The following is a 57,314-nucleotide window of genomic DNA, read 5'->3' on the forward strand; positions in this document are numbered from 1 at the left end:
TCCGTCGTCTTCCCGATCGGCATCGACGCGGGCATCTGCGTCCTGCTCGCGCTGGACCTGCTGCTGACGTGGATGCGCATCCCCTTCCCACTGCTGCGTCAGACCGCCTGGCTGCTGACCGCGGCGACGATCGCCTTCAACGGCGCCGCCGCCTGGCCCGACCCGCTGGGCACCGGCATGCACGCGGTGATCCCCATCCTGTTCGTCGTCGCCGTCGAGGCCGCACGGCACGCGGTCGGCCGGATCGCGGACATCACGGCCGACAAGCACATGGAGGGCGTCCGCCTCACCCGCTGGCTGCTCTCCCCGGTGCCCACCTTCAAGCTGTGGCGCCGGATGAAGCTGTGGGAGCTGCGCAGTTACGAGCAGGTCATCAAGCTCGAACAGGACCGGCTGATCTACCAGGCCCGCCTCCAGGCCCGCTTCGGCCGCAACTGGCGGCGCAAGGCACCCGTCGAGTCGATGATGCCGCTGCGCCTGGCGAAGTACGGCGTCCCGCTCGCCGAGACCGCCCCGGCCGGGCTCGCCGCCGCAGGCATCGAGCCGGCCCTGCTGCCGCCCGCCCCGGCAGCCGTGGAGACCGAGCAGCAGCACCCCCAACTCCCGTACGCCCCGCAGCCGCAGGAACGGCCCGCCCCGTACGACACGTACGACGCCTACGACGCGTACGAGGAGCAGCACCAGGAGCAGCACCAGCAAGCCCAGCAGCAGTACCCCCAGGAGGACCCCGGCTCGCACGACAGCCCCTGGTTCGCCGCCCCGAAGGTGCTGGACGAGGCGTACGAGGGTGCCTACGACCCGGGGTACGACGAGGGCATGGACCCCACCCCGGTGATGATCCCCTCGGGCCCCGGCCGGACCCGCCCGCTCGGCAACGTGGGCACGATCGGCGCCGTGCCGCACCCGCGCCGCGAAGCCCCCGAGGGCCGTCCCCAGGCTGCCCCGCAGCCTCAAGCCACCGAGACGGGCGAGGTCCTCGACCCCGAGGACGCTCCGCAGCTGGAGGAGTGGTCCCAGGAAGACGCCGAGTTCGCCGACCTGGCCTTCGAGGTGTACAGCGCGTACACGGACCAGGAGGGCCAGTTCCCGACCGCGGAGATCCTGGACATACACCTCTCCGACACGCGTAACGTCCGCCACCCCCGCTCGCGGGAGCTGCTCCTGCGCCTGATGCCGGACTTCAAGCAGGCTTACATCCCGGCGCAGTCGACAGCCGACCAGAGCGCCTGAGAGCCTGGCTCGGCCCGGCCCACGGTTGCCGGCGCCGAGACGCTGCGGAAAAGGGTCGCCGCCCGGACATGTCCGGGCGGCGACCCTTTTCAGGCGTATGGCGTCACGCGCCGAGCAGCGTCCGCACCCGGTCCGCCCCCACCGCCAGGAGGAGCGTGGGCAGGCGCGGCCCGGTGTCCCGGCCGACGAGCAGCCGGTACAGCAGCGCGAAGAAGGAGCGCTGGGCGACCTTCAGTTCGGGCGTCGGCTTGGCGTCCGGCGCCAGACCCTCCAGCACCTTCGGCACCCCGTAGACGAGCGTGGTCAGGCCGTCCAGCGACCAGTGCGAGTCGAGACCTTCCAGCAGCAGCCGCAGCGACTCGCGGCCCTGCTCGTCCAGGGAGCCCAGCAGCTCCTTGTCCGGCTCGTCACGGACGATGGTGCGGGCCTCGGCCGGCACCTGGGTGGTGATCCAGTTCTCGGCGCGGTCGAGCCGGGGCCGTGCCTCGTCCAGCGAGGTCAGCGGGTTCTCGGGGTCGAGCTCGCTGAGGATGCGCAGCGTCTGGTCCTCGGCGCCGGCGGTGATGTCGGCGACCGAGGCGAGCGTGCGGTACGGCAGCGGGCGCGGGGTGCTGGGCAGCTCCCCGGCGGCCGTGCCGATGGCCCGGGCGTAGGCGGCGGCGTCGGCGGGCAGCACCGTGCCGTCGGCCACCTTGCGGGCCAGCGAGTCCCACTCGTCGTACAGACGCTGGATCTCCTGGTCGAAGGCGATCTTGAAGGACTGGTTCGGCCTGCGGCGCGCGTACAGCCAGCGCAGCAGCGGCGCCTCCATGATCTTCAGCGCGTCGGCCGGGGTCGGCACGCCGCCCTTGCTGGAGGACATCTTCGCCATGCCCGAGATCCCGACGAACGCGTACATCGGCCCGATCGGCTGGACGCCGTCGAAGACCTCGCGCACGATCTGGCCGCCGACGACGAAGGAGGAGCCCGGCGAGGAGTGGTCCACGCCGCTGGGCTCGAAGATCACGCCCTCGTAGGCCCAGCGCATCGGCCAGTCGACCTTCCAGACCAGCTTGCCGCGGTTGAACTCGTTGAGCCGGACCGTCTCGGCGAAGCCACAGGCCGAGCAGGTGTAGTTCAGCTCGGTCGTGTCGTCGTCGTACGCGGTGACGACGGTGAGGTCCTTCTCGCAGTTGCCGCAGTAGGGCTTGTACGGGAAGTAGCCGGCGGCGTTCGAGCTGCCGTCGTCCTCGTCCGCCGCGCCGGAGCCCTCCGCGGCCTCCAGCTCGGCCTCGTCGACCTTCTTCTGCTGCGGCTTCTTGCCGCCGCCCTTGGCACCCGCCGCGCCGTCCTTCTTGGTGCGGTAGCGGTCCAGGACGGCGTCGATGTCGGCCCGGTGCTTCATCGCGTGCAGGACCTGCTCGCGGTAGGTGCCGGCCGTGTACTGCTCGGTCTGGCTGATGCCGTCGTACTCCACGCCGAGTTCGTCCAGCGCCGCGGTCATCGCGGCCTTGAAGTGCTCGGCCCAGTTCGGGTACGCCGACCCGGCCGGGGCGGGTACCGAGGTCAGCGGCTTGCCGATGTGCTCCTGCCAGGAGTCGTCGACCCCCTCGACACCGTTCGGCACCTTGCGGTAGCGGTCGTAGTCGTCCCACGAGATCAGGTGGCGCACGGTGTACCCGCGGCGGCGGATCTCGTCGGCGACCAGGTGCGGGGTCATGACCTCGCGGAGGTTGCCCAGGTGGATCGGGCCCGACGGGGAGAGCCCGGACGCGACGACGACCGGTTTGCCAGGCGCACGTCGCTCCGATTCGGCGATGACATCGTCCGCGAAGCGGGAGACCCAGTCGGTCTCGGTGCTGCTCTGACTCGAAGCCACGGTCGGCACGTCCTTCTCTCGTGTAGGACTCGTAGGGGCGTCCCCCATGAGGGGCACCCCCATTCTCCCAGGTACCACCCGTAGCGCGAAAACGGCTTTACACCCCGTGGGATACTGGACTGATCCTTTGTCTCCTACGGAAACGGCAGCCGGCTCATGGCTTCGGTCCCTTCCCTCGCTTCCACGCTCCAGCAGCAGCTGGCGGACGCCCTGACGGCAGCGCTGCCGGATGCCGGCACCGCGGACCCGCTGCTGCGCCGAAGCGACCGGGCCGACTTCCAGGCCAACGGGATCCTCGCACTCGCCAAGAAGCTCAAGGGCAACCCGCGTGAGCTGGCCTCCAAGGTCACCGCGACCCTCCCGGCGGGTGAGCTGATCAAGGACATCGAGGTGTCCGGCCCCGGCTTCCTCAACGTCACGCTCACCGACCGGGCGATCATCAGCACGCTCGCCGCGAGGGCCGCCGACGGCGACCGGCTCGGCGTCCCGCTGAAGGCCGCCCCGGGCACGACCGTGATCGACTACGCCCAGCCGAACGTGGCCAAGGAGATGCACGTCGGCCACCTGCGGTCGGCGGTCATCGGTGACGCGATGGTCCAGATCCTGGAGTTCACCGGCGAGAACGTCGTCCGGCGCCACCACATCGGCGACTGGGGCACCCAGTTCGGCATGCTCATCCAGTACCTCTTCGAGCACCCGGACGAGCTGAAGCACGAGGGCGACAAGGCGGACGGCGAGGCCGCGATGTCGTCGCTGAACCGCGTCTACAAGGCGTCGCGGGTCCTGTTCGACTCCGACGAGGAGTTCAAGGCGCGCTCCCGTGACCGGGTGGTGGCCCTCCAGGCCGGTGACCCCGAGACACTGGCGCACTGGCAGCGTTTCGTCGACGAGTCGAAGATCTACTTCTACTCGGTCTTCGACAAGCTCGACATGGAGATCGACGACCCCGACATCGTGGGCGAGTCCGGCTACAACGACATGCTCGAGGAGACCTGCCGGATCCTGGAGGAGACGGGCGTCGCCGTCCGCTCCGACGGCGCGCTCTGCGTGTTCTTCGACGACGTGAAGGGCCCGGACGGCAACCCGGTCCCGCTGATCGTCAAGAAGACCAACGGCGGATACGGCTACGCGGCCACCGACCTCTCCGCGATCCGGGACCGGGTGCAGAACCTCAAGGTCGACACCCTCCTCTACGTCGTGGACGCCCGGCAGTCCCTGCACTTCAAGATGGTCTTCGAGACGGCCCGCCGCGCCGGCTGGCTGAACGAGGACGTCAAGGCGCACCACCTGGCCTTCGGCACGGTCCTCGGTAAGGACGGCAAGCCGTTCAAGACCCGTGAGGGCACCACCGTCCGGCTGGAGGACCTCCTCGACGAGGCCGTGGAGCGGGCCACCGCGGTGGTCCGGGAGAAGGCCGAGAAGGTGGGCCTCTCCGAGGACGAGATCGTCGAGAACGGCCGCTACGTCGGTGTCGGCGCCGTGAAGTACGCCGACCTGTCGACCTCCGCCGTGCGGGACTACAAGTTCGACCTGGACCAGATGGTGTCGCTCAACGGCGACACCTCGGTGTACCTCCAGTACGCGTACGCCCGGATCCGCTCCATCCTGCGCAAGGCGGGCGACGCGAAGCCGGCAGCACACCCTGAGCTGGACCTGGCCCCGGCCGAGCGTGCTCTGGGCCTGCACCTGGACCAGTTCGGCGCGGTCCTGGACGAGGTGGCCGCGGGGTACGAGCCGCACAAGCTGGCCGCGTACCTCTACCAGCTGGCCTCGCACCTCACCACGTTCTACGACCAGTGCCAGGTGCTCAGCGACGAGAACGCTCCGGAGGTCGTCGAGAACCGGCTGTTCCTCGTGGAGCTCACCGCCCGCACCCTGCACCAGGGCATGAAGCTGCTCGGCATCAGGACGCCCGAGCGCCTCTGACCCTTCGGCCGCCGCACGGGCCCGGCCGGGATCGAGTGATCCCGGCCGGGCCCGTGCGCGTTCCCGCCGGTCAGCCGAACGCGGCGGCGAAGGCACCGGGCTCGTAGGAGCCCCCCTTCTGGTGCGTGATCACGGCGAGCCTGTTGGCCGCGTTCATCAGGGCGACGAGGGAGATCAGCGCGGCGACCTGGTCGTCGTCGTAGTGCTTGCGCACCTGGGCCCAGGTCTCGTCGGACACACCCGGCTGGGCGTCGGCGAGCCGCGTGCCCTCCTCGGCGAGCGCCAGCGCCGCCTGCTCGGCCTCGGTGAACACGGTGGACTCGCGCCAGGCGGCGACCAGATGGAGCCGGACCGCGGTCTCCCCGGCGGCCGCCGCCTCCTTGACGTGCATGTCGATGCAGTGCCCGCAGCCGTTGATCTGGCTGACGCGCAGCGACACCAGCTCCTGCGTGGCCTTCGGCAGCGCCGACTGCTGGACCACCAGGCCCGTGCCGGCGAACCGCTTGGCGAACTTCATACCGATCTCGTTCTCGAAAAGGTTGAACCGTGCGTCCATGACGTCGTCCTCACTCGTGGTCGTGCACTCGGACGAACACGAGATGCCGCCGACGCGCCCCCTGTGACGGGACACCTCTGTGACCTGCATCACCGCTCACCGATGTCACAGAGCGACGGCCGCCGGCGTCTTGTGCGCGTGGAACCGTCGACAGCGAACAGGCAGGAGCAGCCGGTGGAGAGCGAACGAGCACACACCAGCGACACGGCCGGGCAGCCCACCGGTGAGGGGCGCCCCGACCCCGCGACCGAGGCGTTCGTCGCCCACCGCAATCTGCTGTTCACCGTCGCCTACGAGATGCTCGGCTCCGCCGCCGACGCGGAGGACGCCCTCCAGGAGACCTGGCTGCGGTGGGCGGACGTCGACCTCGGCACGGTGCGGGACCCCCGGGCGTACCTCGTCCGGATCGCCACGCGGCAGGCACTCGGCCGGCTGCGCACGCTCGGCCGCCGCAAGGAGTCCTACGTCGGTACCTGGCTGCCCGAGCCGCTGCTCACCACGCCCGACGTGGCGGACGACGTCGAGCTGGCCGACAGTGTCTCGATGGCGATGCTGCTGGTGATGGAGACGCTCACACCGGCCGAGCGGGCGGTGTTCGTGCTGCGCGAGGTGTTCGCCCTCGATTACGAGGAGATCGCCGAAGCCGTGGGCAAGACCCCCGCCGCGGTCCGCCAGATCGCTCACCGGGCACGGTCCCACGTCGCGGCGCGCCGCCCGCGCGGGACCGTCTCCCCCGCCGAGACCCGGGGCGCGCTCGACGCGTTCAAGCGCGCCGTGGAAACGGGCGATCTGCAGGGCCTCCTCGACGTCCTCGCCCCGGACGCCGTCCTCCTCGGGGACGGCGGAGGAGTCAAGCAGGCCGTCCTCCGGCCCGTCGTGGGGGCCGACAAGGTGGCCCGGCTGCTGATCGGCGGGCTGGGCAAGGCCACCGCGCTGTCGCTGCGGACGGCACACGTCAACGCCCGCCCGGCGCTGGTCATCAGGCTCGACGGCGCGCTCGACACCGTGGTGACGGTACGCATCGACGACGGCCTCATCACCGGCCTCTACGCCGTGCGCAACCCCGAGAAGCTGTCACGCATGGAGCAGGAGACCGTCCTGAGCCGTTGAGACCGCGGCCTGGCCGCACCGCCGCCCGGCCGTCACTGCCCCTCGGGGCCCCACTCCTCCGGGACCCACTGTGCCGTGTCCGAACGGTAGTAGTACGACGGCCGGGCCTTGAGGCTGCTCGTACGGAAGGGCTTGCCCCCGTCGTCGATGCGCAGCATCCCGCTCCTGCCGCCGCTGGTCCACTCCAGCTCCAGGTACCAGGTCACGTCGTGCCCCTCCACGTGCGCATCGAGGTGGAAGACCTCGACATCGGTGGAACTCACCCGGTACGGGAAGTCCTTCGCGGGGACGACCACGCCGGCGTCCTCGCCCGCGACGGGCTTCGTACGGGGCCGGCTGTCGTCCAGGTCGATGTCGAAGGTCTGCGGCGTGATGCCTCCTCCACAGCCGTTCCCCATCGAGTACGCGCCCCAGGCGAGCGGCGCGTTGCGCCCCAGCACCCGCACGTGCAGCCCGTTCAGCACGACCGCCTCGCCGGACGTCCCCTGCAGGGTGAGTTCGAGCTTCATGTCACCCCCGTCCACACCGTCAAGGACCCGCGCCCAGCTACGGGTGTCCTGGGGCGGGGGCGCCGGCGGCAGGTCGTCGGGCGCCTGGTCGAACAAGTAGTACTGCCCGCAGGGCGATTCCCAGTTGTACGAACTGATGGTCGCGTGCACGGGTACGCCACCGCCACTCTCCGGCCGGCGCGAGGACGGCGAAGGCCTGGCGCTCTTTCCGCCGGCCGGCGAGGAAGCGCTTCGGCTGGGCTCGGCGGACGGGCTGCCGCTCTTGCTGGGCTTCACGCTCCCGCTCGCTCTGCCGGTGGGCACCACCGGCGAGAGGCTGAGCCCCGCGTCCACACGTCCGTCGTCCGAGGGCTCGTCACTTCCGAGGCCGCGGACGGAGAGGGCGGCGGAAACGGTGAGTGCCACGACCGCCACCGCGGTGAACAGGACACGCAGCTTCCTGCTGGTGCGGCGACGTGGCGCGGGTACGCCGCCAGGGGGCGACCCCTGGGGTGTCACGTCCTCCGACGCGGATTCCGTTTCGGGCCGCGAGGGCGGTTCCGCTTCTGCCTGGGGAACGGTGCCGTCGGCACGTGCGGGCCCGGGGGCCGCCGGCTCGGACGCGGCGGGCTCGGATTCGTCGAGCGCGGGAGCGGACGCGTCGGGCACCTCGGACACGTCGGGCTCGTCAGGGGGCCCGCCGGCGGTCCCGGCCGCTTGCGGCTTCCGAGGCACCCGCCGTTTCGCCTCGTCGGCCAGGATCCATTTCCGGTGAAGGGCCATCAACTCGTCGGAGGACGCCCGGCACACCCGCGCGAAGCGCTCGACGGGCGCGTAGTCATGGGGAACGGCGTCACCGTTGCAGTACCGGTGCACGGTCGAGGTGCTCATGTGCAGCTTCTGGGCGAGCGCCCCGTAACTGAGCCCGGACCTCTCCTTCAGCTCCCTGAGCAGCACCGCGAAGTCCTGGATCTCTGTGCCCACCTCGACCGTTCCCCTTCCGTGCGTTCCCGGAGCGCGTTCCAGGGACGTGGTGTCCGCGCAGGTCAGAGTACGTGCGAACGTTCCAGCGTCCCGCGTGCCCCGCCAGCCGTTGCAGCCGGAATCCGGGCCTGGACAAGATGTGGACACACCGCGGCGTTCCCCGCGATCCGTACATCCCACCCTCGTCCGTCCCGGGAGCCGCCATGCGTACTCGGCCTGCGCTCAGCCTGACCGACGCAGTCGCCGCAGCAGTGCTGATCGTCTGCATCGCAGTCGTCATCGCACTCCTGCAGAACCTCTGATCACGCGTCACCGACCAGTAGACCCGCCCGCACATCAGGGCGCCAAACGGCGCCCCGGGCACATGCCACCTTCGAACGGGGAGAACCACTCATGCGCAACCTTCACTTCCGCCGGGCCGCCCGCACCTCCGTCCTGGGCACGGCGGCGCTGATCGCCGCCCTGTCCCTGACGGCCTGCCAGAGCGACAGCCCGGCCCCGGCGGCGTACGACGCCGAGGCCCCGGCGCCCCAGAAGCCGGCCGACGGCGCTTCGGCGGCACCGGCATCGGACACGGCCAACGGCCAGGAGACGGCTGGAGACACCAGCACCTCCGGTTCCGGTTCCGAGAGTGCCAAGGGTTCCGGTTCCGCCACTGCGAAGCAGCAGCGCACCAGTGCGTCCCTGCCCACCTGCACCGGCGAGAACACCAAGCTCACGATCACCGGCGTCAAGCGCCCCGTCAACCACATGCTGCTCACCGTGACCAACACCGGCTCGAAGGCGTGCAACGCCTTCTACTACCCGGTCCTGCGCTTCGGTGAGGCGCAGTCCGTCCCTCCGGTCGTCGAGGACAGCAAGCCGCAGGCCGTCGTCACCGTCGCGCCCGGCCAGTCCGCCTACGCCGGAGTCATGACCTCGTCCGCCGACGGCAGCGGCACGGGCGGCTACTCCACCCAGGACCTGAGCGTCGGCTTCCTGGACGCGGAGTCGGAGTCCGCGGGCGACATGGTGAACGTCCCGCTGTCCAAGGACGTGTACGTCGACAGCACGCTGACCGTCACCTACTGGCAGACCGAGATGGACGACGCCCTCATGTACTGACCGTTCACGCACTGACGGTCCGGCCTCCGCGACGGGCGTGACACCGCAGGAGCGGTGTCACGCCCGTTCGGCCGTGTCAGGCTCCCCGGCCCGCTACGGTCCACGGATGCGTATGTATCTTTCGTCCTTCCGGACAGGGGACCACCCGGAGCAGATGCTGGCACTGCTGCACCGGCCGCCCGCCTCCGACGTCACGGTCGCGGTGATAGCCAACGCGGTCGACGCCCTGCCGGCCGGTGAGCGCGAAGCGGCGGTCGAACGGGAGCTCGGAGCGCTTTCCGGTCTCGGGCTTCGGCCGGTCGAGCTCGACCTGCGTACGTTCTTCGAGCGTCCCGGGGCGCAGATCGCGGCCGCTCTCGCCCGGTTCCCCCTGGTCTGGGTCCGAGGCGGCAATGTGTTCGTCCTGCGCCAGGCCATGGCCCGCAGCGGGGCCGACCGGGCCCTCGTGGACCTGCTGCGGCAGGACGCCTTCGTCTACGCGGGCTACAGCGCCGGCGCCTGCGTCCTGGCCCCCGATCTACGGGGCCTGGAGGAGTGCGACGCCCCGGAGGCGGTGGGCACCGCGTACGGCGACGAGGCCCGCTGGGACGGTCTGGCCCTTCTCGACTACGTCGTGGTGCCCCACATCGACTCGCCCGGACACCCCGAGACGGAGATCCTCGGCACCGTGGCCGATCGCTACCGCGCCCACGGAACCGCCCATCGGACTCTCCGCGACGGCCAGGCCATCGTGATCGACGGACTCGACACCTCCGTCTGCTGACCGGGCGGCCGCGGAGCCCTCTCAATCCCGCGAAGCCTCGGGAACTGTCCCGGATTTCGTGTGGAGAACGTCGCGGGCCTGGTTCGCGGCGCGGGTGATGTTCTCGGAGACGAAGCCGAGGAAACGGGCGACGCCCTCCAGGCGCGTGGCGGCCGGAGTGCCGGCGCCGAGGACTCCGACGCCCTGATGGGCGGTCTCGATGATCTGCTCCGTGGCGCGTGCGCTGGCGATCATCGACTGGTACCAGATGTCGTCGTCGACGACATAGCGGTCGCGACGGCGTTCGTCCCGCTCCCGCCGGATGAACGACTGACTCTCGAGGTACGCGATGGCCTTGGAGACGGACGCCGGGCTGACCTGAAGACGCTCGACGAGTTCGGACGCCGTGAGGCTGCCCGAGTCGGTGATGGTGAGGCAGGTCAGGACCCGGGACATCATCTTGGGCATGCCCGACTGCATGAGGACGGTGGTGAACACTTCCTCGAACTCCTGCACGGCCTCAGCATCGCGTCCGTGGGCCTGCGGGGCCGTATTCGAATCCCGTGGCCCGGCCTGCTTGCGGCGGTGGGCGCGGTGTTCGGTGGCGCGGTGGGCGAGTTCGGCGCGGTAGGCGGTGGGGCCGCCGTTACGCATCACCTCGCGCGTGACCGTCGAGGTGGGACGGTCGAGGCTTCTCGCGATCTCCGCATACGGGAGGCCGTCGGCCAGTCCCAGCGCGATCTGCTGTCGTTCCTGCTGGGTGAGCCTGCCTCCGGGCATCGCGCTCTCTCCTTCGTCGTCCGCAATGCCCCCAGCATAGCGTTCACCACCAATTCATTGCAACGTACCGAGGTCCATCCCGTTGCATTAGGCCCAGAACCATTGCAACGAAATACTTCACGCCACCTGCAACAATGGGGATTTGACGCAACAAGCTCGTTGCCAACTTCATGAACGCAACGTAGCGTTTCTCTCATCGGAAACAGCGAGGCCGAAAGGCCACGCACCACAGATGAAGGAGCACACGATGCAGAAGTTCGACACCCCCTCCACGGTCTCCGCCGTCCTGGACATCCCCGCCGGCCGCATCCGGTTCATCGCCGCTGACCGGGCCGACACCACGGTCGAGGTCCTGCCCGCGGACGCCACCAAGAGCCGCGACGTGAAGGCGGCCGGACGCACCACGGTCGGATACGACGACGGCGTCCTGCGGATCGAGGCCCCGCCCGCGAAGAACTCGGTCCTCGGCAGCGCCGGATCCCTCGAGGTGACCGTCCAGCTGCCCACCGGCTCCCGCATCGAGGCGAAGACGGCCGCCGCCGACATCCGCGGCGTCGGACGACTCGGCGACGTCACCTTCGAGGGCGCCCAGGGCACGGTCAAGCTCGACGAGACCGACAGTGCCCGCCTCACCCTCCTCGCCGGCGACATCACCATCGGCCGCCTGGGCGGACCCGGCCACATCAGCACCCAGAAGGGCGACATCAACATCACCGAAGCCCTGCGCGGCACGGTCGAACTGCGCACCCAGCAAGGCGAGATCTCGATCGGCGCCGCCCGCGGAGTCTCCGCCTCCCTGGACGCCGGCACCAGCTACGGCCGCATCCACAACACGCTCCGGAACACCGACGGCGCCACCGCCGGCCTCGAGATCCACGCCACCACCGCCTACGGCGACATCACCGCCCGCAGCCTCTGAAAGGGCAACCCTCATGACGAACTTGGCCATCGCAGCGAACGGGCTGCGCAAGTCCTACGGCGACAAGGTCGTGCTCGACGGCGTCGACCTGGCCGTCCCCGAAGGCTCGGTCTTCGCCCTGCTCGGCCCGAACGGTGCCGGCAAGACCACCGCCGTGAAGATCCTCTCCACCCTGATCAGCACCGGCCCGGGCACCGGCGACATCCACATCGGCGGCCACAACCTGGCGACGGACCCGCAGGCGGTGCGGGGCGCGATCGGTGTCACCGGACAGTTCTCCGCGGTCGACGGCCTGATCACCGGCGAGGAGAACATGCTCCTCATGGCCGACCTGCACCACCTCTCCAAGGCCGAGGGACGGCGCACCACCGCCGAACTCCTGGAGCGTTTCGACCTGGTCGAGGCCGCGAAGAAGCCCGCCTCCACCTACTCCGGCGGCATGAAGCGCCGCCTGGACATCGCCATGACGCTGGTCGGCGGCCCGAGGATCATCTTCCTCGACGAGCCGACCACCGGCCTCGACCCGCGCTCCCGCCACACCATGTGGGGCATCATCCGCGGGCTGGTGTCCGGCGGGGTGACCGTCTTCCTCACCACCCAGTACCTGGAGGAGGCCGACGAACTCGCCGACCGCATCGCAGTACTCCACGACGGCAAGCTCGCCGCCGAGGGCACCGCCGACGAACTCAAGCGGATCGTCCCCGGCGGACACATCCGGCTCCGCTTCACCGACCCGGCCGCATACCGGGCCGCCGCCACCAGCCTGGGCGAGGTCACCCGGGACGACGAAGCACTCGCCCTGCAGATCCCGAGCGACGGAAGCCAGCGCGAACTGCGCTCCATCCTCGACCGGCTGGACTCGGCCGGCATCGAGGCGGACGAACTCACCGTGCACACACCCGACCTCGACGACGTCTTCTTCGCCCTGACAGCCCCGGCCAACGTCCCCAGCCAGCCCAAGGAGACTGCCCGATGAGCTCCCTTTCCCTCGCCGTACGCGACTCGTCCACCATGCTGCGCCGCAACCTCCTGCACGCCCGGCGCTACCCGTCCCTCACCCTCAACCTGCTGCTCACCCCGGTCATGCTCCTGCTGCTCTTCGTCTACATCTTCGGCGACACGATGAGCGCGGGCATCGGCGGCGGCGACCGCTCCGACTACATCGCCTACATCGTCCCCGGCATCCTGCTGATGACGATCGGCTCCACCGTGGTCGGCACCGCGGTGTCCGTCTCCACCGACATGGCCGAGGGCATCATCGCCCGCTTCCGCACCATGGCCATCCACCGCGGCTCCGTCCTCTTCGGGCACGTCGCCGGCAGCGTCCTGCAAGCGATCGCCAGTGTCGTGCTCGTCGGCGCCGTCGGCGTCGCCATGGGCTTCCGCTCCACGGACGCCACCGTCCTGGAATGGCTGGCGGCGTTCGGGCTGCTGGCGCTGGTCTCCCTGGCCTTCACCTGGATCGCGGTCGGCATGGGTATGGGCAGCCCCAACGCCGAGGCGGCCAGCAACAACGCCATGCCGCTGATCCTCCTGCCGCTCATCTCGAGCGCCTTCACCCCGGTCGAGTCGATGCCCGGCTGGTTCCAGCCGATCGCCGAGTACCAGCCCTTCACCCCGGCCATCGAAACCCTGCGAGGACTCCTTCTCGGCACCGAGATCGGCAACAGCGGGTGGATCACCATCGCCTGGTGCCTGGGCCTCACCGTCCTCGGCTACCGCTGGTCGAAGGCTCAGTTCGACCGCGACCCGAAGTAACGCGTGACAGCGCGAGCCCTTTCCCGCACAGCGTCCCGCCCAAGGCGGCGTACACCGGCCCCGCGCCGGAGTACGCCGCCTGTTCGTTCGTTCAGCTCCCGGAGGAGGAGAGCTGTTCGCGGACCCACGCATGGTCAGGATTGACGTGCGGCCGGCCCGCCACGAAGACGGTCGGCACGGTCTCGTTGCCGTTGTTGACCTCTCGCACCAGCGCCGCGCCGGCCGGGTCACGCCAGATATCGACCCAGTAGAGCTGGTCGGCCTTACGGCCCAACCGGATACGCAGCCGCATGCAGTACTTGCAGCCAGAGCGCCAGAAGATCACCGGTCTGCCGTCGACCGCGCTGCGGCGTTGCGCCTCCAGCGCCCCGATGGACCTCGGGAAGATCAGAGGCGAGTTCACACCGGCGAGAAGTACGAAGCCCAGCAGGAATGCCGTGGCTTCGCCCGGGCTCCCCTGAAAGATCAAGGCAGTCGCAACGACCGAGCCACAGAGCACCAGCAGAATCGGCAATGTCCACGCGCGCATCATGAGGACGCACGCTATCCCTGCCCAGGGGCCGTGTGGCCGTTGTGGCGTGCGTAATCATCCATCGGCCGGGCTTCAGCCCTTGACGATCGCGCTCTCCGCACCCGGTATCCCCTTGTCCAACCAGTGCCCGTGACGCCCGTGGACCGCGGGATCGCGGTTGGCGAGCAGCGCGGACAGCTTCTCCGCCTCCTCGGTCAGGCCCTGCCAGGTCGCCCGACCGAGCCCAGGTAGCCGGGCGCACCCCTGCCGCACCCGCCGCCGCGTGCGCGATGACCCGGGCGGACACGAACGCGGCACGCTGGATGGACGGGTGAGGCGTCCTTGTGGCTGCAATGGTGCTGCCCTCCGGGCTTTCATGGAGGTCCAGCAACCCGCAGCGCTCCCCAACTGGAAGAAGGTGCCCCGCACACGTTGTGGGGCGGCGGTTTACGCGGCATCCGGCAGGGACAGATCGTGAGGTGTTGAGATGAGACTGCCACGTGTGCAGACGGATCCGGGACGTTCCCGATGGCGGCGAAAGAAGATGTACGAATGGCGTCCGATAGTCTTCGAAGAGGCCGAGTGAGCCGAAATCCCCTCTCACCCGTGCGCGATGCCGTGCACGGCCTCATCGACACATCCGACACCGCAGCCGGTTTCGCGTCGCCGATCATCGACCGCATCATTCAATCGCGCCCCGTCCAGCGGCTGCGGCGGGTCAAGCAGTTAGGTTTTGCCTCTCACAGCTTCGTAGGAGCCGACCACAGCAGATACGCCCATGCCATTGGCACCATGCACATCATGCGCAAGCTCCTGCGCCAGGTCGGGTCTGCGGATTCGGAGTTCCTGGCCACGTTGAAGGCCGAGTACGACCGAATCTATCAGCCGGACCGTCCCCCTGAGACTGAGTGGCTCTACGAGCACATTCTGGTCGCTGCGCTCTTGCAGGATGTGGGCGAGCTTCCCTATCAGAGCGCCACTCGGGGGCTCTTTGTCCCGGATGACGACATCCGTTCCTGGGTCGGCCTGAAGATCGGCCGGGACACCTCTCTCTGGCCCGCCAAGCCGGTTTTCACTCTGGCTTGTCTGTTCGGCTCCGAGATCGATCCTCTCCTGGCGCCGCTGAACAGCAACTTCATCGCTTTCCTGATGACGGCTGACTACTGGCCCGATACCGACCTGACCACCGCATTCCTGCCTGTGCGTCATATGCTGGACGGCGAGATCGATGCCGATCGGATTGATTACGTGCATCGTGACGCACACCACACCGTCGGGATGCTCGGCAATTCGGATGATGTGATCTCCGCGATCATCACGTACGACGACCGAGGCCCCATCTGCTCGGACCCCGCGCCGTTTGCCAACTTCCTGGCGACACGTGCGCATCTGTATTCCACAGTCTATTTCGCACCGCAGAACCGATTCAGAGTCATGCTGGTCAAGAGCATCCTCAGGGGCGTACGCGAGTCCGATGAGCTGCGCCTGGCCTTCCCTCTGATCTCGAACCAGCACATGAGCACCGACTCCTTCCTGGACGTCGATGACGTCCGGCTGGAGGAAGAGATCATCAAGCTCAGCCAAAGTACCCTCAAGAGAAGGCTGAGCAAGAGGGCCGGTACGGCTCTGACGGAGTTCACCACGGGCACGAAGCTATATCGGCACTTCTGGCTTCGGGACGTGGAATCCGCAGATACTCCGGCCCGAACGGCCGATGTCCCGGTGCCGCACGATCTCTTCTTCGAGGTGTTCGGGACCGACGCTCCCCCGAGCAGCGGAGTCCGCTTCTCCATGGAGGGACCCGACGGTGAGGTGGAACTCACCGGCATAGGGGAATGCAACGGCCCGCACTTCGGAGTCACCAGCAATGCACGGGCGACGCTACCCATCCTCGGCGACGTCCTGGTCTTCTATCCGAACAACAGCAAGGGCGAGGACATCAAAGCGGTGCGGGCCGCATACACCGACCGGACCCTGCGAGCCGCCCTGTTGCAGAAGGCCCGGAACGAGTGGGACGGGATTCCACCGGACACCAGGAGCCTGAAGGGATTCAACGGCCCGACGATCTTCATCTCCTACTGTACCGATGACATCGCAGAGGTACGGCGCCTGGTGTCACAGCTGCATCACTTCCGGCGACGCTACTTCGTCATCATGGAGGCGAACCAGGGGATCGGAGGAACGACGGCCCGCAACAGCATCGACGGGGTCATGAACACCGATTCAGCGATCCTGGTCGCTTCACGCTCCTATCAGCAGCGGTGCTCCACCCAGCTGAACGGGAACATCATGCATGAGATCCGTACGATGCACGATCGCCGCTCCTCGTCCCCCACGGACTATCCGGTCGTCCCTGTCTCCGTTCACCCGTATCACGACGTGACCAACATTCCCTGGACTTTGCTCGGGATGGATGCCCCTCCCTTCACAGGGACCGTCATCGGAAACGCGTCCGACACGGAACTGAGAACGACGGTAGAGGCAGTCTTGGCCGCGATCGACGCGGAGATCGGCAGCCGCCCATGACCCAGCGCTCTCAGCCCACGAGCCAGCACATATGCCGCATCGCCTTGTTCGGGCTGCCCGGTTCAGGCAAAAGCACCTTCTCGTCCCTCGCGAAATCGTGGGCCGCGAAGAATGATGCCACCGTGCATGTCATCACGCTCGCGGAACCTTTGTACCGTGCTCAGGCTGCGGTCTACGAATCCGCGGGACGCCCGCTGCACATCGCGGAAGGAAGACAGGACGGCGCCCTGCTCAATTTCCTCGGCTCACACATGCGGAAGATCAACCCGCGTGTCCTCGAAGAGCACTTCCTGTCAGAAACGGCACGCATCTACTCAGCTTGCGAAGGCAGCACCCAACGTCACGTGGTCATCTGCTCCGATGCCAGGCCGGCCGACCTCCCCTACCTACGGCGGAGCGGTTTCCACCCCGTGGTGATCACGGTCGACGAAGAGGTGGCCCGGAAACGGAAGGAAGCACGGGGCGATCTGACGCTCGGCGACTCCCGGCATACGACGGAGAACGGGCTGGAGCAGATACATCCGAGTACCCCGGTGGACAACAGCGGCACGCTGGAGGAATTCTCCACCGCCACCACTGCGCTGTTGAATTCAGTGGCCAGGTGATATTGACCGGGCGCCAGATCGAATCAGCCGTCGAGGCTGCGAAGATCGTCATCCGCCCATTCGACCCGAGCCGCATGAACCCGAACAGCTACAACTACACGCTGGGTAGTCAGCTCAGGTTCGCGGAAGGTGTCCTGGATGCTCGCCGCGAGGTGACCTGGCACTCGGCCACCATCGGGAACGAGGGCTACGTCCTCATGCCGGGACAGCTCTATCTCGCGAGTACGGCTGAGGTCATTGGCAGTGACACCTACGTGACCAGTCTGATCGGAAGATCGTCGCTCGGCCGGCTCGGGCTCTTTGTCCAGGTGACCGCCGACCTCGGGCACCAAGGAGCCGTCCACTGCTGGACCCTGGAACTCACCGTCGTCCAACCGCTGCGCATCGTCCCCGGCATGCCGCTGGGTCAGGTCAGTTTCTGGAGCACGGCAGGGGCTGCCAGCTCCTACTCAGGCATGTACGGGCAGACCTCATCACCGACGCCTTTCTGGCCACCGAGCCTCGCCTGAAGAGCCAGGCTCCCTCGGAAAGCGAGCCCACAGTGATATTGACCGGCAAGGAAATCATCCGGCAGCACCACCTTCGGCGGATCGAGATAGATCCGTTCGATCCTGTACAGGTCAACCCGAACAGCTACGACTTCCGGCTCGGCACGGACCTGCTCACCTATCGGAACAAGGAGCTGGACGTCAGGGTTGAACAGCCCACCGTACGCACGCATCTGACCGAGGCAGGCCTCGTCCTGCAGCCGGACCGCGTGTACCTCGGTTCCACCATGGAGAAGATGGGCAGTGACCACTACGTACCCATCATCAGGGGCAAGTCGTCCCTGGGCAGGCTCGGCCTCTTCGTGAACATCACAGCCGATCCGATCGACATCGGCTCGCACAACAACTGGACACTGCAGTTCCATGCTGTCCAGCCGGTCCGGATCTACCCGGGGATGCGCATCGGTCAGGTCACCTTCTGGGTCCCGGTCGGCAGCATAAAACTGTATTCGGGCAAGTACCAAGGTTCCGTGGGACCGCGCCCGTCCGAGGCCTTCCGCGACTTCTGAGGCGCCCGGCCCCCAGACACCCCGGCCCCGGCCCCGGCCGTGCGCAGCCTGAGTACGAGCGCTCATGTGCAGCTCCGGCTCACGGAGTTGACTCGTACGTATGTCGGAAGACCTTCACAACCCCCGCTCCCCGCACGCCTGGGCCGGACCGCTGATCTCCACGCTCGTCACCCTGCCGGCGGCGGCACTCGCACTGCTCTTCGGCGGCCTGTCCCCCATGGCGTGCGACTCCTGCAACGGCGCAGAGGCCGACCGCTTCACCGACTCCTTCGACGCGGCGTGGGCCGTGCTCTGCACCGGTCTCGTGCTGTCCCTGATCGTCCTCGTGGCGAGCTGGTCGTTGCCCTGGCGTCAACGACAGGCAGCGGCCCGGGTGCTCCTCTCCGTGGGCGCACCCGCCGTCGTCCTCACGGCCTACGTGGCGTTCACGGCGATGGTCGACTGGCCCTGACCAGGGCGACCGGACGGCCCCGGTGTCCGATCCGTTCAAGACGACGGCGCCCGCGCCTGGGTAGCGTCGCTGCCATGAGCACTTCGGACACCGAAACCCGTCACATCAGCATCCGCATCGACCGCCCCGCCGACGAGGTCTACGACTACGCGTCGGACCCGGTCCACCTGCCCGAGTGGGCGGCGGGCCTGGGCAGGTCGATCGAGAAGACCGACGGCGGCTGGATCGTCGACTCGCCCATGGGGCGGGTCGTGGTCGACTTCGCGCCCAGGAACGACTACGGCGTGCTCGACCACCACGTCACCCTGCCGTCGGGCGAGACCGTCCACAACCCGGTGCGGGTGATCGCCGACGGCGCCGGGTGCGAGGTCGTGTTCACCCTGCGCCGCCGGCCGGGCATGAGCGCCGACGAATTCCGGCGCGACGAGGCCGCGGTGACAGCCGACCTCGCGACTCTCAAACGTCTCACGGAAGGGCGCTGACGCCGCCGGCTCGCGCCCGCGCCTCGTCGACGGGAGATCACGGACAGGAATCGGGCCCGTGGAGGGTGCTGGGCTGTCCGCCGCCTCCCATCGCCGCGTCCCTCGTGATCAGCCGGGAGACGGTCAAGACCTTCGTCTCCCGCATCCTCGCCAAGCTCGGGCTCCGCGACCGCGTCCAGGCGGTCGTCTACGCCTACCGCCAGGGCCTGGTGTCCTGAGAGGGACCCGGCCCGCTTCAGCGCCCCAGCTTCTGCGCGACCTCCGTCGCCCAGTACGTCAGGATCATCCGCGCACCCGCGCGCCGGATGCCCGTCAGGCTCTCCAGGATCGCCGCGTCCCGGTCGATCCAGCCCTTCTCCGCGGCGGCCTCGATCATCGCGTACTCACCGCTGATCTGGTACGCCGCGACCGGCACGTCCACCGCGTCGGCGACCTTGGCGAGGACGTCCAGGTAGGGACCGGCCGGCTTGACCATGACCATGTCGGCGCCCTCCTCCAGGTCCAGCGCCAGCTCGCGCAGCGACTCCCGGAGATTCGCCGGATCCTGCTGGTACGTCTTGCGGTCGCCCCTGAGCGAGGAGCCCACCGCCTCACGGAACGGGCCGTAGAAGGCGGAGGAGTACTTCGCGGTGTAGGCCAGGATCGACACGTCCTCGTACCCGGTCTGGTCCAGCGCGTCCCGGATCACGCCGACCTGGCCGTCCATCATGCCGCTGGGACCCACCACATGGGCGCCCGCGTCGGCCTGGACCTGGGCCATCTCCGCGTACCGCTCCAGGGTGGCGTCGTTGTCGACGCGGCCGTCCTCGGTCAGCACCCCGCAGTGGCCGTGGTCCGTGAACTCGTCCAGGCACAGGTCGGACATGACGATCAGGTCGTCGCCCACCTCTTCCCGGACCGCGCGCAGCGCGACCTGGAGGATGCCGTCCGGGTCGGTCCCCGCCGTGCCCCGCCCGTCCTTCTTCTCGTCCAGCGGGACGCCGAAGAGCATGATCCCCGAGACACCGGCCGCGACCGCGTCGACGGCGGCCTTCCGCAGCGTGTCCAGGGTGTGCTGCTGCACGCCGGGCATGGCCGAGATGGCGACCGGGGCGTCGATGCCCTCGCGTACGAACGCGGGCAGGATCAGATTCGCCGGGTCGAGCCGGGTCTCGGCGACCATGCGCCGCATGACGGGGGTCGTCCGCAGCCGGCGGGGCCGCGAGCCGGGGAAGTTTCCGTAATCGGTCATCCTTCGAGACTAGACCCGCACAGATCACCGATTTACCGACACCCGAGCCGGAAAAAACGTCCGCTCGGAAGGCGGAACGGGGCCGGCCGGATTCGAACCGGCGTCCTCCCACATGCGGTGAAGGCGCGACGACCACTGCGCTACGAGCCCCGTCCCGCCCGGGATCGTACGCGACGCGCAGACCCCCAAACCGGGAACAGGACGGGCCCGGCCGCTCCGCGAGGAAGCAGCCGGGCCCGCACATCCGTTCCGACCCCTCAGGTGGTCGTCCGACGACGACGCGCGCCGGGGCGCCGCTCGCTCGGCCGGGTCACCGGGTCACCGGCCTCCTTGGCCGCGTCCCGGCGCTGCGCGCCGAAGTCCGCCAGCGCCTGGGCCAGCTTGTGGACCGACGGCTCCGGGGACAGCACGTCGACCCGCAGGCCGTGCTCCTCGGCGGTCTTCGCCGTGGCGGGACCGATGCACGCGATCACCGTGACGTTGTGCGGCTTGCCCGCGATACCGACCAGGTTGCGGACGGTCGAGGACGACGTGAAGAGCACCGCGTCGAAACCGCCGCCCTTGATCGCCTCCCGGGTCTCGGCCGGCGGCGGCGAGGCGCGGACCGTGCGGTACGCGGTGACGTCGTCGACCTCCCAGCCCAGCTCGATGAGCCCGGCCACCAGCGTCTCCGTGGCGATGTCGGCACGCGGCAGGAACACCCGGTCGATCGGGTCGAAGACCGGGTCGTACGGCGGCCAGTCCTCCAGCAGACCGGCGGCCGACTGCTCACCGGACGGCACGAGATCCGGCTTCACGCCGAAGTCGACCAGCGCGGCGGCCGTCTGCTCGCCCACGGCCGCGACCTTGATCCCGGCGAACGCACGGGCGTCGAGCCCGTACTCCTCGAACTTCTCCCGCACGGCCTTCACCGCGTTGACCGAGGTGAACGCGATCCACTCGTAGCGGCCCGTGACCAGGCCCTTGACCGCGCGCTCCATCTGCTGGGGCGTACGCGGCGGCTCGACGGCGATCGTCGGGACCTCGTGCGGCACGGCACCGTACGAACGCAGCTGGTCGGAGAGCGACGCCGCCTGCTCCTTCGTGCGCGGCACGAGCACCTTCCAGCCGAACAGCGGCTTGGACTCGAACCACGCGAGCTGGTCGCGCTGGGCGGCGGAGCTGCGCTCCCCGACCACGGCTATGACGGGCAGGTGCCCGTCCGGCGACGGGAGGACCTTGGCCTGCTTCAGGACCTGGGCGATCGTCCCGAGGGTCGCCGTCCAGGTCCGCTGGCGCGTCGTCGTCCCGGCGATCGTGACCGTGAGCGGGGTGTCGGGCTTGCGGCCCGCCGAGACCAGCTCACCGGCGGCCGCGGCCACCGAGTCGAGCGACGCGGACACGACGGCCGTCGCGTCGCTCGCACCGACCTCGGACCAGCAGCGGTCCGACGCGGTACGGGCGTCGACGAAGCGGACGTCGGCGCCCTGCGCGTCACGCAGCGGAACACCGGCGTACGCGGGCACACCGACCGCGTTCGCGATGCCGGGCACGACCTCGAAAGGCACGCCCGCGGCAGCGCAGGCCAGCATCTCGGCACCCGTGTTGCCGTCCAGGCCGGGGTCGCCCTTAACAGCGCGCACCACCCGCCTGCCGCCCTTCGCCGCCTCCATGCAAAGATTGGCGGCATCCCTGAGGACGGGTACTCCGGCGGGTGTTGACGCCATGTCAACAACCGTCATCTCAGGCGTGCTTACCCCTGCCCGTGCGTGGCAGCGAACGACGTCGAGGACGTCCGGTTCGGCTACAAGGACGTCCGCGCTCGCGAGCGCCTCGACAGCGCGCAGAGTCAGCAGTCCCGGGTCGCCGGGACCGGCGCCGAGGAAGGTGACATGCCCTGAGGACAGGACAGGGAAGTCGGATACGACAGGGCCGGTGGGGCTCAAAGTGCTCGCTCCCCCATAAGACCGGCCGCACCCTTGGCAAGCATCTCGGCCGCGAGCTCGCGACCGAGGGCCGCCGCGTCGTCGTGCGACGTGGGGACGGGACCGGTGATGGACAGCTGCACCAGGGAAGTGCCGTCGGTCGAACCGACGACACCGCGCAGGCGCAGTTCGTTGACAACCTGCCCGTCGGCCAGGAGATCGGCAAGCGCACCCACAGGTGCGGAACAGCCGGCCTCCAGGGCGTTGAGCAGGGCGCGCTCGGCGGTCACGGCGACCCGGGTGTACGGGTCGTCGAGCTCGGCGAGGGCTGCGGCGAGGTCCGCGCTGCTTTCAGCGCATTCGATCGCCAGTGCTCCCTGGCCGGGAGCGGGCAGGACGGTGTCGACCGGCAGGAAGCCGGTGACCTCGTCCGTGCGTCCGAGGCGGCTGAGCCCGGCGGCGGCGAGTACCACCGCGTCCAGCTCCCCGCTTCGTACGAAACCGATGCGCGTATCGACGTTGCCGCGGATGGCGACGGTCTCTATCTCGAGACCGTGCGAGCGGGCGTACGCGTTGAGCTGCGCCATGCGCCGCGGCGAACCGGTGCCGATGCGGGCGCCGGCCGGCAGCTGCTCGAAGGACAGCCCGTCCCGCGCCACCAGCGCGTCGCGCGGGTCCTCGCGCACCGGCACGGCGGCCAGCACGAGCCCCTCGGGCTGCGTGGTCGGCAGGTCCTTGAGCGAGTGGACGGCGAAGTCCACCTCGCCGCTCAGCACCGCTTCACGCAGAGCCGCGACGAACACACCCGTCCCGCCGATCTGCGCCAGGTGCTCCCGGGAGACATCCCCGTACGTGGTGATCTCGACGAGCTCGACGGCACGCCCGGTCACCTCGCGGACCGCATCAGCGACCATGCCGGACTGCGCCATGGCGAGCTTGCTGCGCCGGGTGCCTAGCCGGAGCGGTGTTGTGGTCTCCCCGCCCAGGGGTGAGTTGTCGGTCATGACCGCCCTCTATTCGGGTCGTTCAGGTCTGCCCGTGAGACGGCGGCCACCGTCTGCGGGTCGAGGTCGAAGAGTTCCCGCAGCGCATCGGCGTACCCGGCGCCGCCGGGCTCGCTGGCGAGCTGCTTGACCCGCACGGTGGGCGCGTGCAGGAGCTTGTCGACGACGCGGCGCACGGTCTGCGTGATCTCGGCGCGCTGCTTCTCGTCCAGGTCGGGGAGGCGTCCGTCGAGCCGCGCGATCTCGCCGGCCACCACATCGGCGGCCATGGTGCGCAGGGCGACGACGGTCGGGGTGATGTGCGCGGCGCGCTGGGCGGCTCCGAAGGCGGCGACCTCGTCGGCGACGATGGTGCGCACCTGGTCCACATCGGCGGCCATCGGGGCGTCCGCGGACGCCTCGGCGAGCGACTCGATGTCGACGAGGCGCACACCGGCGACGCGGTGCGCCGCTCCGTCGATGTCGCGCGGCATCGCGAGGTCGAGCAGGTGGAGCCGGGCGGGGCCGGTGAAGGCCGGACGCACGGGCACCCGGCGCACGGCCCGGTCCTGAGCGGCGGCGGTGGCGGAACCGTTCTCCACCCACGCGGCGTGCTGGTCCAGCTCGTCGGCCACGGCGGCGGGGGCCTCGGCCGCCCGCTCCGCGGTGTCGAACTCGACGCCGAGCGCACCGGCGACGGCCTCCGCGGTCAGCACGAGACCGGTCGCGCCCGTACAGGACACGACGACATCGGCACGTGTCAGTTCACCCGCGACGCCGTCCATCTCCACGGCGCGCGCCGTCGGGACGCCGGCCTGGCCGAGGATCTCGACGAGCCGGTCGGCACGCGCCCGGGTCCGGTTGGCGACGACGATCTCGTCGACGCCCGCACGGGCCAGGGTCGCGGCGGCGAGCGAGGACATCGATCCCGCGCCTATCACCAGGGCGCGCTTGCCGGCCGCCCACTCGGTGACCTCGGCGCCGTCGGCCAGCTGCTCGAGACCGAAGGTGACGAGCGACTGCCCGGCACGGTCGATCCCCGTCTCGCTGTGGGCACGCTTGCCGACCCGCAGGGCCTGCTGGAAGAGGTCGTTCAGCAGACGGCCGGCGGTGTGGAGCTCCTGCCCCAGCGCGAGCGCGTCCTTGATCTGGCCGAGGATCTGGCCCTCGCCGACGACCATCGAGTCCAGCCCGCACGCCACCGAGAAGAGGTGGTGGACGGCACGGTCCTCGTAGTGCACATAAAGATAGGGAGTGAGCTCGTCCAGCCCGACCCCGCTGTGCTGTGCGAGGAGGGTGGACAGCTCGGCGACACCCGCGTGGAACTTGTCCACGTCCGCGTACAGCTCGATGCGGTTGCAGGTGGCCAGGACCGCGGCCTCGGTCGCGGGCTCCGCGGCGAGGGTGTCCTGAAGCAGCTTCGTCTGGGCATCGGCCGCCAGGGACGCCCGCTCCAGCACGGAGACGGGGGCGCTGCGGTGACTCAGTCCTACGACCAGGAGACTCATGCCGGCATCACGGCGGGCATGTCCCCGTCAGGTCCCTTCCGGCCGGAGGGCGTGGCACGCATCGGCGGCGCCTCGTCGGCGTCCTCGTCGCCCGCCCTGCCGTCGGCAGCGGCCTCCTCGCCGGCCTTGCGCTGCTCGTGGAAGGCGAGGATCTGCAGCTCGATCGAGAGATCGACCTTGCGCACGTCGACGCCGTCGGGGACCGAGAGCACCGTCGGAGCGAAGTTCAGGATGGAGGTCACACCCGCGGCGACGAGCCGGTCGCAGACCTGCTGGGCCGCGCCGGGCGGGGTGGTGATGACGCCGATGGACACACCGTTGTCGCTGATGATCCGGTCCAGGTCATCGGTGTGCTGGACGGCGATCCCGGCCACGGGCGTACCCGCCATGGCGGGGTCGGCGTCGATCAGTGCGGCGACCCGGAACCCGCGGGAGGCGAAACCGCCGTAGTTGGCCAGCGCGGCGCCGAGGTTACCGATACCGACGATCGCGACCGGCCAGTCCTGGGTGAGCCCCAGTTCGCGCGAGATCTGGTAGACGAGATACTCGACGTCGTACCCGACACCACGCGTGCCGTAGGAGCCCAGATAGCTGAAGTCCTTACGCAGCTTGGCGGAATTGACTCCCGCCGCCGCGGCGAGTTCCTCGGACGAAACCGTGGGAACCGAGCGCTCGGAGAGCGCTGTCAGTGCGCGGAGATACAGCGGAAGCCGGGCGACGGTGGCCTCGGGAATTCCTCGGCTACGGGTCGCCGGTCGGTGAGTTCGGCCAGTTGCCACGGTGCTCCTGCGGGATGAGCGGGGCTGCAGGCGGCCGTATGTCCTATGACCGCCCCGTCGACAGCAGGCTATGTCTTTGTGAACGCGTGCACAAAGATAGTGTCCGTTTTGTCTGGTCAAAGTGACCGGGGTCACGCATATTCCCTGCGCGGTCCCGGAACCCGGGGCGGCCTCAGCCCGTTGCAGGCCCGAAGGGGGCAAGACGGTACACACTCCTCATGTCCACGCCCCCGAGACCACTCAAAACGCCCATGATGTTAACCGGGTTTCGCCCAGGAAGCCCCCTCACGTACGCAGTGCGGTGCGCAGCCGCGCCGGATCCACCCGCCAGAAGGTGTGCTGCTCGTCATCGATCAGGACCACCGGGATCTGCTCCCAGTACTCCTTGTACAACGCCTCGTCCCGCGTGATGTCCTTCTCCACCCAGGACGCGCCGGTCTCCTCGCAGACCTCACTCACCACCAGCCGCGCATCGTCACAGAGATGACAGCCGGGCTTCCCCACCAGGGTCACCACCCGGTCCGCGGGGTTCTTCCTCGTACGACGCAGCAGAGCACTCATACCTTCATTCTGCTCCCCCCTACGGACCCTTCCCGGCCTCCCGGAGACGTGGAATCACCCGTTTAACGCTCCGGTCCCGGAGAGTTCACACCGCCGCATACCGCCAGGTCGGGAAGCGCCGAACAGAATGGCTATGCTCACGACATGGCCGCTCTTGGATGGCTCACCCCCCGCAGGCGCCCCGCCACGGCACGCAGCGTGCTCGCAGGCGAGGCCGCAGCCGAGGCCGCGCAGAAATCGGCACTGCCGGCCGGCACCGAAGAGCTGCTCACCACCCCCGAAGAGGCGCCCGTCTTCCCGGTGGCCGGGGACACCCGCGCCGCGGCCTTCTTCGACCTGGACAACACCGTCATGCAGGGCGCCGCGATCTTCCACTTCGGGCGCGGCCTGTACAAGCGGAAGTTCTTCCAGCGGCGCGAACTCACCAGGTTCGCCTGGCAGCAGGCCTGGTTCAGGCTGGCCGGCGTCGAGGACCCGGAGCACATGCAGGACGCCCGCGACAGCGCCCTTTCCATCGTCAAGGGCCACCGCGTCTCCGAGCTGATGTCCATCGGCGAGGAGATCTACGACGAGTACATGGCCGACCGCATCTGGCCCGGCACCCGCGCCCTGGCCCAGGCCCACCTCGACGCGGGCCAGAAGGTCTGGCTGGTCACCGCCGCCCCGGTGGAGACCGCCACGATCATCGCCCGCCGCCTCGGACTCACCGGCGCCCTGGGCACGGTCGCCGAGTCGGTCGACGGCGTCTACACCGGCCGGCTGGTCGGCGAGCCCCTCCACGGCCCGGCGAAGGCCGAAGCGGTACGCGCGCTGGCGGCGGCCGAAGGCCTGGACCTGGAGCGCTGCGCCGCGTACAGCGACTCGCACAACGACATCCCCATGCTGTCCCTGGTCGGCCACCCGTACGCGATCAACCCGGACTCCAAGCTGCGCAAGCACGCCCGCTCCCTGGACTGGCGGCTCCGCGACTACCGCACCGGCCGCAAGGCGGCCAAGGTCGGCATCCCCGCCGCGGCGGGCGTCGGCGCGCTGGCCGGCGGCACGGTCGCCGCCGTGGCGATCCACCGCCGCCGCCGCTGACCCCTTCTTCAAAAAAAGGCGGCCTCCTCCACGAGGCCGCTCCTCCGCGCGCCCTTCACGGCTCCGCAGCGGCACGCCCGGGTGCGTACGCCCAATCGGGAGCGGAACAGCGGCACGGACACCCATCGCCCCGGCCAGTCGCGTTGCGTACGGGCGACCACAACCCGTCGCCACCGTAGGCAGATCTCGAAGCTATTCGATCAATAACCGGTCACGATGTGCCACTTGAACCGTCACTTAGAGGTTACGAAAGCGACCTAATCGGTGATTTGAGCAACTGGGTGTAGCACCGCCTGTACGAAGCGTTATTCTCCTCAGACGCACAAGGAGCCCGTCATCCGCTACCACGAGTGATGGTTTTCCAACTGCACGTGATGGAAGCTCTGCCTCTGGGAGTCCCGTGTACCCACACGTCGGGGTTGACACCTCGGGCCTGGCTACGCTGCGCGCAACGGTCCTCGACCGCTTGCGCGGCTTCGTCCCCACCGCGTACGCCGTCCCCCAATTTGCCACCCCTGTACCTGCCGGCCCTTGCTATGCGCTGGCCGAACGCAGCGCGGCCGTCGGAAGACGCAGTAACCGCGGCGCTGCGGCTGCTGCGTCGTCGGCTCCCGTCCGCCGTCCGACAGCCGACAGCGACAGCGCGCGCATGATGGATCTCGTCGAGCGCGCGCAGGCCGGTGAGGCCGAGGCCTTCGGCCGCCTGTACGACCAGTACAGCGACACCGTGTACCGGTACATCTACTACCGCGTGGGAGGCAAGGCGACAGCGGAGGACCTCACCAGTGAGACGTTCCTGCGCGCACTCCGCCGCATCTCCACCTTCACCTGGCAGGGCCGTGATTTCGGTGCCTGGCTGGTCACGATCGCCCGGAACCTGGTCGCCGACCACTTCAAATCCAGTCGTTTCCGACTGGAAGTGACCACCGGCGAAATGCTCGACGCCAACGAGGTCGCACGGAGCCCGGAGGACTCCGTCCTGGAATCCCTCTCCAACGCCGCACTGCTGCAAGCCGTACGCCGGCTCAACCCACAGCAGCAGGAGTGCGTGACCCTGAGATTCCTGCAAGGTCTCTCGGTCGCCGAGACCGCCCGGGTCATGGGAAAGAACGAGGGCGCGATCAAAACCTTGCAGTACCGAGCCGTGCGAACGCTCGCACGACTTCTGCCGGACGACGCCCGCTGACGTCACCATCCGTGACGTGTCCGTGACACACCGATCGGTTCATCCGTCGTCCGTAACCCAACTGCCGCGCCACTCGTTGTGCCGGATGCAGGCCCCCTGTCGCCACACCTGACCGTTTCCACTCGCTCGTTCGTGTGGAAACGCCTCCGGTGGGCAACCTTCCGGACCCTCAGGGGAGTCGACCGTCATGACGAGAGGAGGTGCCGCCAGTGATCGCAAACGTTTCGGCACACCGGCGGGCGAACGCCTTCGCCCAGGCCCTGGAGGAGCAGTCCCCCCAGGGTGCGGCGGCCGTACAGCCCGAGGACCCGGCCCAACCGGCCGACCACGGAACGCTGTTGGCCCTGGCGAACGGCCTCGGTGAGCTACCGGCGCCGGAATTCGATCCCGAGGTCAAAGTGGTGCAGCGAGCCCAGCTCCTCGCGGCCATGGAGACCATGTTCGCCGAAGGCGGTGCGTCCACGGGCCCTACCGTGCCCGAACAACGGAGCAAGGGAGCCCACCGGGCCTCCCCGATCCGGAAACTGCGTCCCCGCTCCCGCTGGGCGAAGGGCCTCACCGCCGGCGGACTCACCGTCGGTGTGGCCGCGGGAGCCTTCGGCGGAGTGGCCGCTGCCAGTTCCGACGCCCTGCCGGGCGACTCCCTCTATCCGCTCAAACGCGGCATGGAGGACATCAGTCTCGGCATGGCCAGCGGCGACGCCGACCGGGGTGAGGCCTACCTCGACCAGGCTTCGACCCGCCTCGGCGAAGCCCGCCGGCTGATGGAGCGGGCCCGCTCCGGAGAGATGGACCACGAGTCGATCGGAGACGTCAGGCGCGCGCTCGACGGCATGACCCACGATGCCACCGAGGGCCACCGCCTGCTCCACACCGCCTACGAGCGCGACGGCGCCATCGGGCCCATCCAGACGCTGGACTCCTTCTCCCGCTCGCACCGCGCGAGCTGGAGCAGCATCCGCGACCGGCTGCCCGTCCAGCTGACCGACATCCGCGACAAGGTCAGCTCAGTCTTCGAGGCCATGGACCAGGAAGTCGCACCGCTGAAGTCCCTGCTGCCCCGCACACCGGGCACCGAAAAGGACGCGCCGCCTGCCGGTTCCACGCAGGAGGGACGGGGCTCCAGGGCTCCGGAGAAGGCTCCTTCCTCCTCCGCGGCCCCGGACGACAGCGCGTCCAGCGGCAGTACTGATCCGAAGCCCTCGGGCTCGGGATCGACCCCCGCCGACGGCCTGCTCGGCGGCGGCTCCGACGGCCTGCTGGACGACCTCCCGACGGACGGCACCACCCCGTCGTCCCCGGGCGGCGCACCCGGCGTGTCCCCCGCGCCCGATGTCACCCTGCCGCCGTTGCTCCCGGGCCTGTTGCCCGGCCTGGGCATCGACAGCGAGGACGTCGAGCCGTAGGGACCACCGCACGCGAGGAGGGTGCCGTCCGGACCGGACGGCGCCCTCCTCGCGTCGGCCGTGCGGCGGTGCGGCCGGCGTGCGGTCAGAAGAAGACCGACCGGCGCTGCACCAGCAGCTTGTAGAGCGTGTGCTGGATCTGCTCCCGCACCTGGTCCGTCAGGTTGAACATCAGCATCGGGTCCTCCGCGGCCTCCGGCGGATACCCGTCCGTGGGGATCGGCTCCCCGAACTGGATCGTCCACTTCGTCGGCAACGGCACCGCACCGAGCGGGCCCAGCCACGGAAAGGTCGGCGTGATCGGGAAGTACGGGACCCCCAGGACCCGCGCCAGCGTCTTCGAGTTGCCGATCATCGGGTAGATCTCCTCGGCGCCCACGATCGAGCACGGCACGATCGGCACCCCGGCCCGCAGCGCCGTCGACACGAAACCGCCCCGCCCGAAGCGCTGCAGCTTGTACCGCTCGCCGAACGGCTTCCCGATGCCCTTGAAGCCCTCCGGCATCACCCCGACGACCTCGCCGCCCTGCAGCAGCCGCTCCGCGTCCTCCGCGCACGCGAGGGTGTGCCCGGCCTTCCTCGCCAGCTCGTTGACCACCGGGAGCATGAAGACGAGATCGGCCGCGAGCAGCCGCAGGTGCCGCTCGGCCGGGTGGTTGTCGTGAACCGCGACCTGGAGCATCAGCCCGTCCAGCGGCAGCGTCCCGGAGTGGTTGGCCACGATGAGCGCCCCGCCGTCGGACGGGATGTTCTCGATGCCCTTCACCTCGACCCGGAAGTACTTGTCCGCGAGGGGCCGCAGCATCGACATGAGGACCTGGTCGGTCAGCTCCTTGTCGTAGCCGAACTCGTCGACCTCGTAATCCCCCGTGAGCCTGCGCCGCAGAAAGGCGAGCCCGCCGGCGATCCGCCGGTCCCAGCCGCTCCCGGGGCCCTCCCCACCGTCCTGGAGGGCGCCGTCCGTGGCCTCAGCGGCCCCTTCAGGCACCTGACCGCCCGGCAGGGCACTCACGGGCGCAGGACCGGCCGACGCGGGCTGCTGGGCCCTTCCGGCGCCCGGCAGCGCTCCTCTGCGCCGCCCCGCGCCGGAGCGCGAACGGTCGTCGTCGAAGGGAATGACCTTGGCGTCCGCCATCGTGGGTCGCGCTCCTCTACCTGGCGCCGTGAGTCGAATGTGTCCTGCCTGCCGGTCCCCTGCCGAGCGGCAGCTCGGCGAGCCTCCCGACCGCCCTGCCCACCCGCTCGGGAGGCAGCAGCCCCGGTCCCCGGCTCCGGGCGAACTCCGCGAACGTCTCGGCCGTGGTGAACCTCGGCCGGAAACCCAGCGTCTCGCGCATCTGGACGGTCGAGACCACCCGGCCGTGCGTGAGGAGCCGGATCTGCTCCGGCGAGAAGTCCGTCATGCCGATCGTACGGAGCGCCGACCCCACCCAGGTGACGGCCGGCAGCAGCACCGGCACGGTCGGCCGCCCCAGCCTGCGCGAGCACTGCGAGAGCAGAAGCACCCCGGCGCCCGCGATGTTGAACGTGCCGCTGTTCAGCGTGCCGCGCCGGGGTTCGCGGGCCGCGATCTCCAGTACGTCGACGACGTCGTCCTCGTGCACGAACTGCAGCCGGGGGTCGTACCCGAGGACGGTCGGCAGGACCGGCAGCGCCAGGTAGTCGGCGAGCGGCGAGTCCGGCTCGGGGCCCAGGATGTTCGCGAACCTCAGCACGCACACGGCCACGTCCGGCCTGCGGCGCGCGAAGCCGCGGACATAGCCCTCGACCTCCACCGCGTCCTTGGCGAAGCCGCCGCTGGGCAGGGACTTGGGGGGCGTCGTCTCGGTGAAGACCGCGGGGTCGCGCGGGGCGGAGCCGTACACGTTGGTGCTGGACTTGACCACGAGCCGCTGGACGGTCGGGGACTTCTGGCAGGCACCGAGCAGCTGCATCGTGCCGATGACGTTGGTCTCCTTGACCGTCGTCCGGCCGCCCGCGCCGAGCGCCTTCGCGGAGACGTCCAGATGGACGACCGTGTCGACGGAATGCTCCGCGAGGACCCTGGCGATCGCCGACTGCCGGATGTCCGCCAGGACGAATTCGGCGTCGCCCAGCTCATGCCCCGGCGCGACCGCGTCGACGGCGATCACCCGGTCCACACCGGGATCCCGCTGGATGCGCCGCACGAAACGGCCCCCCAGCTGCCGGGCCGCGCCTGTGACGAGCACGATCTTCCCCAAGATCAGCGCCTTCCGTCGATCGTTCACCGAGCGGGGTCTTCCCCTGGCCGTCACCGTAGTCGGTGGAGGTTGCCCTGTGAGGACCCCGGGCGGGCTTTACCGAAGCTGTGGCGGGAAACCACCGGATCCGCCGCACACGACCGGGCCCCGGGACACCCGCCCGGAAACGCGCCGAGGCCCTCCCGCCAGGACGGCGGGAGGGCCTCGGACTCACGAACTGCGTTCGCTTACTTCTTGTTGCGACGCTGAACGCGCGTGCGCTTGAGCAGCTTGCGGTGCTTCTTCTTGGCCATCCGCTTGCGCCGCTTCTTGATAACAGAGCCCACGACTACCCTCGCTCACTTCTTCTTCACTGGTGCGGGGCGTCTGGGCCCACACGACCTACGTCGGCCTAGCCTACCCGCCACCGGGTGAGGGGCGTAATCCGAGGGCGACGTCAGGCTGACTCCACCCCCACGAAGGACTCTCGGAGATACTCGTGAACCGCTTGCTCCGGGACCCGGAAGGACCTTCCCACCCTGATCGCCGGCAGATGACCACTGTGCACCAAGCGGTACACGGTCATCTTCGACACCCTCATGACCGAGGCGACTTCCGCCACAGTCAGAAACTTGACCTCGTTGAGAGGCCTCTCGCTGTCAGCAGCCATGACCCACCTGTACCTTCCGCACGAGACGCGCACCGGCTTCCCCTCCGGTGACTCTTCGTCGTTGTGCGCTCACTCCCCAGATTAGGGGCGGGTGATGCGAGTGGGGAAGAGGTGAGACGATCGGCCGCCTACCGTGACAGACACGCCCGATTGAGTACATACCGAGTAAGAGGCCGGTAGTAGTCCGACCGCACGCCGTCATCAACCGGAACGGCGACGGACACCCGCCCCTCCGCCTCACCCACGAACAGCGCGGGATCATCCGTATCCGCCAGCCCGATGGCCTCGATGCCCAGCTGACCTGCCCCGCAGACCCACCCGTGGTCCCCCACCACCAGCTCGGGCAGCGCTCCCCGGGCGTTCACGGCCTCCTCCAGCACGGCCCGAACCGGCAGCGGCGAGTGGGTGTGTGCGCCGGTGGCACTCCCGGGAGCCCGCACGCCCGGTTCGCGCACCAGCGCGACGCCTTGTACGTAGTCGAGGTTGTACGTGCGTACGCCGAACCGGGTCGTTATGTCGACACATCGGCCCTGCGCGGGGGTGAGCACCGCGCACCCCGCCGCCGACAAGGCGTCTGCCAGACCGGCGTAGAACCCGAGCAGCCGGTGCGGATGGCCGGTGCCGAACAGCACCGGAGACTGCCTCTCCGCAGCCCCGGCGAGCCGTTCCGCGAACGCGTCCAGCGCGGCCAGGGTCCGCTCCGGATCGATGGCGTCCGGACCTGACACATAATCAGGATCGTCCGAGACACCGCACTTGTCGGCCATCAGACGAAGCAGGTCACGCTCGCCCCACGCCCGGTCCGGATCGAGCCCGAGCAGCACACGAGGGTCTCTCGCCGCGAAGAGCCGATAGCTCCGCAGACTCGTCTCCCGCGGCGTGGCCACGGGCCCGGCGAGCCGGGCCGCCAGCAGATGAGCGCGCAGCGCTCCGGTGCTCAACACCCTCCTGATGCTCCCGCACCGCGAGCACCCCCGGGCCGGAACCCGGATACCCCACCACCGTTGGCGTAACGACCGCTTGGATGGGGCCGTGACCCTCCCTCAGGCCAGCAGCCCCCGCAGCGGGAACGCCGACCGCCGTGTCGCCAGCACCGCCTGGTCCAGCCGGTCCGCCGGGTCGTACCCGTCCTCCCAGGACTTCCACGACGGCGTACGGCCGTCCGTCATCCGGGCCGGTCCCAACTGCCGCGTACGGGCGTAGACCTCGTCCCGCCACGACGACGGGACGACCGACTCCGGTGCCACCGGCGCGTGGGCGGCGATCCCCACGAGATGGGTCCAGGAGCGCGGCACCACATCCACCACCGCGTAACCGCCCCCGCCCAGCGCCACCCAGCGTCCGTCCTCCGCGTAGGTGTGGGCGAGGTCGTGACAGGCCTCCATGACGGCCCGCTGGGCGTCCAGCGACACCGCGAGGTGGGCCAGCGGGTCCTCGAAGTGCGTGTCCGCCCCGTGCTGGGTCACCAGCACCTGAGGCCGGAAGTCCTCCAGCAGCTCTGGCACCACCGCATGGAAGGCGCGCAGCCACCCCGCGTCACCCGTACCCGCCGGCAGCGCCACATTCACCGCACCGCCCTCACCCGCCCCGGAACCGGTCTCCTCCGGCCAGCCGGTCTGCGGGAACAGCGTGCGCGGATGCTCGTGGAGCGACACGGTCAGCACCCTGGGGTCCTCCCAGAACGCCGCCTGCACCCCGTCCCCGTGGTGGACGTCCACATCGACGTACGCCACCCGCTCCGCGCCCAGCTCCAGCAGCCGGGCGATGGCGAGCGCCGGATCGTTGTACACGCAGAAGCCGGAAGCCGCCCCGGGCATCGCATGGTGCAGCCCGCCGGTGAAGTTCACGGCGTGTGCGGTCTCCCCGCGCCAGACGGCCTCCGCGGCCCCCACCGAGAGCCCGGCGATCAGCGCGGACGCCTCGTGCATCCCTGCGAAGGCGGGATCGTCGATCGTCCCGAGCCCGTACGCCTGGTCGGCGGCCCTCGGATCTGCGGACGCCGCCCGGACGGCCGCCACGTAGTCCTCACGGTGCACGAGGCGCAACGTGGAGTCCCCGGCCGACTTGGCCGCCCTGACATCCACCGACCCGTCCAGCCCGAACGCCCGCACCAGTCCCATCGTCAGGGCGAGTCTGACCGGATCCATGGGGTGACTGGACCCGAAGTCGTATCCCGTTACTGCCTCATCCCACATCAGCCGCGCGCGCCCGCTCATGCCCGCCACCGTATCGGGCGGGCTCCGCGCCGAACGACCGGGCGTACACGAGCGTCGCGAGGACCAGGACCATGGGCACGAGCATCGCGCCGCGGTAGCTCCACGCGTCGCCGAGCGCCCCCACGAGAGGCGAGCCGACGAGGAAGCCCACGTAGTTGAAGACGTTCAGCCGGGCGACGGCCACATCGCTCGCCCCGGGGAACATCCTCCCCGCCGCCGCGAAGGTCTGCGGCACGATCACACAGAGCCCCAGCCCCAGCAGCGTGAAGCCGAGCATCCCCCACCAGGCACCGGGCGCCACCGCCACCACCGCGAAGCCGACGGCGGCCAGCACACTGCCGCCCCGCACCACGGCCGCCGCCCCGAACCGCCGCACCCCGAGGTCCCCGACGGCCCGTCCCAGCAGCGTCGTCACCATATAGACGTTGTACGGGACCGTCGCCAGCTGCTCCGAGCTGCCCAGCACGTCCTGCAGGTACTTCGCGCTCCAGTTGGAGACCGTCGAGTCCCCGATGTACGCGAACGCCATCACCAGGCAGAGCGGCAGCAGCATCCGGAAGGGCACGGATCCCCCCTGCCCGGGCTTCGCCTCCGCCGGGTCCCCGCCGGTCCCGCCCTCCGCGTACCACCTGCTGCCGATCAGAGCCGCGGGCAGCAGGACGACCACCACGGGCAGATAGGACACGAGCAGCGACAGGTCCCAGTGCGCACCCGCCCAGGCCATCGACGCCCCGGCGATGCCGCCCAGGCTGTACGCGGCGTGGAAGCCCAGCATGATGCTGCGCCCGTATGCCCGTTGAAGACTGACGCCCATCATGTTCATCGAGGCGTCCAGGGCCCCGACCGCCAGCCCGAAGACACCGAGCGCGACGACCGCCTGCCAGACCTCGCTGCCGGCACCCACGCCGAGGAGGGCCAGCAGCACGACGGGCTGCGCCCACCTGAGCACGACCCCGGGCCGTACCCGCGCGACCACCTTCTCCGTGGCCACGCTGGCGGCCCCCGCCAGGACAGGCACCGCGGCCAGGAAGGCGGGCAGCAGCCCGTCGGATATCCCGTACCGGTCCTGGATGGCGGGGATGCGCGTCACGAGCAGGGCGAAGGCCACCCCCTGCACCAGGAAGCTGAGCGCCAGGGAAGCTCTGCCGTACCGCAACCGCGCATCCGTCATGGCCGCGAGCGTAGAGCCCCGGTCTACCGCTGGGTAGATCGGTCAGGCGAGCAGTTTCGGGAGCTGCGACATGTCGGAGAAGTGCCCGGTGACTCCGACGAGCCGGTCCGCCGGCATCATCGAGGTGAACCCGTACACCTCCATCCCGGCCGCACGGGCCGCCTCGACGCCGAGCGGGCTGTCCTCGATCACGACACACCGCTCGGGGGCGACGCCCATCCGTTCGGCGGCGTGGAGGAACAGGTCCGGGGCCGGCTTCCCCCGCCCCACGTCCTCGGAGCTGAAGATCCACTCCTCCTCGAACCACTGGTCGAGCCCGGTCTTACGGTGCCCGGCCGCGATCTTCTGGTGGCTTCCGGACGAGGCGACGCAGTACGCCACCCCGTCGGCGACGAGCTCGCCGAGCAGCTCCTGGACCCCGTCCACCGCTGTCAGCTGCTCCGCCTCGAACGCGGCGAGGGTGCGGCGGTGCAGCTCCTCGTCGAAGTCCGCGGGGAGCTTCTGACTTGTCCGCTCGTCCACCAGGTCGTGCACCCGGTGGATGGCGGCCCCCATGTAGTCGCGGAGGGACTCCTCGTACGAGGTGGGGTGACCGAGCTCCGTGAGGTAGCCGGCCAGGACCGTGTTGGAGATCGGCTCACTGTCGACGAGCACGCCGTCGTTGTCGAAGATGACCAGTTCGTAGCGCATGGTTCGACCCTAGACGCTCAGAACGCAGAAAAGCCCCGTGCCACAAGGGCACGGGGCTTTCCCGGAATAATTGTTCGGCGGCGTCCTACTCTCCCACAGGGTCCCCCCTGCAGTACCATCGGCGCTGAAAGGCTTAGCTTCCGGGTTCGGAATGTAACCGGGCGTTTCCCTAACGCAATGACCACCGAAACACTATGAAATTAACCAACACCGGATAAAAACACGGCCGTTCGTTATTTCAGAACTAACACAGTGGACGCGAGCAACTGAGGACAAGCCCTCGGCCTATTAGTACCAGTCAGCTCCACCCGTTACCGGGCTTCCACATCTGGCCTATCAACCCAGTCGTCTACTGGGAGCCTTAACCACTCAAGGTGGTGGGAATACTCATCTCGAAGCAGGCTTCCCGCTTAGATGCTTTCAGCGGTTATCCTTTCCGAACGTAGCCAACCAGCCATGCCCTTGGCAGGACAACTGGCACACCAGAGGTTCGTCCGTCCCGGTCCTCTCGTACTAGGGACAGCCCTTCTCAATATTCCTACGCGCACAGCGGATAGGGACCGAACTGTCTCACGACGTTCTAAACCCAGCTCGCGTACCGCTTTAATGGGCGAACAGCCCAACCCTTGGGACCGACTCCAGCCCCAGGATGCGACGAGCCGACATCGAGGTGCCAAACCATCCCGTCGATATGGACTCTTGGGGAAGATCAGCCTGTTATCCCCGGGGTACCTTTTATCCGTTGAGCGACAGCGCTTCCACAAGCCACTGCCGGATCACTAGTCCCGACTTTCGTCCCTGCTCGACCCGTCGGTCTCACAGTCAAGCTCCCTTGTGCACTTACACTCAACACCTGATTGCCAACCAGGCTGAGGGAACCTTTGGGCGCCTCCGTTACTCTTTAGGAGGCAACCGCCCCAGTTAAACTACCCATCAGACACTGTCCCTGATCCGGATCACGGACCCAGGTTAGACATCCAGCACGACCAGAGTGGTATTTCAACGACGACTCCACAACCACTGGCGTGGCCGCTTCAAAGTCTCCCACCTATCCTACACAAGCCGAACCGAACACCAATATCAAACTATAGTAAAGGTCCCGGGGTCTTTCCGTCCTGCTGCGCGAAACGAGCATCTTTACTCGTAGTGCAATTTCACCGGGCCTATGGTTGAGACAGTCGAGAAGTCGTTACGCCATTCGTGCAGGTCGGAACTTACCCGACAAGGAATTTCGCTACCTTAGGATGGTTATAGTTACCACCGCCGTTTACTGGCGCTTAAGTTCTCAGCTTCGCACACCCGAAAGTGCACTAACCGGTCCCCTTAACGTTCCAGCACCGGGCAGGCGTCAGTCCGTATACATCGCCTTACGGCTTCGCACGGACCTGTGTTTTTAGTAAACAGTCGCTTCTCGCTGGTCTCTGCGGCCACCCCCAGCTCACCGAGTAAATCGGATCACCAGTGATGGCCCCCCTTCTCCCGAAGTTACGGGGGCATTTTGCCGAGTTCCTTAACCATAGTTCACCCGAACGCCTCGGTATTCTCTACCTGACTACCTGAGTCGGTTTAGGGTACGGGCCGCCATGAAACTCGCTAGAGGCTTTTCTCGACAGCATAGGATCATCCACTTCACCACAATCGGCTCGGCATCAGGTCTCAGCCTTAATGTGTGACGGATTTACCTACCACACGGCCTACACCCTTACCCCGGGAACAACCATCGCCCGGGTTGGACTACCTTCCTGCGTCACCCCATCGCTTACCTAGTACAAGTCTGGTTCGTCGGCTCCACCACTACCCTCAACTCCGAAGAGATCGGGCCGGCTTCACGGACTTAGCATCGCCTGATTCAGTATTGGGCGTTTCAAAGCGGGTACCGGAATATCAACCGGTTGTCCATCGACTACGCCTGTCGGCCTCGCCTTAGGTCCCGACTTACCCTGGGCAGATCAGCTTGACCCAGGAACCCTTAGTCAATCGGCGCACACGTTTCTCACGTGTGTATCGCTACTCATGCCTGCATTCTCACTCGTGAACCGTCCACAACTCGCTTCCGCGGCTGCTTCACCCGGCACACGACGCTCCCCTACCCATCCACACAGGCGTTGGCCCTATATGTGTGAATGACACGACTTCGGCGGTACGCTTGAGCCCCGCTACATTGTCGGCGCGGAATCACTTGACCAGTGAGCTATTACGCACTCTTTCAAGGGTGGCTGCTTCTAAGCCAACCTCCTGGTTGTCTCTGCGACTCCACATCCTTTCCCACTTAGCGTACGCTTAGGGGCCTTAGTCGATGCTCTGGGCTGTTTCCCTCTCGACCATGGAGCTTATCCCCCACAGTCTCACTGCCGTGCTCTCACTTACCGGCATTCGGAGTTTGGCTAAGGTCAGTAACCCGGTAGGGCCCATCGCCTATCCAGTGCTCTACCTCCGGCAAGAAACACACGACGCTGCACCTAAATGCATTTCGGGGAGAACCAGCTATCACGGAGTTTGATTGGCCTTTCACCCCTAACCACAGGTCATCCCCCAGGTTTTCAACCCTGGTGGGTTCGGTCCTCCACGAAGTCTTACCTCCGCTTCAACCTGCCCATGGCTAGATCACTCCGCTTCGGGTCTAGAGCGTGCAACTCAATCGCCCTATTCGGACTCGCTTTCGCTACGGCTTCCCCACACGGGTTAACCTCGCTACACACCGCTAACTCGCAGGCTCATTCTTCAAAAGGCACGCAGTCACGACTGCATGTGCAAGCACATACAGCGACGCTCCCACGGCTTGTAGGCACACGGTTTCAGGTACTATTTCACTCCGCTCCCGCGGTACTTTTCACCATTCCCTCACGGTACTATCCGCTATCGGTCACCAGGGAATATTTAGGCTTAGCGGGTGGTCCCGCCAGATTCACACGGGATTTCTCGGGCCCCGTGCTACTTGGGTGTCTCTTAAACGAGCCGTTGATGTTTCAGCTACGGGGGTCTTACCCTCTACGCCGGACCTTTCGCATGTCCTTCGCCTACATCAACGGTTTCTGACTCGCCTCACAGCCGGCAGACTGTGAAAAAGAGATCCCACAACCCCGTATGCGCAACCCCTGCCGGGTATCACACGCATACGGTTTGGCCTCATCCAGTTTCGCTCGCCACTACTCCCGGAATCACGGTTGTTTTCTCTTCCTGAGGGTACTGAGATGTTTCACTTCCCCTCGTTCCCTCCACACTGCCTATGTGTTCAGCAGCGGGTGACAGCCCATGACGACTGCCGGGTTTCCCCATTCGGAAACCCCCGGATCAAAGCTTGGTTGACAGCTCCCCGGGGACTATCGTGGCCTCCCACGTCCTTCATCGGTTCCTGGTGCCAAGGCATCCACCGTGCGCCCTTAAAAACTTGGCCACAGATGCTCGCGTCCACTGTGCAGTTCTCAAACAACGACCAGCCACCCATCACCCCACCCTTACAGGCGAGTTCACTGGGGCCGGCAACCGAAGGCAGCCTTACGGCCATACCTTCAGATACCCAACAGCGTGCCCGACCCGATCAACCCGTTCCCGTTTTCCACGCCGAAGCAGTACTAACGAAACCGTGCTCATCGTGCCGAATAGTCAACGTTCCACCCTTGAGCAACCACCGTCGAACATTTGCCGACGAAATGGTCTCTGGATTCCCCGAAGAGAACCTAGATGCTCCTTAGAAAGGAGGTGATCCAGCCGCACCTTCCGGTACGGCTACCTTGTTACGACTTCGTCCCAATCGCCAGTCCCACCTTCGACAGCTCCCTCCCACAAGGGGTTGGGCCACCGGCTTCGGGTGTTACCGACTTTCGTGACGTGACGGGCGGTGTGTACAAGGCCCGGGAACGTATTCACCGCAGCAATGCTGATCTGCGATTACTAGCAACTCCGACTTCATGGGGTCGAGTTGCAGACCCCAATCCGAACTGAGACCGGCTTTTTGAGATTCGCTCCGCCTCGCGGCATCGCAGCTCATTGTACCGGCCATTGTAGCACGTGTGCAGCCCAAGACATAAGGGGCATGATGACTTGACGTCGTCCCCACCTTCCTCCGAGTTGACCCCGGCAGTCTCCTGTGAGTCCCCATCACCCCGAAGGGCATGCTGGCAACACAGAACAAGGGTTGCGCTCGTTGCGGGACTTAACCCAACATCTCACGACACGAGCTGACGACAGCCATGCACCACCTGTATACCGACCACAAGGGGGGCACCATCTCTGATGCTTTCCGGTATATGTCAAGCCTTGGTAAGGTTCTTCGCGTTGCGTCGAATTAAGCCACATGCTCCGCTGCTTGTGCGGGCCCCCGTCAATTCCTTTGAGTTTTAGCCTTGCGGCCGTACTCCCCAGGCGGGGAACTTAATGCGTTAGCTGCGGCACCGACGACGTGGAATGTCGCCAACACCTAGTTCCCAACGTTTACGGCGTGGACTACCAGGGTATCTAATCCTGTTCGCTCCCCACGCTTTCGCTCCTCAGCGTCAGTAATGGCCCAGAGATCCGCCTTCGCCACCGGTGTTCCTCCTGATATCTGCGCATTTCACCGCTACACCAGGAATTCCGATCTCCCCTACCACACTCTAGCTAGCCCGTATCGAATGCAGACTCGGGGTTAAGCCCCGAGCTTTCACATCCGACGTGACAAGCCGCCTACGAGCTCTTTACGCCCAATAATTCCGGACAACGCTCGCACCCTACGTATTACCGCGGCTGCTGGCACGTAGTTAGCCGGTGCTTCTTCTGCAGGTACCGTCACTTTCGCTTCTTCCCTGCTGAAAGAGGTTTACAACCCGAAGGCCGTCATCCCTCACGCGGCGTCGCTGCATCAGGCTTTCGCCCATTGTGCAATATTCCCCACTGCTGCCTCCCGTAGGAGTCTGGGCCGTGTCTCAGTCCCAGTGTGGCCGGTCGCCCTCTCAGGCCGGCTACCCGTCGTCGCCTTGGTAGGCCATTACCCCACCAACAAGCTGATAGGCCGCGGGCTCATCCTTCACCGCCGGAGCTTTTAACCCCGCCCCATGAGGGACAGAGTGTTATCCGGTATTAGACCCCGTTTCCAGGGCTTGTCCCAGAGTGAAGGGCAGATTGCCCACGTGTTACTCACCCGTTCGCCACTAATCCACCCCGAAGGGCTTCATCGTTCGACTTGCATGTGTTAAGCACGCCGCCAGCGTTCGTCCTGAGCCAGGATCAAACTCTCCATGAATGTTTTCCCGTAATCGGGAGAGCACCATAAAAGAGCGGGACAACCAACCGGAATAGGGTTGGCAATCCACTGCGTCCTCGCTGATGTTGCCTACCTGCCACATGGGCCGGTAGGACTTCAAAGGAACCACCAACCCACCGAAGTGGGCCGGGGTATCAACATATTTGGCGTTGACTTTTGGCACGCTGTTGAGTTCTCAAGGAACGGACGCTTCCTTCGGTCCCGTTTCACCGGGGCCCTCCGGGCGCTTCCCTTCGTTCTTGCGTTTCCGACTCTATCAGACTCTTTCGTGTCCGATTCCCGGTCGAAGCGGGTTCCTGCTCAATCGCTTTCCAGTTCTTCGCTTTCGCGTTTCCCTTTCCGGCGAGTCCGACTCTATCAGATCCTTTCGGGCCTGATTCCCAGTCAGCGGGGCTTGTCTTCCCGGCCCTTGGGCCGTTCCGACGAGTGAGACATTAGCGGAATCCCCGGCCCCGACGCTAATCGGGTCACCTTCGAACACTGATTCCTCATTTCGCACGTGTGCACGCAAAAACGCACGACAGATGTCGCTCGTTTCGAGTGGTTACTGCGGAATGGCTGTCCGGGGACCGACCGGGGTCGGCGCTCACGTCGGACAACTCGGAGCACACTACGGACCGGGGCAGGGTGTGTCAACCCTCCTCCTGCCCGCCTCTGTGATGGAACGCCAGCCTGTAGTCGCGGGGGCTGGTGGCCAGGTGCGTCGCGAAGTGCTGGCGCATCGTGATCTCGCTGCCGAACCCTGCGCGACGGGCCACCTCCGGGACCGGCAGGTCGGTCCGTTCCAACAGCTTCTGCGCTGCGGCGATGCGCTGGGCGATCAGCCAGCGCATCGGCGTCGTACCGGTGGTGGCCTGGAAGTGGCGGGCGAAGGTCCGCGCGGACATGCCCGCCCGGGCGGCTAGCGCGGTCACCGTGTGCGGTTCCGCCAGATGGGCCAGCGCGTGGGCACGGGCCTCGGCGAGTGCGTCCGCGTCACGGTCCGCGCGGGGCGTCGGGTGCTCGATGAACTGCGCCTGGGTTCCTGTGCGGAAAGGAGCCGTGACCATCGAACGCGCGATCGTCGCAGCCGCCTCGGCTCCATGGGTCGTACGCACCAGGTGCAGGCAGAGGTCGATCCCGGCGGCGGTGCCGGCCGAGGTCCAGATGTTGTCCTGGTGGAGGAAGAGGGCGTCCCGCACCACGGTCACCCGGGGATGTGCCGCCTTGAGCAGCTCGGTGAGATTCCAATGGGTGACGGCCCTCCGGCCGTCCAGGAGCCCGGCCTGAGCGAGCGTGAAGGCTCCGCCGCAGAGCGCCGCGAGGGGAGTGCCCCGGGTGTGGGCGCGGCGCAGGGCGTCGAGCACCGGCTCGGGTGCGGGCGTCACGTGGTCGTCGAGTCCGGGGATCACGATCAGGTCCGCGCGGGCCAGCCAGGCAAGGGTGCGGTCGGGTGTGAGGGACAGTCCTCCCCGGAGCTGGACGGGCGCCGGGTCGCTCGCCACACGCCGCAACTCGAAGGCGGGCACACCGCGGTCGGCGCGATCCACCCCCCAGACCTCCGTGATGACGGAGACGTCGAAGGCGCGGACACCGGGAAAGGCGACCAGGGCGACGCGGCGGGGGCGATCCGTTGGGGCGGTCATCGTGGCAGTAAAGCATCGATCGATGGCTTTCCCCCTTCTGTGAGCGGGCCGTCGCCGGGAGGAGAGTGGGGTGTATGGAGATCGCGGAGAACGCAGCGCTGGTGGTCGTCGATGTGCAGCGGGGGTTCGAGGAGGAGGAGTACTGGGGGCCGCGTGACAACCCGGATGCGGACCGGAACATCGCGGGGCTGATCGATGCCTGGCAGGGGACCGGCCGGCCCGTCGTCTTCGTGCGCCACGACTCGCTCAAGCAGGACTCGCCGCTGCGGGAGGGGTACTCGGGGAACGCGTTCAAGGAGTACGTCGAGGAGCGGCGCGGAAAGGGCCTGGGGCCGGAGTTGTTCCTGACGAAGTCGGTGAACTCCGCTTTCCACGGGACTCCAGATCTCGATGCCTGGCTGCGGGAGACCGGGGTGCGCCAAGTCGTGGTGGCGGGGATCCAGACGAACATGTGCGCGGAGACGACGGCACGCGTGGGCGGCAATCTCGGCTACGAGGTGTTCTTCGCGCTCGACGCGACGTACACCTTCGACGCGGTGGGACCGTGGGGCTGGCGGCTGAGTGCGCAGGAGCTGTCGCGGGCCACCGCCGTGACGTTGCACGGCGGTGGGTTCGCGAGGGTGGTGCGCAGCGAGCAACTGATGGCTGCGGTGAAGTAGCCGTCGGCCGCTGTCCGGCAGGGCGCGCCCGGCCCGGCAGGTCAGCCGTTGCCCGTCGCCAGCTCCCGGCTCCGGTCCCGGGCCGCTTCGAGCGCGGCGATGAGGGCGGCCCGTACGCCGTGGTTCTCCAGTTCGCGGATGGCGCTGATGGTCGTGCCGGCCGGGCTGGTGACGGCCTCGCGAAGTTTGACCGGGTGTTCGCCGCTGTCCCGGAGCATGACCGCCGCGCCGATGGCGGCCTGGACGATCAGATCGTGGGCCTGGGCGCGGGGCAGGCCGAGCAGGATGCCGGCGTCGGTCATCGCCTCGACGAGGAAGTAGAAGTACGCGGGTCCCGAGCCGGAGAGCGCGGTGGCCGCGTCCTGCTGGGACTCCGGGACCCGGAGCGTCTTGCCGACGCCGCCGAAGATCGCCTCGGCGTGGTCGAGGTGCTCGGCGGTGGCGTGGCTGCCGGCGGAGATGACTGACATGCCCTCGTCGACCAGGACGGGGGTGTTCGGCATGACGCGTACGACCGGGGTGCCGGCCGCGAGGCTGTCCTCGATGAAACCGGTCGTGATGCCCGCGGCGGCGCTGATGACGAGCCGGTCGGCGGTGACGTGCGGGGCGAGCTCGTCGAGGAGCCTGCCCATGTCCTGGGGCTTGACCGCGAGGATGAGGATGTCGGCGTTCTTGGCGGCCTCGGCGTTGGTGACGGGCTCGACGCCGTAACGGGCGCGGAGCTTCTCGGCGCGCTCGGTGGTGCGGGTGGTCACCAGCAGGTCGCGGGCTTTCCAGCCGGCCCGGATCATGCCGCTGAGCAGGGCCTCGCCGATCTTTCCTGTACCGAGGACTGCGACTGTCTGGGTCATGCGGTTCATCCTCCGGGTGGCGGCGCGCGGTACGCGGTGCTCGTCGTTGGCCGCCATCCTCGCACCGCGCCGTCAGACGGTGCGGCGGCGGAGGGTGGCGGCGCCGAGACAGAGGACGAGCAGGGCGCAGCCGGCGACGATCAGGATGTCGCGGTAGAAGTCGGCGGTGATGTCGGTGTGGGCGAGGACCTGGTTCATCCCGTCGACGGCGTAGGACATCGGCAGGACGTCGGAGACGGCCTCGAGGGCGGGGTGCATCCGGTCCCGCGGTGTGAACAGTCCGCACAGCAGCAGCTGCGGGAAGATCACGGCGGGCATGAACTGGACCGCCTGGAACTCCGAGGCGGCGAAGGCCGAGACGAAGAGGCCGAGCGCCGTGCCGAGGAGCGCGTCGAGCAGGGCGACCAGGAGCAGCAGCCAGGGGGACCCGACGACGTCCAGGCCGAGCGCCCAGACGGACAGCGCGGCGGCCAGGAGCGACTGGGCGACGGCGACGGTCCCGAACGCCAGCGCGTAGCCGGCGATCAGGTCGCCCTTGCCGAGGGGCATGGCGAGGAGGCGTTCGAGGGTGCCGGAGGTGCGTTCGCGGAGAGTGGCGATCGAGGTCACCAGGAACATCGTGATCATCGGGAAGATGCCGAGCAGCGAGGCTCCGATGGCGTCGAAGGTCCCCGCGTCCCCGTCGAAGACGAAGCGGAGCAGCGTGATCATCAGGACCGGGACGATCAGCAGGAGCGCGACGGTGCGGGGGTCGTGGCGGAGCTGGCGCAGGACGCGTCCTGCGGTGGCGAGGGTGCGGGCCGGGGAGAGTGCGGGGGCGTCTGTGCTCATCGGGTCGTCTCCTGGCGGGCGGCGGCCTCGTCCGCGGCGGCCTCGTCCACGAGGTGGAGAAAGGCCTCTTCGACGGTGGCGGAGCCGGTACGGGTGCGGAGGGCGTCGGGGGTGCTGTCGGCGAGGATCGCGCCCTCGCGCATGAGCAGCAGCCGGTGGCAGCGTTCGGCCTCGTCCATGACGTGGGAGGAGACGAGGATCGTGGTGCCCCGGTCGGCCGCGAGGGTGTGGAAGAGGTCCCACAGATCACGGCGCAGCACGGGGTCGAGGCCGACGGTCGGCTCGTCGAGGACCAGGAGCTCGGGGGTGCCGAGCAGCGCGACGGCGAGGGAGACGCGGCTGAGCTGGCCGCCGGAGAGGGTGCCGGCGAGTGCGTCGGCGTGGCCGGCGAGGTCCACGTCACCGATGGCGCGGGTGACGGCTTCCGCGCGGTCGGTCCGGTGGGCGCGGCCCGGCTGGAGCACGGCCGCGAAGTAATCCAGGTTCTGCCGCACGGTGAGGTCCGTGTAGACCGACGGGGCCTGCGTCACATAGCCGACGCGGGCCCGCAGGGAGGGGTGGCCGGCGGGGCGGCCGAGGACGTCGAGTGTGCCGGTGACCTTGCCCTGGGTTCCGACGACGGCCCGCATGAGCGTGGACTTGCCGCAGCCGGACGGGCCGAGGAGGCCGGTTGTCCTGCCCGGCTCGACGGTGAAGTCGAGGCCGCGCAGGACGGTGCGGTCTCCTCGTACGACGGTGAGGGCGCGTGCCTCGACGGCCCCCGCGTCCGCGGCACGCAGGGAATTCATCATGCGATGAATATTGATCCTGCCGGAGGTGCTCCGTCAAGGGAGGCGGCACCGCCGGACCGGGCTGTCAGCGGATCAGCAGGGCGACTTCCACCACGTAACGCTCCTCGACCGTGCCCTCGGGGAACACGGCGGCCAGGTGCCCGCGCTCCTCGTCCAGGAACCGGCGGGTGGACGCCTCACCGGCCGCGCCGCGCACGAGGAACGCGGAGTGGCTGGCGAGGTTGGCGAGATGCAGGTCGACCGGCACGGTCCGGGACCACGGCAGCAGCCGCTGCGTGAACTCGCCGCCGGACAGCTGCCCGAGGTTTCGTGAGCCGGTGCCGCCCGGGGTGCCGTGGGCGCTGTCGTCCGTGCCGAAGTGACGGCGGAGCCGGGTGTCCTGGTCGGCGATCCAGCGGACGGATTCGTCGGCGACGTTCCACCAGAGCGCCAGCGCGCCCCCGGGGCGCAGCACGCGGAGCGCTTCGGGGAGGGACAAGGCCGGGTCGGTCCAGTGCCAGGACTGTGCGTAGGTGACCAGGTCGGCCGACGCGGTGGCGAGGGGGAGGCGGTTGCCGTCGCCCAGGACCACGGGGACCGACGGCAGCGACCGGCGCAGCTCTCCCGCCATGCCGGGGCCCGGCTCGACGGCGGTGACCAGGGCACCCCGGGCGCGCAGCAAGCGGGTGGCGATGCCCGTTCCCGCGCCGACGTCGACGGTGCGGGCGCCCTTGAGGGGGCGGCCGGCCAGCTCCTCGACCGTGTCCAGGAGTACGGGCGGATAGCCGGGGCGCGCGGCGGCGTACCGGGCGGCGGCGCTGTCGAAGGAAAGGGCGCGGGACGTGGATGCGGTCATGCGTTCATCGTGCACGCGCTCCGGCGGGCGCGGGCGTGGAACGCTTCAGCTCTACCTGCGTCCGGAGCGCTTTCCCTTGGCGCTCTTGCGGGCCGCCGGGTTGCCGGTCCGCGAGGAGCGGCGCTTCGCGTACTGGGCGAGCGCCGTCTCGTACTCCGTGCGCCGCAGCTTCTCGCCCGGAGCCTCCTGGAACGAGCGGATGAAGTAGGCGAGCAGCGAGCCGATGAAGCCGATCGACTTGAGGCCGCGCAGCCTGTCTTCGTGGGACGGGTCCGCGGGGCGGCGGGTGAAGCCCTCCCAGGTCTTGCGGAAGGCGATGGCGCTGCAGACCGCGAACATCAGGACGACGAGCATGCCGACGAGGCTGCCGACCTCGGCGATCTCCAAGCCCTGGTAGGCGAAGCGCAGGACGAAGCATCCGGCCACGGCCGCGACGAGCGAGCCGAGGGTGGCGCCCACGCGCCGCAGCCCGTACCCCCCGTCGTGGCCGACCCAGGTCGTACCGAAGAAGCGGAGGGATTCGGGCTGCGGCCCTGGTGCGGTGGAGCCCGAAGGCGCGGCCGAGGGCGTTCCGGGGGCTTCGCTGTTCTCGCTCACGGAATCGATTATCCCCGGCCGCGCGTCTCTTCCGTCAGTCGCAGCGCGGAGCGATGTAGCCGTCACTGCCTGTCTTGACGTAGGCGTCCGACACGAACTGCCCGTTGGCGATGTTGTCCCAGAGGTTCGACGTGCCGTACGGACCGGACACCCGCTCCCCCGGCTTCTGGCAGTACACCGGGACGCTCATCCCGTACGGCAGCGTCCGGACGATCCCGTACTGCGTTCCGGGACCCCTGCGGACGTTGACGCGGTAGCCGGGAGCGATGGGGTAGACGACGGTGCTCGCGGCGAGCGTCGTCACCTCCCCCGCGGCGTCCGACTCGTCCGCGGTGACTGTGGCGACGGCGTTCTCTTCAACACCCATGCGGGCCTCCCCCGTTGAAAGCGATGCGTGTGACGCGCAGGCTAACAAGCCCCACGCTCCTCGCACGCACCATCGACTAGGCTCCGTGCGTCGCGCTTGCGCACGAACACACGGGGGTGGGCGATGCCGCCGCTGCGAGGGACCGGATCACATCCGGAAGCGGAGCATCCTGAGTACGCCGGGCAGTACCGGCTCGAAGCATGTCTCGGAGCGGGCGGCATGGGTGTCGTACACCTGGCGCGCTCGCCCTCCGGGCTGCAGCTCGCGGTGAAGGTGGTACACCACCAGCACGCCTCGGACCCGGAGTTCAGGGCGCGTTTCCGGCAGGAGGTCGCGGCCGCCCGGCGGGTCAGCGGTGCGTTCACCGCGCCGGTGGTGGATGCCGATCCGGGGGCGGCACTGCCGTGGATGGCCACCCTGTACGTCCCCGGCCCGACGCTCGCCGCGCAGGTGAAGCGGAACGGGCCGATGAGCCCCGCCGAACTCCGCAGGCTCACCGCCGGGCTCGCCGAGGCACTGCGCGACATCCACCGTGCCGGTGTCATCCACCGGGATCTCAAGCCGAGCAACGTGCTGCTCCCCGACTCCGGGCCCAAGGTCATCGACTTCGGTATCTCCCGGCCGTACGACAGTGATCTCCGCACGGAGACGGGCAAGCTGATCGGCTCGCCGCCGTACATGGCGCCCGAGCAGTTCCAGCGGCCCCGCGAGGTCGGTCCGGCGGCGGACGTGTTCGCGCTGGGGGCGGTCCTGGTCCACGCGGCCACGGGGCGGGGCCCCTTCGACTCGGACAGCCCGTACCTCGTGGCCTACCAGGTGGTGCACGACGAGGCCGACCTGGCCGGGGTGCCGGCGGACCTCGCGCCGCTGGTGGGGCGTTGCCTCGCCAAGAACCCCGGTGAGCGCCCCACCCCGGACGAGATCATGGCGGCGCTGCACCCTCCGTCGTACGAGGCGGCCGCCTTCATACCCGTCCAGCGCAAGCCGGTGGCCGCCGAGTCGGTGGAGGCGGACGAGGGCACGACGCATGTACGGGCGCCGGACGGGCTGGCGTCCGGCGCGGGGCCGGTGAAGGGCCGGCGCAAGCGGTACGGCATCGCGGTCGTCGCCGCGGCAGCGGTGCTGGTGGCCGGAGGTCTCTGGGCGGCCGGCGCCGGGGACGGCTCCAAGGCGCCGGAGGCGGGGACCGGCGCGAAGAAGGGGGGCGCGGTGGCCTTCGTGCCGTGGCAGACACCGCTGACGTCGCGGGGCGGCTCGACACCGTCGTGCGCCACGGGGACAGCCGCGGAGCTGTACTGCGTCTCCGCCGGCTACGGCACGGTCCGGCTGGATCCGTCGGACGGCCGGCCGGTCTGGTCGCACCGGGACACGGCGTCGAAGGGATCCGGGGGCCCGAGCCCCGCGGGCGCGGTGTCCGGGAGCGTGGTCTGGACCGTCGTTGCGGGCGAAGAGGTCCGGGCGTACTCCCCCGAGGGCACTCAGCTCTGGCGCAGAGATCTCTCCACGTACCTCGACACCCCCTTCCCGGCCGGAGACACCCTGCTGACGGTCCGCCAGGACGGCACGCTCCAGGCGCTCGACGCGGCGACCGGCGCATCCCGGTGGCGGCGCGCCGTCCCGGGACATGTGAGCCCGGCTTACGCGCTCCACGATCCACGGACCGGCCTCGCCTACGCCTTCGAGAGCTCGCCGGAGGGGTCCACCACCTTGGTCACGGCCATCGGGGCGAAGACCGGCGAGACCGCCTGGCAGCGCAGGCTGGACGGGATGCTCACCCCGGCCGGGACGTCGGACGGGGCGCTCCTGCTCACCTCGATGAACGAGAAGGCGCAGACCACGGGGCTCGTCCGCTACGACCCGGTGCTGCGGAGCGCGACCCGCATCGCGCTGCCCTTCCGGATGAACGGACCGGAGACCGTGGTGGACGGGGAAACGGCCCTGCTCCTGGAGCGCGGCGGAACACTGCTGGCCGTCGACGTCCGCCCGGGCGCCGGGCGGGCCGAGCGGTGGCGGCTGGAGACGGCCGTCAGCACGACCTCGGCACCGGTCGTCGGAGCGGGCGGCCGGCTCTACTTCTCCGCCGCGGACGGGCGGCTGCTCGCCGTCGACACGGAGAACGGGACGCTGCTCGGCCAGACCCGCCCCCGGCTGAGGGACGGGAAGCTCAGCCACGCGTCGTCCCTGCCCGCCCCCGTCGTCCTGGACCGGAGCGTCATCGGCACCGCGCCGGACGGGTCGGTCTTCGCCGTGGACGCGGACGACCCCGCCCACTGGTGAGACCAGGGACGGGGCCGGGAACCCGGGACGGTCAGCCGAGCTTGGTGACGTCGCGGACCGCGCCGCGGTCGGCGCTCGTGGCCATCGCCGCGTAGGCGCGCAGGGCGGCCGAGACCTTGCGGTCGCGGTTCTTCGGCGCGTACACGCCGTTCAGTGCCTCGCGGCGGGTGGCGAGCTCGGTGTCCGGGACCAGCAGCTCGATCGAGCGGTTCGGGATGTCGATCCGGATCCGGTCCCCGTCCTCGACCAGCGCGATCGTGCCGCCGGACGCCGCCTCCGGCGAGGCGTGACCGATGGACAGGCCCGACGTGCCTCCGGAGAACCGCCCGTCGGTGACGAGCGCGCAGGTCTTGCCGAGGCCGCGGCCCTTCAGGAAGGACGTCGGGTAGAGCATCTCCTGCATGCCGGGGCCGCCGCGCGGGCCCTCGTAACGGATGACGACGACGTCGCCGTCCTTGATCTCCTTGCGGAGGATCTTGTCGACGGCGTCCTCCTGCGACTCGCAGACGACTGCCGGTCCCTCGAAGGTCCAGATCGACTCGTCGACGCCCGCTGTCTTCACGACGCAGCCGTCCACGGCGAGGTTGCCCTTGAGGACCGCCAGGCCGCCGTCCTTGGAGTACGCGTGCTCCAGGTCGCGGATGCAGCCGCCCGCGGCGTCCAGGTCCAGGGTGTCCCAGCGCTCGGACTGCGAGAAGGCGGTGGCGCTGCGGACGCAGCCCGGGGCGGCGTGCCAGAGCTCGACGGCCTCGGGCGACGGGGAGCCGCCGCGCATGTCCCAGTTCTTCATCCACTCGGCGAGGGTCGCGGAGTGGACCGCGTGCACGTCCTCGTTCAGCAGTCCGGCGCGGTGCAGCTCGCCGAGGAGGGCGGGGATACCACCCGCCCGGTGGACGTCCTCCATGTAGTACGTGCCACCGGGGGCGACGTTGGGGGCGACCTTCGACAGACAGGGCACGCGGCGCGAGACCTCGTTGATGTCGTCGAGGCCGTAGGCCAGCTCGGCCTCCTCCGCCGCGGCGAGCAGGTGCAGGATCGTGTTGGTGGAGCCGCCCATCGCGATGTCGAGCGCCATGGCGTTGTCGAACGCGCCTCGGGTGCCGATGGCGCGCGGCAGGACCGTCTCGTCGTCCTGCTCGTAGTAGCGCTTGGTGATGTCGACGACCGTGCGGCCTGCCTCCTCGTACAGCGCCTTGCGGGCGGTGTGGGTGGCGAGGACCGTGCCGTTGCCGGGGAGGGAGAGGCCGAGGGCCTCGGTCAGGCAGTTCATCGAGTTGGCGGTGAACATGCCGGAGCAGCTGCCGCAGGTGGGGCAGGCGTTCTCCTCGATGCGGAGGATGTCCGCGTCGGAGATCTTGTCGTTGACCGCGTCGGAGATCGCGTCGACCAGGTCGAGCTTGCGGACCGTGCCGTCGACGAGGGTGGCCTTGCCGGCCTCCATCGGACCGCCGGAGACGAACACCGTGGGGATGTTGAGGCGCATCGCGGCCATCAGCATCCCGGGGGTGATCTTGTCGCAGTTGGAGATGCAGATCAGGGCGTCGGCGCAGTGGGCCTCGACCATGTACTCGACGCTGTCCGCGATGAGGTCGCGGGAGGGCAGGCTGTAGAGCATGCCGCCGTGGCCCATCGCGATGCCGTCGTCCACCGCGATCGTGTTGAACTCACGGGGCACCGCGCCCGCCGCCTTGATCGCCTCGGAGACGATCCGGCCGACCGGGGCAAGGTGGGTGTGGCCCGGGACGAACTCGGTGAAGGAGTTGGCGACCGCGATGATCGGCTTACCGATGTCCTCGCTGGCTACGCCGGACGCCCGCATAAGGGCGCGGGCGCCCGCCATGTTGCGGCCGTGGGTGACAGTGCGGGACCTCAGCTGGGGCATCGTCTCTCGCTCCTTCGACAGAAAAGACTGTCTCCGAGCGTACGCCCCCCGTGCCAAGATCTGGACAAGGTGTCCGGAATGCGGGATGTGATGCTCAACGGGTGGTCCGCCGAGGCGTTCCCTCCGGCCTCGCCCCGCACGTCACACCGCGGGCAGCGCCATCAGGCGTTCGGCGTGCAGCGCGGCCAGCCGCTTGCCGCCGGAGACCACGTACCACTGCTCCGTGCCCGCGTCGTCGCCGAAGGTCCAGCGGAGCTTGCCGTCCCGCGCGCTGTACGCCTGGACGCCGCCGTCCTTCCCGAACTCCGTCGCCCCGTACAGAGTCTCCCCCACCCTGGCGAACTGGAGCGGGACCGATGCCTCGCGCAGGTCGTCGGCGTTGTGCCACAGCTTCCCGCCGGTGGCGGGGTCGACGGCCCACAGGGCGTGGGCGCTGTCCGAGGCGTAGACCACCCCTTCGAGGACGGTCGGCCCGTTGAACGTGTCGAACTCCTCGGTCTCCAGCGCCCAGCGCTCGGCGCCGTCGTCCACACCGAAGGAGCGCAGGTGCCTGCCGTCGGCGACGACCACCGCCCCGTCGTGGACGGCGATCCTCTCGAAGTTGGCCCTGCTGATCTTCTTCGTCCACAGCTGCCGCCCGGTCGCCGTGTCGCGGACGGTCAGGTTCTTGCGGTGGTCGGTGTAGACGAGGCGGTCGCCGAGCACCGCCGAGGTGAGCCCGGACTCGTCGGTCCCGGTGTCCCGCTTCTCGCTCCAGACGGCCTTGCCGGTACGGACGTCGATGGCGGCGATCACATTGGTCCGGGAGCTGAGGTCCTTCTCCAGGATGCCCGCGATCACGTACACGCGTCCGGCGTCGGCGCCGATGGGCCGGGGCTGGTTGTACCGCCCCTCCAGGCGGCTGCGCCATGTCTCCTTGCCGGTGGCCGGGTCGAGCCCCACGAGGTCGCCGTCGTACTCACCGCTGGCCAGGTAGAGCGTGTCCCCGCCCATGATCAGCCGCGCGCCCGGCTGGGCGGCGCCCGGCAGCGACCACAGCTTCCTGCCGGTGGCCAGGGACCGCCCCACCAGGGGGTCGCCTGCGACCAGCACGACATCGCCCACGACGGCGAGCACCTCGTGGTTGCCGAGGGTGCCCACGTCGGTCTTCTCCTGCCACAGGGCGCGCGGGGCGGTTCCTGCGGGCGGAGTGGTGAACGCGTCGCCGCCGCCCTTGCCGCTCCCGCCGGGCGCCGGGCCCCCGGTGTTGCCGCCGGAGGCGTCGGGCTTCTCCGGCCCGCACGCGGTCGTCACCGCTCCGGCCAGTGCCAGGCCCAGTCCCGCACCGGCCAGCCGCAGGAGCCGTCTGCGCGGCATGGTGGCACCCCTGCCGTCATCCGACGGCCCGCCCTGTCCGTGCCCGCCTCTGATCGACCCGTTCATGATCGTCTCCCCCGCCCGTGGTGCATGCCTGTACGTCGGCCCGCATGATCCCGGACAGCCAACCATCCGGATCCGGCCACGGCCGGTGCCGGTACCGACTCGCGACATCGTTGTGATGCGACCGGCACAGCTGTCACACAGGCGGGACCCGGATCACCCGTCGCTCAGATACCGCTGGAGCGTGGGGGCCACCATCGCGATGATCTTCTCGGGGTCCTCGGAGGCCAGCGGTTCCGCGCGGATCACGTACCGCAGGATCGCGATGCCGATCATGTGCGAGGCCGCCAGCTCGGCGCGGAAGGTCGGGTCCGGCACGTCCAGCTCCGCAGCGATCCGCTCCAGCAGGCGGCGCAGGACGAAGCCGCGCAGCACCTTCGCCGCCGCCTCGTGCGTGAGCGCGGAGCGGAGGATCGCCAGCAGGGGCGCCCGGGACACCGGGTTCTCCCACACGCCGATGAAGAACCGGGCCAGCCGCTCCCCCAGGTCCTCCGAGGGGCCGCCCAGGATCGCGGGAATGACGAGCGCGGGCTCGAAGGAGACCTCGATGGCCGCGGCGAAGACCTCGTCCTTCGTACCGAAGTAGTGGTGCACCAGGGCCGCGTCGACGCCCGCCGCCTTCGCGATGCCCCGGACCGACGTCTTGTCGTAGCCGCGTTCGGCGAACTCGGTACGGGCCGCCTCCAGGATCCGGGTCCTGGCGTCGGGGCCGGTGGCGCCGGCCGTACGGGAGGGGCGGCCCCGGCGCCGGGGCGACGGGCCGTCGGCGCCCGGGGTCACGGGCGGGGCGTCCGCGACGACGACGCCAGGTGGAGCCGGGTGAAGGCGAGCGCCTCCGCGAGATCGGCCTCACGCTCGGCCGAGGACATGGCACGGCGGGTGTTGACCTCGATGACCACATGGCCGTCGAAGCCGGTGCGGGCCAGCCGCTCCAGCAGCTCCGCGCACGGCTGGTCGCCGCGGCCGGGCACGAGGTGCTCGTCCTTGCCGGAGCCCTTGCCGTCGGCGAGGTGTACATGGGCGAGCCGGTCGCCCATCCGGTCCACCATGGCGAGGCTGTCGGTGCGCGCGGTCGAGGTGTGCGAGAGGTCCACGGTGAAGTGCCGGTAGTCGTCGTTGCTGACGTCCCAGGCGGGGGCGTACGCGAGCATCTCGCGGTCCCGGTAGCGCCATGGGTACATGTTCTCCACCGCGAAGCGCACGTCGGTCTCGTCCGCCATGCGCCAGATGCCGGAGACGAAGTCCCGGGCGTAGTTCCGCTGCCACCGGAACGGCGGGTGGACGACCACCGTCGAGGCGCCGAGCTTCTCCGCCGCCGCCCTGGCCCGCTGGAGCTTCACCCACGGGTCGGTGGACCAGACCCGCTGGGTGATCAGGAGACAGGGCGCGTGCACGGCCAGGATCGGCACCTGGTGATAGTCCGAAAGCCGCTGCAGCGCCTCGATGTCCTGGCTGACGGGGTCGGTCCAGACCATGACCTCGACACCGTCGTAGCCGAGGCGCGCGGCGATCTCGAAGGCCGTCGCCGTCGACTCCGGATAGACGGAAGCCGTCGACAGGGCGACCTTCGCATCCGGGATGCGCACCACTGGATCTGCCACGTGGAACAGGGTACGGGCAGCTGTGCGCGAGGCCGAAGGAGCCCGGCTGAAAGTGACAAGCCCCATGAGGGGCGCCCGCCTGGATCAGGCCAGGGCGGCCTGCTCGGCCGGCAGGTGGTCGAGCCGGCGCAGGATGACGCCCTCGCGAAGCGCCCAGGGGCAGATCTCCAGCTCCTCGACCCCGAACAGGTCCATCGCACCCTCCGCGACGAGCGCGCCCGCCAGGAGCTGCGCGGCACGCCCCTCGGTGACTCCGGGCAGATTCCCCCGCTGCTCGACGGTCATCGCCGACAGCTTCGGCACCCACTCCTCCAGGGCCTTGCGGGTGAGGACGCGCTGAACGTAGAGCCCCTCGGCGGAGCGGGCGGCGCCCGTGATCCTGGCGAGCTGCCGGAAGGTCTTGGAGGTGCCGACGACGTGGTCGGGCGGCCCCAGCCGGGTGAACTCGCCGACCGTACGGGCGATGCCGGCGCGGACATGGCGGCGCAGCGCCCGCACGGCCGTGGCGTCCGGCGGATCGCCCGGGAGCCAGGCGGCGGTGAGCCGGCCGGCACCGAACGGCAACGAGACCGCGGCGTCGGGCTCCTCGTCCATCCCGTAGCCGACCTCCAGCGAACCGCCGCCGATGTCGAGGACCAGCAGCTTGCCCGCGGACCAGCCGAACCAGCGGCGCGCCGCCAGGAACGTCAGCCGGGCCTCCTCCTCGCCGCTGAGGACGGCGAGGGAGACACCGGTCTCGTCCCGCACCCGCGCCAGCACCTGGTCCGCGTTGCCCGCCTCACGCACGGCGGAGGTGGCGAACGCCAGCACGTCCTCGCACCCCTTGTCCTCGGCCGCCTGGAGGGCCTCGGCCACGGTCGTCACGAGACGGTCGACCCCCTCGGGGCTGATCGCCCCCTCCGGGTCGAGGAGTTCGGCGAGCCGCAATTCCGCCTTGTGCGAGTGCGCGGGCAGCGGGCGGGCGCCGGGATGCGCGTCGACCACCAGCAGATGCACCGTGTTCGACCCCACGTCGAGGACTCCGAGTCTCATACGGGAACGCTACTGCGGCTTACTCTGGGCACGTGCCAAAGACGAAAAAGGCGAAGCCGGACAAAGCCACGAAGAAGCAGCAGAAGACGAAGCAGGGGATGCGGCAGCCGGACGTGGCCGGGCCGGACGGCCCCGACGAGAAGGGGCTCGACTTCGCGCGGGCCTGGGTGGAGTTCCCCGATCCCGCCGACGACGAGCAGGTCTTCCGCTGTGACCTGACCTGGCTGACGTCCAGGTGGACCTGCATCTTCGGCAGCGGCTGCCAGGGAATCCAGGCGGGCCGCGCGGACGACGGCTGCTGCACGCTGGGCGCGCACTTCTCGGACGAGGAGGACGAGCAGCGGGTCGCCGGGCACGTGGCACGGCTCACACCGGAGCTGTGGCAGTTCCACGACGTCGGCACCGAGACCGGCTGGGTCGGTGTCGACGAGGACGGCGAACGCCAGACACGGCGCTGGGAGGGCTCCTGCATCTTCCAGAACCGCCCCGGATTCGCGGGCGGCATGGGCTGTTCCCTGCACATCCTGGCCCTCAAGGAGGGCAAGGAGCCGCTGGAGACCAAGCCGGACGTGTGCTGGCAGCTGCCGGTCCGCCGTACGTACGACTGGATCGAACGGCCCGACGACACGCGCGTG

52 protein-coding genes, 1 tRNA gene, 3 rRNA genes and 1 pseudogene (2 of these 57 only partly in view) are annotated in these 57,314 nt (G+C 68.8%); 21 read left to right on the forward strand and 36 right to left on the reverse strand.

Annotation, left to right across the window (positions count from 1 at the left end; translation table 11 throughout):
- Positions 1-1,230, forward strand: partial view of a DUF2637 domain-containing protein gene (locus OG379_RS17435; protein ID WP_405663825.1) — the 3' portion only. It extends 144 nt beyond the left edge of the window; only the last 1,230 of its 1,374 coding nucleotides appear in the window; its start codon lies off the left edge, out of view; its stop codon occupies positions 1,228-1,230.
- Between the two features lie 103 nt (positions 1,231-1,333).
- Here OG379_RS17435 and lysS read toward each other — a convergent pair whose 3' ends face one another.
- Positions 1,334-3,097 (reverse strand): lysine--tRNA ligase, encoded by a 1,764-nt coding sequence (lysS, locus tag OG379_RS17440; RefSeq protein WP_405663828.1) that lies wholly within the window; start codon positions 3,095-3,097, stop codon positions 1,334-1,336.
- Between the two features lie 147 nt (positions 3,098-3,244).
- Between lysS and argS the strand changes: the two genes are divergently transcribed.
- Positions 3,245-5,014 carry an arginine--tRNA ligase gene (gene argS, locus OG379_RS17445; protein ID WP_405663831.1) on the forward strand — a complete coding sequence of 590 codons (1,770 nt, stop codon included), beginning with the start codon at positions 3,245-3,247 and terminating at the stop codon, positions 5,012-5,014.
- A 70-nt stretch (positions 5,015-5,084) separates the two neighbouring features.
- On the opposite strand, the gene OG379_RS17450 is transcribed toward argS, so the two are convergent.
- Positions 5,085-5,570, reverse strand: a complete 486-nt coding sequence (locus OG379_RS17450) for a carboxymuconolactone decarboxylase family protein (RefSeq protein ID WP_401522351.1) — start codon at positions 5,568-5,570, stop codon at positions 5,085-5,087.
- Positions 5,571-5,702: 132 nt separating this feature from the next.
- Between OG379_RS17450 and OG379_RS17455 the strand changes: the two genes are divergently transcribed.
- Positions 5,703-6,680 (forward strand): RNA polymerase sigma-70 factor, encoded by a 978-nt coding sequence (locus tag OG379_RS17455; protein ID WP_405668552.1) that lies wholly within the window; start codon positions 5,703-5,705, stop codon positions 6,678-6,680.
- Positions 6,681-6,712: 32 nt separating this feature from the next.
- On the opposite strand, the gene OG379_RS17460 is transcribed toward OG379_RS17455, so the two are convergent.
- Positions 6,713-8,152: a helix-turn-helix domain-containing protein gene (locus OG379_RS17460; RefSeq protein WP_405663833.1), complete on the reverse strand. Its 1,440-nt coding sequence runs from the start codon at positions 8,150-8,152 to the stop codon at positions 6,713-6,715.
- A 393-nt stretch (positions 8,153-8,545) separates the two neighbouring features.
- Here OG379_RS17460 and OG379_RS17465 point away from each other — a divergent pair, with 393 nt between their 5' ends.
- Both OG379_RS17465 and OG379_RS17470 read left to right on the forward strand, forming a co-directional pair.
- Positions 8,546-9,256, forward strand: coding sequence for a DUF4232 domain-containing protein (locus OG379_RS17465; protein WP_405663836.1), 711 nt, complete (start codon positions 8,546-8,548; stop codon positions 9,254-9,256).
- A 106-nt stretch (positions 9,257-9,362) separates the two neighbouring features.
- On the forward strand, positions 9,363-10,019 hold the full coding sequence (locus OG379_RS17470; RefSeq protein WP_405663838.1) for a Type 1 glutamine amidotransferase-like domain-containing protein: 657 nt from the start codon (positions 9,363-9,365) through the stop codon (positions 10,017-10,019).
- A 21-nt stretch (positions 10,020-10,040) separates the two neighbouring features.
- Here the strand turns inward: OG379_RS17470 and OG379_RS17475 are convergent, their stop codons facing one another.
- Positions 10,041-10,778 (reverse strand): helix-turn-helix domain-containing protein, encoded by a 738-nt coding sequence (locus OG379_RS17475; RefSeq protein WP_405663840.1) that lies wholly within the window; start codon positions 10,776-10,778, stop codon positions 10,041-10,043.
- A gap of 247 nt (positions 10,779-11,025) precedes the next feature.
- On the opposite strand from OG379_RS17475, the gene OG379_RS17480 reads away from it, so the two are divergent.
- From OG379_RS17480 to OG379_RS17490, 3 genes are read left to right on the forward strand one after another with little or no spacing between them, the layout of a single operon-like run.
- The gene (locus tag OG379_RS17480; RefSeq protein ID WP_405663843.1) at positions 11,026-11,697 is read left to right on the forward strand and encodes a DUF4097 family beta strand repeat-containing protein; all 672 of its coding nucleotides are present in this window, start codon (positions 11,026-11,028) and stop codon (positions 11,695-11,697) included.
- A 13-nt stretch (positions 11,698-11,710) separates the two neighbouring features.
- Entirely contained in the window at positions 11,711-12,673 is a 963-nt protein-coding gene (locus OG379_RS17485; RefSeq protein WP_405663846.1) for an ATP-binding cassette domain-containing protein, read from the forward strand.
- Complete coding sequence (locus tag OG379_RS17490; RefSeq protein WP_405663848.1) at positions 12,670-13,455, forward strand: ABC transporter permease; 786 nt, start codon at positions 12,670-12,672, stop codon at positions 13,453-13,455. Before OG379_RS17485 ends, OG379_RS17490 begins: the two co-directional genes overlap by 4 nt.
- A gap of 91 nt (positions 13,456-13,546) precedes the next feature.
- On the opposite strand, the gene OG379_RS17495 is transcribed toward OG379_RS17490, so the two are convergent.
- Positions 13,547-13,987, reverse strand: coding sequence for a glutaredoxin domain-containing protein (locus tag OG379_RS17495; RefSeq protein WP_405663850.1), 441 nt, complete (start codon positions 13,985-13,987; stop codon positions 13,547-13,549).
- A gap of 72 nt (positions 13,988-14,059) precedes the next feature.
- Positions 14,060-14,239, reverse strand: coding sequence for a hypothetical protein (locus tag OG379_RS17500; protein ID WP_405663852.1), 180 nt, complete (start codon positions 14,237-14,239; stop codon positions 14,060-14,062).
- A gap of 333 nt (positions 14,240-14,572) precedes the next feature.
- Between OG379_RS17500 and OG379_RS17505 the strand changes: the two genes are divergently transcribed.
- From OG379_RS17505 to OG379_RS17535, 7 genes and pseudogenes are all read left to right on the forward strand, one after another.
- On the forward strand, positions 14,573-16,492 hold the full coding sequence (locus OG379_RS17505; protein WP_405663855.1) for a hypothetical protein: 1,920 nt from the start codon (positions 14,573-14,575) through the stop codon (positions 16,490-16,492).
- The gene (locus tag OG379_RS17510) at positions 16,489-17,097 is read left to right on the forward strand and encodes a hypothetical protein (RefSeq protein ID WP_405663857.1); all 609 of its coding nucleotides are present in this window, start codon (positions 16,489-16,491) and stop codon (positions 17,095-17,097) included. The genes OG379_RS17505 and OG379_RS17510 overlap by 4 nt, the downstream gene beginning before the upstream one ends.
- The gene (locus OG379_RS17515; RefSeq protein WP_405663859.1) at positions 17,094-17,606 is read left to right on the forward strand and encodes a dCTP deaminase domain-containing protein; all 513 of its coding nucleotides are present in this window, start codon (positions 17,094-17,096) and stop codon (positions 17,604-17,606) included. Before OG379_RS17510 ends, OG379_RS17515 begins: the two co-directional genes overlap by 4 nt.
- A 32-nt stretch (positions 17,607-17,638) precedes the next feature.
- A complete protein-coding gene (gene dcd / locus OG379_RS17520; RefSeq protein ID WP_405663861.1) occupies positions 17,639-18,154 on the forward strand; it encodes a dCTP deaminase in 516 nt (171 codons plus the stop codon).
- Between the two features lie 100 nt (positions 18,155-18,254).
- Complete coding sequence (locus tag OG379_RS17525; RefSeq protein WP_405663864.1) at positions 18,255-18,605, forward strand: hypothetical protein; 351 nt, start codon at positions 18,255-18,257, stop codon at positions 18,603-18,605.
- A 74-nt stretch (positions 18,606-18,679) separates the two neighbouring features.
- Positions 18,680-19,087: an SRPBCC family protein gene (locus tag OG379_RS17530; RefSeq protein ID WP_405663866.1), complete on the forward strand. Its 408-nt coding sequence runs from the start codon at positions 18,680-18,682 to the stop codon at positions 19,085-19,087.
- 89 nt (positions 19,088-19,176) lie between these two features.
- A pseudogene (locus OG379_RS17535) lies at positions 19,177-19,305 on the forward strand (LuxR C-terminal-related transcriptional regulator); the annotation flags it as partial.
- A 17-nt stretch (positions 19,306-19,322) separates the two neighbouring features.
- On the opposite strand, the gene hemB reads toward OG379_RS17535, so the two are convergent.
- From hemB to OG379_RS17570, 7 genes are all read right to left on the reverse strand, one after another.
- The gene (hemB, locus tag OG379_RS17540) at positions 19,323-20,318 is read right to left on the reverse strand and encodes a porphobilinogen synthase (RefSeq protein ID WP_405663868.1); all 996 of its coding nucleotides are present in this window, start codon (positions 20,316-20,318) and stop codon (positions 19,323-19,325) included.
- 77 nt (positions 20,319-20,395) lie between these two features.
- Positions 20,396-20,469 (reverse strand) — tRNA-Ala (locus OG379_RS17545).
- Between the two features lie 106 nt (positions 20,470-20,575).
- Entirely contained in the window at positions 20,576-22,243 is a 1,668-nt protein-coding gene (locus OG379_RS17550; protein WP_405663870.1) for a uroporphyrinogen-III synthase, read from the reverse strand.
- The gene (gene hemC / locus OG379_RS17555; protein ID WP_405663872.1) at positions 22,240-23,226 is read right to left on the reverse strand and encodes a hydroxymethylbilane synthase; all 987 of its coding nucleotides are present in this window, start codon (positions 23,224-23,226) and stop codon (positions 22,240-22,242) included. The genes OG379_RS17550 and hemC overlap by 4 nt, the downstream gene beginning before the upstream one ends.
- Complete coding sequence (locus tag OG379_RS17560) at positions 23,223-24,713, reverse strand: glutamyl-tRNA reductase (RefSeq protein ID WP_393766973.1); 1,491 nt, start codon at positions 24,711-24,713, stop codon at positions 23,223-23,225. The genes hemC and OG379_RS17560 overlap by 4 nt, the downstream gene beginning before the upstream one ends.
- Positions 24,710-25,492 (reverse strand): redox-sensing transcriptional repressor Rex, encoded by a 783-nt coding sequence (locus OG379_RS17565; RefSeq protein WP_104786856.1) that lies wholly within the window; start codon positions 25,490-25,492, stop codon positions 24,710-24,712. Before OG379_RS17565 ends, OG379_RS17560 begins: the two co-directional genes overlap by 4 nt.
- Before the next feature lie 285 nt (positions 25,493-25,777).
- Positions 25,778-26,053, reverse strand: coding sequence for a glutaredoxin family protein (locus OG379_RS17570; RefSeq protein ID WP_104786857.1), 276 nt, complete (start codon positions 26,051-26,053; stop codon positions 25,778-25,780).
- Positions 26,054-26,197: 144 nt separating this feature from the next.
- Here OG379_RS17570 and OG379_RS17575 point away from each other — a divergent pair, with 144 nt between their 5' ends.
- The 3 genes from OG379_RS17575 to OG379_RS17585 all read left to right on the forward strand — a co-directional run bounded on the left by OG379_RS17575 (position 26,198) and on the right by OG379_RS17585 (position 29,725).
- Entirely contained in the window at positions 26,198-27,133 is a 936-nt protein-coding gene (locus OG379_RS17575; protein WP_405663876.1) for an HAD family hydrolase, read from the forward strand.
- Between the two features lie 400 nt (positions 27,134-27,533).
- On the forward strand, positions 27,534-28,319 hold the full coding sequence (locus tag OG379_RS17580; RefSeq protein ID WP_401522423.1) for an ECF subfamily RNA polymerase sigma factor, BldN family: 786 nt from the start codon (positions 27,534-27,536) through the stop codon (positions 28,317-28,319).
- Positions 28,320-28,528: 209 nt separating this feature from the next.
- Positions 28,529-29,725 (forward strand): DUF5667 domain-containing protein, encoded by a 1,197-nt coding sequence (locus OG379_RS17585; protein ID WP_405663879.1) that lies wholly within the window; start codon positions 28,529-28,531, stop codon positions 29,723-29,725.
- Between the two features lie 85 nt (positions 29,726-29,810).
- On the opposite strand, the gene OG379_RS17590 is transcribed toward OG379_RS17585, so the two are convergent.
- The 12 genes from OG379_RS17590 to OG379_RS17645 all read right to left on the reverse strand — a co-directional run bounded on the left by OG379_RS17590 (position 29,811) and on the right by OG379_RS17645 (position 43,537).
- Complete coding sequence (locus tag OG379_RS17590; protein WP_393766965.1) at positions 29,811-30,860, reverse strand: lysophospholipid acyltransferase family protein; 1,050 nt, start codon at positions 30,858-30,860, stop codon at positions 29,811-29,813.
- 16 nt (positions 30,861-30,876) lie between these two features.
- Complete coding sequence (locus tag OG379_RS17595) at positions 30,877-31,947, reverse strand: NAD-dependent epimerase/dehydratase family protein (protein ID WP_405668554.1); 1,071 nt, start codon at positions 31,945-31,947, stop codon at positions 30,877-30,879.
- 227 nt (positions 31,948-32,174) lie between these two features.
- On the reverse strand, positions 32,175-32,273 hold the full coding sequence (locus OG379_RS17600) for a 30S ribosomal protein bS22 (RefSeq protein ID WP_003948845.1): 99 nt from the start codon (positions 32,271-32,273) through the stop codon (positions 32,175-32,177).
- Positions 32,274-32,383: 110 nt separating this feature from the next.
- A complete protein-coding gene (locus OG379_RS17605) occupies positions 32,384-32,596 on the reverse strand; it encodes a helix-turn-helix domain-containing protein (protein ID WP_158070919.1) in 213 nt (70 codons plus the stop codon).
- Between the two features lie 128 nt (positions 32,597-32,724).
- Positions 32,725-33,540 carry a phosphatase gene (locus tag OG379_RS17610; RefSeq protein WP_405663882.1) on the reverse strand — a complete coding sequence of 272 codons (816 nt, stop codon included), beginning with the start codon at positions 33,538-33,540 and terminating at the stop codon, positions 32,725-32,727.
- Positions 33,541-33,639: 99 nt separating this feature from the next.
- Positions 33,640-34,812 carry an acetoin utilization protein AcuC gene (locus OG379_RS17615; RefSeq protein WP_405663885.1) on the reverse strand — a complete coding sequence of 391 codons (1,173 nt, stop codon included), beginning with the start codon at positions 34,810-34,812 and terminating at the stop codon, positions 33,640-33,642.
- Complete coding sequence (locus tag OG379_RS17620) at positions 34,781-35,983, reverse strand: MFS transporter (RefSeq protein WP_405663888.1); 1,203 nt, start codon at positions 35,981-35,983, stop codon at positions 34,781-34,783. Before OG379_RS17620 ends, OG379_RS17615 begins: the two co-directional genes overlap by 32 nt.
- 42 nt (positions 35,984-36,025) lie before the next feature.
- Positions 36,026-36,673, reverse strand: coding sequence for an HAD family hydrolase (locus tag OG379_RS17625; protein ID WP_362928009.1), 648 nt, complete (start codon positions 36,671-36,673; stop codon positions 36,026-36,028).
- A 72-nt stretch (positions 36,674-36,745) separates the two neighbouring features.
- Positions 36,746-36,862, reverse strand: a 5S ribosomal RNA gene (gene rrf, locus OG379_RS17630).
- Between the two features lie 79 nt (positions 36,863-36,941).
- Positions 36,942-40,067 (reverse strand): 23S ribosomal RNA (locus tag OG379_RS17635).
- 298 nt (positions 40,068-40,365) lie between these two features.
- Positions 40,366-41,891: ribosomal RNA gene (locus OG379_RS17640) — 16S ribosomal RNA — on the reverse strand.
- The 16S, 23S and 5S rRNA genes sit together here, the layout of an rRNA operon.
- A gap of 653 nt (positions 41,892-42,544) precedes the next feature.
- Complete coding sequence (locus OG379_RS17645; RefSeq protein WP_405663891.1) at positions 42,545-43,537, reverse strand: GlxA family transcriptional regulator; 993 nt, start codon at positions 43,535-43,537, stop codon at positions 42,545-42,547.
- A 74-nt stretch (positions 43,538-43,611) separates the two neighbouring features.
- On the opposite strand from OG379_RS17645, the gene OG379_RS17650 reads away from it, so the two are divergent.
- The gene (locus OG379_RS17650) at positions 43,612-44,196 is read left to right on the forward strand and encodes a cysteine hydrolase family protein (protein ID WP_405663893.1); all 585 of its coding nucleotides are present in this window, start codon (positions 43,612-43,614) and stop codon (positions 44,194-44,196) included.
- 41 nt (positions 44,197-44,237) lie between these two features.
- Here the strand turns inward: OG379_RS17650 and proC are convergent, their stop codons facing one another.
- From proC to OG379_RS17680, 6 genes are all read right to left on the reverse strand, one after another.
- Positions 44,238-45,056 carry a pyrroline-5-carboxylate reductase gene (gene proC / locus OG379_RS17655; RefSeq protein ID WP_393756490.1) on the reverse strand — a complete coding sequence of 273 codons (819 nt, stop codon included), beginning with the start codon at positions 45,054-45,056 and terminating at the stop codon, positions 44,238-44,240.
- 63 nt (positions 45,057-45,119) lie between these two features.
- Complete coding sequence (locus tag OG379_RS17660) at positions 45,120-45,878, reverse strand: ABC transporter permease (protein ID WP_405663896.1); 759 nt, start codon at positions 45,876-45,878, stop codon at positions 45,120-45,122.
- Positions 45,875-46,669, reverse strand: coding sequence for an ABC transporter ATP-binding protein (locus OG379_RS17665; protein WP_405663899.1), 795 nt, complete (start codon positions 46,667-46,669; stop codon positions 45,875-45,877). Before OG379_RS17665 ends, OG379_RS17660 begins: the two co-directional genes overlap by 4 nt.
- Before the next feature lie 64 nt (positions 46,670-46,733).
- Positions 46,734-47,504 carry a class I SAM-dependent methyltransferase gene (locus tag OG379_RS17670; protein WP_405663901.1) on the reverse strand — a complete coding sequence of 257 codons (771 nt, stop codon included), beginning with the start codon at positions 47,502-47,504 and terminating at the stop codon, positions 46,734-46,736.
- Positions 47,505-47,555: 51 nt separating this feature from the next.
- Complete coding sequence (locus OG379_RS17675; protein WP_405663903.1) at positions 47,556-48,101, reverse strand: hypothetical protein; 546 nt, start codon at positions 48,099-48,101, stop codon at positions 47,556-47,558.
- 34 nt (positions 48,102-48,135) lie between these two features.
- Positions 48,136-48,468, reverse strand: a complete 333-nt coding sequence (locus OG379_RS17680) for an SH3 domain-containing protein (RefSeq protein WP_405663906.1) — start codon at positions 48,466-48,468, stop codon at positions 48,136-48,138.
- A gap of 123 nt (positions 48,469-48,591) precedes the next feature.
- On the opposite strand from OG379_RS17680, the gene OG379_RS17685 reads away from it, so the two are divergent.
- The gene (locus OG379_RS17685; RefSeq protein ID WP_405668556.1) at positions 48,592-50,745 is read left to right on the forward strand and encodes a protein kinase domain-containing protein; all 2,154 of its coding nucleotides are present in this window, start codon (positions 48,592-48,594) and stop codon (positions 50,743-50,745) included.
- 31 nt (positions 50,746-50,776) lie between these two features.
- Here OG379_RS17685 and ilvD read toward each other — a convergent pair whose 3' ends face one another.
- The 5 genes from ilvD to OG379_RS17710 all read right to left on the reverse strand — a co-directional run bounded on the left by ilvD (position 50,777) and on the right by OG379_RS17710 (position 56,679).
- The gene (ilvD, locus tag OG379_RS17690; protein WP_393755871.1) at positions 50,777-52,627 is read right to left on the reverse strand and encodes a dihydroxy-acid dehydratase; all 1,851 of its coding nucleotides are present in this window, start codon (positions 52,625-52,627) and stop codon (positions 50,777-50,779) included.
- A gap of 141 nt (positions 52,628-52,768) precedes the next feature.
- A complete protein-coding gene (locus OG379_RS17695) occupies positions 52,769-53,983 on the reverse strand; it encodes a PQQ-binding-like beta-propeller repeat protein (protein ID WP_405668558.1) in 1,215 nt (404 codons plus the stop codon).
- A 219-nt stretch (positions 53,984-54,202) separates the two neighbouring features.
- The gene (locus OG379_RS17700; protein ID WP_393755873.1) at positions 54,203-54,826 is read right to left on the reverse strand and encodes a TetR family transcriptional regulator; all 624 of its coding nucleotides are present in this window, start codon (positions 54,824-54,826) and stop codon (positions 54,203-54,205) included.
- Complete coding sequence (locus OG379_RS17705; protein ID WP_405668560.1) at positions 54,823-55,632, reverse strand: sugar phosphate isomerase/epimerase family protein; 810 nt, start codon at positions 55,630-55,632, stop codon at positions 54,823-54,825. Before OG379_RS17705 ends, OG379_RS17700 begins: the two co-directional genes overlap by 4 nt.
- Positions 55,633-55,731: 99 nt before the next feature.
- Complete coding sequence (locus OG379_RS17710) at positions 55,732-56,679, reverse strand: Ppx/GppA family phosphatase (protein WP_405663910.1); 948 nt, start codon at positions 56,677-56,679, stop codon at positions 55,732-55,734.
- Between the two features lie 32 nt (positions 56,680-56,711).
- Here OG379_RS17710 and OG379_RS17715 point away from each other — a divergent pair, with 32 nt between their 5' ends.
- Positions 56,712-57,314: the 5' portion of a hypothetical protein gene (locus OG379_RS17715; RefSeq protein WP_405663912.1), read on the forward strand. The gene runs 249 nt beyond the window's last position; 603 of the gene's 852 nt are visible here — the first part of the coding sequence; its start codon is at positions 56,712-56,714; its stop codon lies beyond the right edge, outside the window.

The sequence above is a fragment of the Streptomyces sp. NBC_01166 genome (assembly GCF_045039765.1).
Taxonomy (GTDB): domain Bacteria; phylum Actinomycetota; class Actinomycetes; order Streptomycetales; family Streptomycetaceae; genus Streptomyces.

Coding starts and splice junctions, on each gene's coding strand:
- argS (WP_405663831.1), top strand. CDS start 3,245: ATGGCTTCGGTCCCTTCCCTCGCTTCCACGCTCCAGCAGCAGCTGGCG.
- OG379_RS17450 (WP_401522351.1), bottom strand. CDS start 5,570: ATGGACGCACGGTTCAACCTTTTCGAGAACGAGATCGGTATGAAGTTC.
- OG379_RS17465 (WP_405663836.1), top strand. CDS start 8,546: ATGCGCAACCTTCACTTCCGCCGGGCCGCCCGCACCTCCGTCCTGGGC.
- OG379_RS17470 (WP_405663838.1), top strand. CDS start 9,363: ATGCGTATGTATCTTTCGTCCTTCCGGACAGGGGACCACCCGGAGCAG.
- OG379_RS17475 (WP_405663840.1), bottom strand. CDS start 10,778: ATGCCCGGAGGCAGGCTCACCCAGCAGGAACGACAGCAGATCGCGCTG.
- OG379_RS17480 (WP_405663843.1), top strand. CDS start 11,026: ATGCAGAAGTTCGACACCCCCTCCACGGTCTCCGCCGTCCTGGACATC.
- OG379_RS17485 (WP_405663846.1), top strand. CDS start 11,711: ATGACGAACTTGGCCATCGCAGCGAACGGGCTGCGCAAGTCCTACGGC.
- OG379_RS17490 (WP_405663848.1), top strand. CDS start 12,670: ATGAGCTCCCTTTCCCTCGCCGTACGCGACTCGTCCACCATGCTGCGC.
- OG379_RS17495 (WP_405663850.1), bottom strand. CDS start 13,987: ATGATGCGCGCGTGGACATTGCCGATTCTGCTGGTGCTCTGTGGCTCG.
- OG379_RS17510 (WP_405663857.1), top strand. CDS start 16,489: ATGACCCAGCGCTCTCAGCCCACGAGCCAGCACATATGCCGCATCGCC.
- OG379_RS17525 (WP_405663864.1), top strand. CDS start 18,255: ATGTCGGAAGACCTTCACAACCCCCGCTCCCCGCACGCCTGGGCCGGA.
- OG379_RS17530 (WP_405663866.1), top strand. CDS start 18,680: ATGAGCACTTCGGACACCGAAACCCGTCACATCAGCATCCGCATCGAC.
- hemB (WP_405663868.1), bottom strand. CDS start 20,318: ATGACCGATTACGGAAACTTCCCCGGCTCGCGGCCCCGCCGGCTGCGG.
- hemC (WP_405663872.1), bottom strand. CDS start 23,226: ATGACCGACAACTCACCCCTGGGCGGGGAGACCACAACACCGCTCCGG.
- OG379_RS17560 (WP_393766973.1), bottom strand. CDS start 24,713: ATGAGTCTCCTGGTCGTAGGACTGAGTCACCGCAGCGCCCCCGTCTCC.
- OG379_RS17570 (WP_104786857.1), bottom strand. CDS start 26,053: ATGAGTGCTCTGCTGCGTCGTACGAGGAAGAACCCCGCGGACCGGGTG.
- OG379_RS17575 (WP_405663876.1), top strand. CDS start 26,198: ATGGCCGCTCTTGGATGGCTCACCCCCCGCAGGCGCCCCGCCACGGCA.
- OG379_RS17590 (WP_393766965.1), bottom strand. CDS start 30,860: ATGGCGGACGCCAAGGTCATTCCCTTCGACGACGACCGTTCGCGCTCC.
- OG379_RS17605 (WP_158070919.1), bottom strand. CDS start 32,596: ATGGCTGCTGACAGCGAGAGGCCTCTCAACGAGGTCAAGTTTCTGACT.
- OG379_RS17615 (WP_405663885.1), bottom strand. CDS start 34,812: ATGAGCGGGCGCGCGCGGCTGATGTGGGATGAGGCAGTAACGGGATAC.
- OG379_RS17620 (WP_405663888.1), bottom strand. CDS start 35,983: ATGACGGATGCGCGGTTGCGGTACGGCAGAGCTTCCCTGGCGCTCAGC.
- OG379_RS17625 (WP_362928009.1), bottom strand. CDS start 36,673: ATGCGCTACGAACTGGTCATCTTCGACAACGACGGCGTGCTCGTCGAC.
- OG379_RS17645 (WP_405663891.1), bottom strand. CDS start 43,537: ATGACCGCCCCAACGGATCGCCCCCGCCGCGTCGCCCTGGTCGCCTTT.
- OG379_RS17650 (WP_405663893.1), top strand. CDS start 43,612: ATGGAGATCGCGGAGAACGCAGCGCTGGTGGTCGTCGATGTGCAGCGG.
- proC (WP_393756490.1), bottom strand. CDS start 45,056: ATGAACCGCATGACCCAGACAGTCGCAGTCCTCGGTACAGGAAAGATC.
- OG379_RS17660 (WP_405663896.1), bottom strand. CDS start 45,878: ATGAGCACAGACGCCCCCGCACTCTCCCCGGCCCGCACCCTCGCCACC.
- OG379_RS17665 (WP_405663899.1), bottom strand. CDS start 46,669: ATGATGAATTCCCTGCGTGCCGCGGACGCGGGGGCCGTCGAGGCACGC.
- OG379_RS17670 (WP_405663901.1), bottom strand. CDS start 47,504: ATGACCGCATCCACGTCCCGCGCCCTTTCCTTCGACAGCGCCGCCGCC.
- OG379_RS17680 (WP_405663906.1), bottom strand. CDS start 48,468: ATGGGTGTTGAAGAGAACGCCGTCGCCACAGTCACCGCGGACGAGTCG.
- OG379_RS17685 (WP_405668556.1), top strand. CDS start 48,592: ATGCCGCCGCTGCGAGGGACCGGATCACATCCGGAAGCGGAGCATCCT.
- ilvD (WP_393755871.1), bottom strand. CDS start 52,627: ATGCCCCAGCTGAGGTCCCGCACTGTCACCCACGGCCGCAACATGGCG.
- OG379_RS17695 (WP_405668558.1), bottom strand. CDS start 53,983: ATGCCGCGCAGACGGCTCCTGCGGCTGGCCGGTGCGGGACTGGGCCTG.
- OG379_RS17710 (WP_405663910.1), bottom strand. CDS start 56,679: ATGAGACTCGGAGTCCTCGACGTGGGGTCGAACACGGTGCATCTGCTG.